The following is a 43,921-nucleotide window of genomic DNA, read 5'->3' as shown; positions in this document are numbered from 1 at the left end:
TGCGGGACGGATGATTTGAAAGATATTGACATGAATGGTATAACTGTTATATTAGTTTTCTGAACATATGCGTTTCAAATTCGACAACCGAAAAAGCCGAAAGCTCAAGTCAGACCCTCGTCGTCAAGTCGATTTGGCTGAAGTCCAGGAAATTTGGTCCCATCCTCATTATGTTGACTCCCGTTGCGATGATCCGGAACAATTTCGTGCGATTGGGTGGGTGAGAGGAAGGCTTTATTCAGTCATATATGAAATCAGGGAGGACGATGACGGAGAATACTATCATCTTGTGACACTCTGGAAATCCACAAAGCAAGAGGAGAAACTCTATGAGGAATACAGCTAAGAACCCCAGAGTATCTGCCGATGACATTGCGGAAAAGGCAATGAGCGGGGAGGATATATCTCGCTTTTTTACAAACAAAGGGGAGATGAAACCAGCGATTCAGCGTGTTAATGTGGATCTTACCCTGGATATGCTAAAGGAGCTCGATACGATTGCAAGAGAATTAAATATCAGCCGCCAGGCCGTTATAAAGACATATTTGCGACAGTGCCTGGACCAACACTATTTGGCTCGTCGGCAAGCCGCAACGTAGTGGGGCATGGGCGCAGAGCGCATGGCGCAGAGCGCAAAGGGCATGGGGCAGACATCGCGGGCACGAAGATCCTCATTCACCACAATACCTTCACCAACTCCAAGGTTCGGGCCATCGGGATTCGGGGAATACCGGAGGAAGAGGCCAGGGTTTACAACAACTGGTTTGCGCAGGATCAGCCCGGGGCCGAGGTTATAAAACCTTGGCCCGTGACGCCTGAGACCAAGGTGTTTTTTTATAACAATGCGTTCGACAGACCAAATCCGGTTATTTTCAAATAGGACTTGTTCAAATACGCAAAGAATCTCTTGGACAGGATTAACGGGATCTTCAGGATGGTTTTTGGTTCTCCTTTGGCCTTCAATGGCTCCTTAATGATTTCAGCCCAAGGTTTACCCGCCGGCTTTTTGGCGGGCCATTTTCGGTAACATCGACATCGCGCACCACCTTCCTTTACCGATTTCCGCCCAAGGTTTACCCGCCGATATTTTGGCGGGCCATTTTCGGTAAAATGTTCACGCCTTTCATGGCCTCTCTCCAATACTCTCAGGATCTCTTTACCCATTTCGGCTTTGAGCCATTTTGGCTAACTTTTAGAGCAGAGCCCGGTTTACAATGTTAGATTTAAAAGACGTCTATTCGCCAAAGACCAGAATCAAGAGACTGCCGCTTTCGGAATATACAAAGCTCATCATTATGAGCGATATGCACCGAGGAGACGGCACGGGTTCGGATGATTTTGCCCACAACTCACTGGTCTACAAATGCGCCCTCGATTATTACCTGAGATGCCAGATGTCAGATGTCCGAGGTCAGAGGGAAAAGACAGAGGTCAGAGGTCTGATGTCGGAGTGAAAAGACAGATGTCGGATGTCCGATGTCGGAGGTCAGATGTAAGAGTAGGGGGGGAGTGTGAGCGAGCAGATAAAATCGGCGAAGGATCTTCGCGTGTATAAGAGAGCCTACGCCTTGTCGATGGAAATATTCGAACTGAGCAGGGCCTGGCCTGCTGAGGAGAAATATTCACTGACGGATGCTGATGGCGAAAACCCCGGTGAAATTCGCTACGCTGAGACTTCGTCCCCCGGTTAAACGAAAAAGGGAAAGGTTTAACGGGGCAAGTATTTCACAGGGCAAGCGCTGAAACCGACACTTGGTTAGACTATGCTTTAGACTGCAAATATCTGGCGGTTGCCTTCAGAACCCTGACCTCTGACATCGGACCTCGGACCTCGGACATCGGATGACCGCTTTCGGCAGGGATGGATGGCACCGACATAGCGGGCACGAAAATCCTGATCCACCAGAATACCTTTACCAACCCCATGACCGTCTGACATCACGTCCCGCTGTTTCTACACCGCATCAAGATCCAGTCACCCCCTCCATGAATTCTCCATACGCAAAGATGGACATACGCGAGAATACCCTTTTTGAAGGCCAGACGCGTTCTTCTGCGGCGCTCTCCTTTTTGCTGGCGCTCGCGGATTTCTTTCTGCTCAATGCGGCATTCTTTTCATTGAACTACTTGAAAAGGGGAACGCTTGAGCTCAGTCCCAGCTATTTCAAGCTGCTCATGGCATTCTATGGGATCTGGCTCCTGGTCTCACTGGGCACGAAGAAGTTTCGATTCAGGCCCTTGAAGGGCTACCGGCATACCATGTGGGCCATCTCAAAGGCCGGGCTGTACCTGGCCTATTTCATGGCCCTGATGGTGGTGCTGATGGGGCTGTACGCCTTTTCGAGGGCCCATGTTTTCGGGACCTGCCTGATCTTGATCGTGTCTGAATGGGTCTTCTTTTCTTTGTTTTATAAATGGTATGTGCAATCCAGGATCGGTCCTTCTACACAGGGGACGCATTCGGGGAAAAATACCGGCGCCTTTCGGCTTCCTCTTGCAGCCGCTGATTTTGTCCTGGTGGGGATCTCCTTCTTTGTGGTCAACTATATCAAAAGGGACGGCCTTCACCTCCTTCCCGATTATGAAAAACTCCTCCTGTTGATCTACGCCCTCTGGTTCGTTGTGTCTATGGTGACGCGCAAGTTTGAGCAGAGGAACTACCTCAATTTTTATCACGCTCTGTGGCCATGGATGAAAGCGGCCGCATTGCTCTTCTTTAGCCTGGCCTCGGTTGTTTTTCTCTTCAGGCTCACCGAATTTTCCAGGACCCAGGTCTTTGGTCCGGTCATCCTTCTGGTTGTTCTCGAGGGAGTGCTCTGCGCGGTTTATTGCAGGATGGGAAAAGGAGACCGGGACGACAGGGACCCGGCCGAGGTCCTGTTTCCCCAGGGCGACTCGAGCGTTTCGCCTGCAGAAAAGGCGATGCTTGCTTCCTCTGTCCTGGTTCAGGAAGAACTTCCCTTCGTCGTGGACTTCGACAAGATACGCGCTGCCCTCATGTCCCCGGTGAGAGAACGCCTTAGGGACCGGGCCCTCAGGGATGATCCGGCCGTGTTTGAATTTCTGGATCAAATCCTGGATCTCTCGCAAATCATCCAGGCGGAAATGGTCCTGCGGAACAGCGTGGAGATCCTCCACCTGGATGCCATGGACGCGCGGCCGGTGAGACTTTTCATCAATCTCCACGAGGTGAACGATATTCGCAACATCAACCGGTATTTTCTGGAGGCCCATAACATGCTGGCGGCCGGGGGTCACTTTGTGGGGAAGGTCCACACCATCCAGACCCACCGGGAGTGGATGTTCCAGAAATATCCGCGAATCATGGCCCATGGTATCTATGCAGTGGATTTTCTGATTCACAGGGTGATCCCCAAGCTTCCCCGGGTTAAAAAGGTCTACTTTTTCTTGACCAAAGGAAGGTCCCGCCGGATCTCCAGGTCCGAGATTCTGGGCCGGCTTTCCTTCTGCGGGTTTCACATCGTGGCGGAAAGGGAGATCGGTCATCGTCTCTACTTTGTCGGCCGGAAGCTGCTGACCCCATCGTTGAACACGGATCCTACCTACGGGCCGTTCGTGTCGCTGAAGCGCGTGGGCACCAGAGGGGAGGTGCTGTCCATTTATAAGTTCAGGACCATGCACCCCTATTCCGAGTTCCTGCAGGATTACGTGTATCGCATCCAGGGCCTTAAGAAGGGGGGGAAACTGGACAATGATTTTCGAATAACCCCTTGGGGAAAGGTGATGCGGAGGCTGTGGCTGGATGAACTCCCCATGCTGTACAACTGGCTCAAAGGGGACTTGCAGTTGTTCGGGGTCAGGCCCTTGAGCTACCATTACCTGAGCCTCTACCCTAAGGAGATCCGGGCCTTGAGAATGCATGTGAAGCCGGGGCTGGTGCCCCCCTTTTATGCGGACATGCCTGAGACCTTTGAAGAGATCTGCGCGTCGGAGAAACGCTACGTGGAGGCGTACTTGAGAAGGCCGGCAAGGACGCAGGTGAGCTACTTTGGGCGGGCGGTGTGGAATATTGTGGTGAAGGGGGCGAGGAGCAGGTGAGTGGGGGATGAATGGATGAACGGATGACTTTTTGGGGAAAGGAGCAACAATGTCTAAAGGAACCGGCATTGCGGTGATCGGGTCCGGGTACTGGGGAAAGAACCTGGTGCGGAATTATTGGGAGTTGGGGAAGCTGCGGTTGATATGCGATAAGAACGAGGAGGTCCTGGCAGGATTTCAAGCCCAGTATGAAGGTGTGGAAGTGTGCCTGGCCTTTCATGAGGTCCTGGGGAGGGGGGATGTCGATGGGGTGGTCTTTGCAACGCCGGCCGAGACCCACTACCGGCTGGCCCGGGAGGCCGTGCTGGCAGGGAAGCATGTGTATGTGGAAAAGCCGCTGGTGCTGAACGAAGAGGAGGGCCACGAACTGATTCGGCTGGCAGAAGAGCACCGGCGCACCCTCATGGTTGGCCACCTGCTCCAGTACCATCCGGTCTTTGAATGCCTGAAGGACCTTGCGAAAAATGGGGACCTGGGGCGGATCAACTATATATATTCCCATCGGTTGAACCTGGGGAAGATCCGGCGGGAGGAGAATATCCTCTGGTCGTTTGCGCCCCACGATATTTCCATGATCCTGGGCCTGGCGGGAGAGGAGCCGGAAGCAGTCATGGCCACAGGGGGCAACTACCTGCACAAGAGGATCGCGGATGTCACCACCACACACCTGGAATTCCCTTCCGGACTCCGCGCCCATATCTTTGTATCCTGGCTTCACCCCTTCAAGGTCCAGCAACTGGTGGTCGTGGGCGACAAAAAGATGGCGGTCTTTGACGATACCCGGGCCTGGGAAGACAAGCTCCTGTTGTACCCTCATGAGATCCGGTGGCAGCAGAATATGCCCGTTCCGGTCAAAGGGGACCCTGATCGCGTCGAGATCCCGAAGGCCGAGCCGTTGCGACGGGAGTGCGAGCATTTTCTGGCGTGTATAAAAAATGGGTGCCAGCCCAGTACGGATGGCGCAGAAGGCCTTCGGGTGCTGCGGGTGCTGAATGCCGCGCAGCGGTCGCTGGATGGGGAAGGGGAAAGGATAGAGGTCGGAGGTCGGAAGACGGAGATCAGAGGAGTGGAATCCGCCTCCAACATCATACCTCCAACTGTGCCTGCCGGCGCATTTGTACATCCAACGGCAATTATTGACGATGGGTGTGAGATAGGCAACGGAACCAAGATCTGGCATTTTTCGCATGTGCTGGGAAATTGCAGGATTGGGGAGGGGTGCAATATCGGGCAGAATGTGGTGATCGGGCCGGATGTGGGGATCGGGAAGGGATGCAAGATCCAGAACAATGTGAGCGTCTATAAGGGCGTGACCCTGGAGGATGGGGTGTTTTGCGGGCCCAGCATGGTGTTTACCAATATCTACAATCCGAGGGCCGAGATCCGGAAGATGGATCAGGTGCGGCCCACCCTGGTAAGGCATGGGGCGACCCTGGGGGCCAACTGCACGGTGGTGTGCGGGACGACCGTTGGTGAGTACGGCTTTGTGGGCGCCGGGGCCGTAGTGACCCGGAATGTGCCGGATCACGCCCTGATGCTGGGAAATCCGGCAAGAAGGGTCGGATGGATGTGCCGGTGCGGGGAACGGCTGGCGGACGATCTCGAATGCCTGACCTGCGGAAAGGCATACACAAAAGACGAAGAAGGGCTAAAACAAATCATTAGACAGGATCAACAGGATTAACCGGATATGGCTTTCTCGCGAAGCGATTTGCCATGTTGAATTTCTTCTGGAAATTCAACATTCAAACAAAAACATCCTGAAAATCCCGTAAATCTTGTCTAAACAAACTTTCTTGCCTTTTGCCTTTCTGTAAAAACTGATCCTTTCATTTCTTTGTTATCTTCTGTAAAAATGACGCGGTTGCGCGAGAATTCTAATGCCTGGTGCGGACGGGGGCTGTTGGTTTGTTGTGTGTTGATCGCCATTGTCGCGGTCATTCCCTACGGCCGCGACGCCCGGACAGTCGTGGTGTTTTCCATGGGGCTTGACAAGATTGTCCATTTCCTGGGCTTTGCATTTATGGCCGTGCTGGCGATCGGCGCGGGTAAAGGCCTCCCCCTGTGGAAAAGGGCGTCGCTGGTGTTGCTGGTGCTTGTCTTTGGCGCGGCCGTTGAGTGGTTTCAGTATTATCTCCCCTATCGAACGTTCAATCCTCTGGATATTGTTGCGAACACATTCGGTGTACTCTCCGGGGTCGCGGCGGGAATCATGGCCTTACAGACCGGAAGGCGCAGGGCGCAGAGCGCTTAGGGATGGAAAAATGGAGAAAGCCGCTTATATCATCTACCTGATCATCCTCCTCCTGTGCATCCTCATGTTCGGTGCGGTGCACACGTATATGTACACCCTCATGTCGCTGGGGGTCCTGACGGCAGCGACCCTCCTTCTTTTAAAGGGCATTCGAAAGGACTACCAGAGCAATGAGTACCGATTGCGGCTGCCTCGAAACAGCCTGCATGTGGGGTTTGTTGCGCTGCTGACGTTCCTTATTTTCCAAACCCTGCCAATGCCCGATCCGGTCCTAACGCTTTTATCCCCTGAGGCGGCGGTCGTGGCCCGGAAATCGCTGCCGACCGCGGAAACCCTGGCAGACGGCCTGGTGAACGGCACCTGGTTTTCCCTGGCGCCCTACGTGTATCCGGTTCGAATGAGCATTGTCCGGTTTGTGGTGTACGGGTTCTTTTTCTTCGGGCTTTTCCAGACCCTTCAATCGCGCCGGCGGATCAATGTGGCGGTGTCGCTTCTCCTGGCAATGGGGTGTTTCGAGGCCTTATACGCGTTGATGGAAACCTATTCCGGATCGCACCATGTGTTGTGGTACCGAATGGATTATGCCAAAGAGCGCCTCAAAGGCACTTACATCAACGGCAATCACTTTGCCGGGTTCATGGCCATGGGGGTGATTCTCGCGGCTGCCTTTGCGGGGGCCCTTGCGCCGATGAAGCGCCCCAACCAGGGGAACACCGAGAAGAAGCAACGTCCCGCTTCGAGATTCGCTTCCTTTCTGGAAGGCCAGGAGTCTCTATCCAAAAGGATTCTGGTGGGGTTTGCCGGGGTGGTTATGGGGATCGGGTTGATCTTTTCAGCGTCCCGGGGCGCCATCATCAGCTGGGCCGGGGCCATGTTCTTGATGGGCGTGCTGTTCGTTGTCAGAAAGTCATATCGACAAAAAGGCATTATATTCATCGGCCTTTTTGTTCTGATTTGCGCATATGCGATTGAGATCGGCGTTGATTATCCCCTGGAACGGTTCATGCAGATTGAATCAGGGATCGAAAGCCGATCGCGATATGCCGCCAAAACCATGGATCTTTTTGAGGACTTTAAGGCGGTGGGCGCGGGTGTGGGCAATTTCCCGTATGCGTTCCCCAAATATCAGTCGGCAAAGGATAAGAAGAAGTTCTACCGGTATGCCCACAATGACTGGGCCCAGTATCTGGCTGAGGCAGGGATCGCAGGGCTCGGTCTTCTCCTGGTTGGTTTGGGGGTATATGTGTTTAAGACCCTCAGCCTCTGGAAACAAAGAAAGGACCCCTATGCAGTCTCCCTTGGGGTTGTCCCGGTCGCCGTCATTGCCTATATGGCCATCCATTCGTATTCCGAGTTCAATTTGCATACCCCGGCGAACGCACTCATCCTGGCGGCCATCATGGCCATCGGGTATGCGGCCCTGCATCTGGAGCGGCACCACCGACGGGACCGGATGAGTTACACGTATTACGATCTGCCGCTCAGATACCGGGGCGGGGTGGCGCTGGTTGCCATCTTGGGACTGATCGGGTGGTCCGGGTGGTGGAGCATCCGGCATTTTGCGGCCGAGGCCTACTGCAATACCGTGCCCAACAGCACGCTCAACCGGGACCGGCATCCGCCGGTGGCGGAGGTGGTGAAGGCGATCGAGTGGGACGGGGGGAATGCGGAGTACTGGTACAAACTGGGGGAAGCGATAGAAGCTCAAAGCGGGGAGGGGAGGGAAGCTCAAAGCGGGGAGGGGAGGGAAGCTCAAAGCTCAAAGCTGAAAGGGGGAAGGGAAGATGCGGGGGTAGAAGCGTTAAGCTCAATGCTCAAAGCCAAAAGCAAAGCGGGCAAAGGAGCAGGGGAAAATGGTTCCGAGTTCCGAGTTCCGAGTTCCGCGCTCCGACTTCTGACCCTGGAGCGGGCTGTCAGGTTGAATCCCTTTGAGGCGCAGTATCACCTCCAGCTGGGATGGGCCTATGCGCATCAGTGGCAGGAGGCGGATTACCATGCAAAGTGGCTGCCGGCCGCGGATATCAGCATGGAACGGGCCGCCTATTTTGCCGGTGTCAAGAACCCGCGGCTCCATGTGGAGCTGGGGAATTACTGGGTCATGCGGTCCAAGTCGGTGTATCCCAGCGATCCGCTGCATCATGAGGCATGGGCCAAGGCAGTGTGGCATTATCGCAAGGCCCAGGGCATAGAGGGCCCGGGGAGCAAAGCGGCAAAAGAGATGCGCAAGGAGATTCGGGGGTATGTATGGAATGTTTATCCGGATGAAGAATTCGTGGCCCGGACCATGGCGGAAGGGATGAGGTGAAAGGTGAGGGGGGGAGGGAGAAGCTGAAAGCTCAAAGATAGAAGCTCAAAGGGGAAAGGTGAAAGCTTAAAGATAGAAGCTCAAAGCTCAAAGGTGAAAGGGGAAGAAGTTATCGGTTATCGGTGAATAGAGCTCAAAGCTGAAAGCTGAAAGCTCAAAGATAGAAGCTCAAAGGTGAAAGCTTAAAGGTGAAAGCTTAAAGATAGAAGCTCAAAGATAGAAGCTCAAAGGTGAAAGCTGAAAGGTGAAAGGGGAAGAAGTTATCAGTTATCGGTTATCGGGGAAGCGCCATGCTCCCTGCTCCGTGCTCCATGCTCCATGCTTAATGAGGCGCAAAGATCAGTGCGGTTTTTGATGCCTTTGGGTTTGGTCTTGGTTGTTTGCCTGTGGGGGTGTCATCTGGACCCCAGGAAAGGCTATCCCGGCCCGGAACGGTCCAGGGAATCGCTCGCCCTTGTCCTGCAAACGGAGAATCCGAAGTACTGTCCCATTTACATCCTTATGGACCGCGACGGCGAACCAGAGGAGATACGTGTCGATGATCTGGGGATCGCTCTTTTGCCGGGTACCTATCGTTTCAAGGCCAAGCTGTATCACTCCCGTCTTCGGTCCACCCCGCGAATAGGGATAATGCCTGTGGAACCGGGAAAATCCGATTTTCCCGTGCAGCAGTCGGTTCTCCACTGGGAAAGGTCGGACGAACCCTACAAAGAGACGGATGAGGTGGAATTGACCGTTAAGGCCGGATTCAGATACGGTCTGTGGTGTTCGGATGATGAGGAGGTCCGGATGAAGGTCCTGGGGCCTTATTCTCTTATCAAACCGCTTGACAGGGTTGTGCCGGTCGTATATGGGATTGGCTGAATCTGCAAAAAAAACAATTCCATATGGCCGGGAAACACTCCGGACACGGTTTCCCGGGACCTGGAGGTAGATGATGAAGAAGATAGTCCTTTTTGCGGTTTTCGCATGTCTGGCACCCTTGCTCATCCTTTGTCCCTGTGAGGCGAAGCGGGATACCCTGGTGGTGTCCATAGGGACCCAGCCGATGACATGCTTCAACCCGGCATACACCTCCAGCCGCCAGATCCTGGTCCTCTATCATAACTGGGGGGACACGCTTCTTTACAGGGACCCGGCCCGGCAAGAGGTCGTCCCCTGTCTCGCGGAATCATTTGAATGGGTGGGTCCCAATCTCATTGAATTCATCCTCCGAAAAGGGGTCCGGTTCCATAACGGGGAAGCATTCGAGGCAAAGGCCGTACGCTTTTCCCTGGAGCTTCTCAAAGGACCCGGTTCATTGGTCTCCGATCTGTTTGCCGGTTTTGAAGAGGTTGCCGTCCTGGATGCGCATACCGTCCGAATCAAAACCGCCACCACCAATCCCGCTGCGCTGGAGGTGATCGCCAATATCCTCTTCATCTATCCCCCTGAGTATTATCAAAGGGTGGGAAAGGAGGGGTTCGATCGCCATCCCATCGGGACCGGACCCTATCGGTTTGTCTCCTGTGAAACACCCTCGGAAGCCGTCTTCAGTGCCAATCCCGAATATTTCGGCGGCCCCAAGGGGAAGGCCCTGATCCCTCATCTCAAGGTCGTGAGCACCCAGGATGAGATACTCCAGATGGAGGCGCTGATATCGGGCCGGGCCGATCTCCTCAGGTCCACCAGCCTGTATCAGAAGCAGATCCCCTTTGTGAAAAAGAACCCCGGCCTCAAGGTCATGCGAACCGGGATTCTCCGGACGTATTTTCTGAGCATGGATGCCGTCGGCCGCAGCGGGGTGGAATTCTTCAAGGACAAACGGGTGCGCATGGCCGTCAACCATGCGATCAATAAAGAGCGTCTCGTAAAACAGGGCTTTAACGGGTATGCGGACACTTCCGACACCATCACCAGCCCGCTTCACTTCGGTCACGAACCGGATGTGGTACGCTACTGGTATGACCCGGCCAGGGCCAGGAGGCTTCTGTCCGAAGCGGGGTATGCCGACGGCTTCAGCGTGGATTTTTTTGCCGGGGTCAACGAAAGCGCGGCGGAGTTCATTGTCCGGGACTTGAAGGCCGTGGGGATCACGGCCCGTCTTCACTGGATGGCCAGCGGATGGGAGCGCTTTTATAAAGAATTCCTCGAGGGGAGGTACCCCCTCTCCTTTATGACCTGGGGGAGTTATTCCATCTGTGATGCCGGGGCCATACTGAATCCGTTCTTTGTCACGGGCGTTCCGGGGTGTTACGGCACCACGCCCGAAATCAGCGGCATGATCGCGGCGGCCGGCCTCACAACAGACCGTAAACAACGGCAGGCGCTCTTTTCCATAACCCAGAAGAGGATCGCGGCCGAGGCTTTCTGCGTTCCCCTCTGCAGGGCACAGGCCATTTCAGTGATGAACAAAGACCTCAACTTCACTCCCTCTTATGATGAAATCGATCGGTATTTTACTGCATCTTGGGACTGAGATTCGCCCGTGATCCGAATGCTCCAAATTAGGGTGCGCCTCTTTTTTATAACGGCGGTTCTCTGCCTGTCTTGGGCATTTGCCGCCCCGCCGGCTGCAGCCGAAGAAGATCAAGACCGGCTGAAAGCCCTCTATCTCTACAATTTCCTCCTCTTTGTGGATTGGCCCGACCATCCGTTTACCGACAGAGAGACCCTCCGGATCGCGGTCATCGGCGACGACACCCTGTATGAATTCATGAGGCTCTTGAGCGGCAAATCCATACAGGGGAGGGAACTGGTGGTGGAACGTTTCGAGACGATGGAAGACCTCCCTTTGCCATGCCATGTTATTTTTATCGGAGAGGCAAAAAGGGGTCTGGCGCCCGGGATTATCCAGAGGGTCAAAGGGGCGCCTGTCTTGACAGTGAGTGATATGACCGGATTTACAGACATGGGAGGGATGGTCTATTTCAAGCAACTGGGATGCCCCAAAAATCTGATCGAATGCCCCAAGCGCTTTGACATCCTTCTTGGGGCGGTTAAAGATGCAGATCTCAGTATTCGCTCCAGGCTCCTGAGGCTTTCGGATATCGTGAAATGATGAGACGCCCGTCCGGCGAATGCCGGACAATGGATGGTCTTCACCTTTGAGCCGATTACCCGGTTTTCTTTTGCAACTGTACGCGGCTTATGGTTTTTTTGGGATTGGGCGGGTAAACCGGCACAACAGCGCACCCTGCAAATCCGGGGAACCCGAACGCCCAGGCGCACTTGATTCACCCACAATCCGGGATCCATGCCCATGAAACGTTTCAATGATTTTTCCATTCGGAAAAAACTCCTGTTGATCATCATGTCCATCAACGTCCTGGCCCTCATCCTGGCCTTTACCGGGTTCGTGGTGTATGACGCGATGATATTCCGAGATCAGGCCAGGCGCGATCTGTCGGTGTTGGCAGACATGATCGGGCACAACTGCGCAGCCGCATTGTTATTTGAGGACCGGGCCGATATCACGGGCGTCCTGGCTGCCCTGAAGGCGGACGACTCCATCGAAGGGGCCTGGGTGTTTGCTGCCACAGGCAGGGCGTTGGCAGGCTATTCCCGGAGCGGAACCGGAAAATTGACGCCGCCGCCCCTGCCCCGGTCGGACGGCTGCTGGTTTCATGAGGGGGGGCTTTTCTGCTTCCGGCCGATTTTCATGGAGGGCGCCTCCGTCGGCACGGTGTTAGTCCACTCCAACCTCAGGTCGACCCGTGTTGTTTTGAATAAGCACCTGGGCATTATCGGCGCAGTCCTTCTGATATCTTTTGTCTGCGTTCTCCTGGTTTCTTCAAGACTCCAGGGGCTCATCTCGGGCCCTCTGATCCGGTTGGCCGATCTGGCCCGAACAGTTTCAAGGGATAAAGATTATTCCGTTAGAGGGATAAAGGAAGGAAATGACGAGTCCGGGCAACTGGTGGAGGCCTTCAATGATATGCTCGAGCAGATTGCGCAGCAAAACAAAAGCCTCACCATCGCCCGGCAGGAGGCGGAACTGTCGGCCCAAAAGGCAACCCGGAGTGCGGATGAAATGAAGAACATCAACCTGGAATTGGAGGAGGAGGTCCGTACCAGGAGGAAGGCCCAGGCGGAACTGAAAACATACCAGCATGAATTGGAGAACATGGTTCAGGCGCGTACAGCACAGCTGACCCTGGCAAACGAACAGCTCAGCCATGAGATTGCCGAGCGCAGGGAGGCCGAGGCAAGGATACGGGCGGCGCTCAAGGAAAAAAGCATCCTGCTGGGCGAGATCCACCATCGGGTTCGGAACAATCTCCAGACCGTTTCCAGTCTGTTGAATCTGTCCCGCCGAAGGACCCTCAGTCCTGAGGCATGCCAGGTGCTGGAATCGGCCAGATCCAGGATCCTGACCATGTCCCTCATCCACAGCCAGCTGTATCGCAGCAAGAATTTCAATCGGGTGGATATGGCGAGGCATATCTACAAACTGTGGGCGAGCATCCATCAGGTCTATGAGTACATGAAAGACGGGATGGTCCCAGTTATCAATTGCCGGGGGGTGAATCTCACGGTAACCCAGGCCATCCCCTGTGCTCTGGTGCTCAATGAGGCCATCACCAATGTGTTTAAACATGCCTATGAGGATGGAAAGGCCGGTCCCTGCCATATCACCATGAAACAATCCCCGGACAACCGGATCGTGATGCGGATCAGGGATGAAGGCCGGGGGATACCGGAAACCGTTGACATCAAAAGGTCTGAGACCCTCGGGTTCAAGCTCATGAGAAATCTTGTCCAACATCAGTTGGGAGGGACATTCCGTGTTGAGTACAACAACGGGACGGATATTCTCATTGAATTCGTCCTTCTGCCGGACGCGCCCGGTCACCCGGCATCCGGAGAGGACGAAGGGCCGGTTGAACACAGGAGAGAGAAGCCATGATAAGAATTCTGATCGTCGATGATGAATGGCTTGCCCGGATCGAAATCCAAGAGATGCTCACCGGACCGGAATATGAGGTGGTCGGCCAGGCCGAATCCGGCCTGGAGGCCGTGGACATGGCCCGAGAGTTGAACCCGGATATCATCCTCATGGATGTGGCGATGCCCGGTGAGATGAACGGCATCGCCGCGGCCGCAAAGATCACGGCCGAAGGGAGTATCCCCATCGTCTTCATATCCGGCTACGGCGATCCTGAAACCATGGAAGCGGCGAAGCAGTTCGAACCTTACCACTATATCATGAAGCCCTTTGATGAGAGAGAACTGAAGGCATTTATGGAAATGGTCCTCAACAGGGGGCAGGGAGCAGGGAGCATGGAGCAGGGAGACAGCGCTTCCCCCGTTAACTGATAACCGATAACTGATACTTTCACCTTTGAGCTTTCAGCTTTGAGCTTTCCAGCTTTCACCTTTCAGCTTTGAGCTTTCCAGCTTCTTCCCCCCCGGCCCTGAATCCGGTTCTTCCGGATTCAGGGCCTTTTTTTTCCGAAGAAACGAACCACCGCCACGTAGAAGAGGGGGATGAAAAAGATCGCCAGGAAGGTGGAGGTCACCATTCCCCCCAGAACACCGGTGCCGATGGCGGTCTGGGCCCCTGCGCCGGCCCCGGTGGCCAGGGTGAGGGGGAGGACCCCGAAACCGAAGGCCAGGGAGGTCATGACAATGGGCCGCAGCCTCAGCTTCGCGCCCTCCAGGGTAGCCTCCACCAGCCCCGTGCCTTCCTTTACCTTGGCCATGGCAAACTGAACGATCAGGATGGCGTTCTTGGTGGTGAGACCCAGCACGGTGAGGAGCCCGATCTGAAAATAGACATCATTGGGGAATCCCCGCAGCATGGAGGCGGCCACCCCGCCGATAACCCCCAGGGGGAGGGCCAGCATCACGGAGATGGGGACGGTCCAGCTTTCGTAGAGGGCCGCCAGACAGAGGAAGATCACGATCATGGAAAAGGCGTAGAGGAGGCCGGTCTGACGGGTGGCCATCCGTTCCTGATAGGAGATCCCGCTCCAGTCAAAGCCGATGCCCTCGGGGAGTTTGGACACGAACCCTTCCATGGCGGCCATTGCTTCTCCGGTGCTCCGGCCCGGGGAAGCCTCGCCCAGGATGTTCATGGAGGGAAAGGCGTTAAACCGTTCCAGCCGCGGGGACCCGTAGGTCCAATGGCCCGAGGCAAAGGCGGTGAACGGGGTCATGGCCCCGGTAGTGTTGCGCACATAGAGGTGTTCCAGGTCGCTGGGGAGCATCCGGTGGGGGGCATCGGCCTGGACATAGACCCGTTTGACCCGTCCCCCCTGGATAAAGTCATTGACATAGGCCCCGCCGAAGGCCGTTGTGATGGCATTGTGAATCGAGTTGATCGGGACGCCCAGGGCACCGGCCTTTTCCCAGTCCACATCGATGCGGTATTGGGCCACATCCTCCATGCCGTTGGGGCGTACGCGGGTCATCCGGTCATCCTTGGCAGCCATTCCGAGCACCTGATTGCGGGCCTCCATCAGTTTATCATGACCCAGGCCACCGCGATCCTGCAGTTGAAAGTCGAACCCGACCGAGGTGCCCAATTCGGTAACCGCGGGCGGTGCAAAGGCAAACACCCTGGCATTGCGGATCTTTGACAACCGGGCCATGGCGCGTCCGGCCAGCGCCTTGACCTTCAGGTCGGGCCGGTCGCGCAATTCCCAGTCCTTGAGGCGGACAAACCCCAGACCGGCGTTTTGCCCGCCCCCGCCGAAACTCCTCCCGGCCAGGGTCATGACGGACATCACCGCCTCGGCCTCATCTTCCTGAAAATAGGCGCGGACCTCGTCCAGCACCGCCATGGTCTGCTCCAGGGTCGACCCCGACGGGAGCATTGCCTGGATAAACAGGATGCCCTGGTCCTCATCCGGGAGATAGGCCGTGGGCATGCGCTGGAACAGGACCACCAGCCCCGCCACGATGACCAGGTAGACCGCCAGGTAACGGATCTTGCGGCCCAGGATTCGGCGGATCATACCCTGGTATCCATCCCGGGCCTTGTTGAACATCCGGTTGAACCCCAGGAAGAACCATCTGAAGGGGGCGGAAGCGGTCCCGGCCTTTTCTCTCCGGCCGGCCGCCGGCCGGAGGAGGGAGGCGCACAGCACCGGGGTCAGGATCAGGGCCACCAGGACCGAGAGGAGCATGGCCGAGATGACGGTTACGGAAAACTGGCGGTAGATGACGCCGGTGGAACCGCCGAAAAAGGCCATGGGGCCGAACACCGCGGACAGGACCAGTCCGATGCCGACCAGGGCGCTGGTGATCTCCTCCATCGACTTGGCCGTGGCCTCCTTGGGCGACAGTCCCTCTTCGTGGATGATCCGTTCCACGTTCTCCACCACCACGATGGCGTCGTCCACCAAAAGCCCGATGGCCAGCACCATGGCGAACATGGTGAGCATGTTGATGGAATATCCGAAAAAGTCGAGCACGGCAAAGGTCCCCAGAATCACCACGGGCACGGCGATGGTCGGAATCAGGGTGGCCCGGAAGTTTCCCAGAAACAGGAACATGACCAGAAATACCAGAATGATCGCCTCAAAAAGGGTCTTGACCACCTCGTTGATGGCCACTTTTACAAAGGGGGTAGTGTCAAAGGGGTAGATGACCTTCACCCCGGGGGGAAAGTACTCGGACAACTCGACCATTTTGGTGCGAACGGCGTCGGCCGTATCCAGGGCATTGGCGCCCGCGGCCTGGCGGACCGCCAGGGCGGCGCTCGGTTTGCCGTTGAACAACCCCTCGATATCGTAGCGCTCGGTGCCCAGTTCGGTCCATCCCACGTCCCGCACGCGCACAATGGCGCCGTCGGGATTGATGCGAAGGGGGATGGCGGCGAACTCCTCCGGGGTCTTGAGGAGGTTCTGGACGATGATGGAGGCGTTCAACCGCTGCCCCTCCACTGCCGGTGCCCCGCCGAACTGACCCGCGGAGATCTCCACATTATAGGCGCGAAGGGCGGTGATGACGTCATCGATGGTGAGCTTGTAATTGGTCAGCTTGTCCGGATTCAGCCAGACCCGCATGGCATACTGGCCGCCGAAGCTCTCCACCTCGCCCACGCCCGGCACCCTTGCCAGAACCTTTTCAATGTTGGATTGGGCATAGTCTCTAAGGTCATTGCCATTCATGCTCCCGTCTTCCGAGATGAGTCCGACGATGATGAGCCAGTTGCGGGTGGATTTGCTCACCTTGACGCCCTGACGCTGGATCACGTCGGGGAGGCTGGCCATGGCGAGTTGCAGCTTGTTTTGAACCTGAGACCAGGCCAGGTCCGGATCGGTGCCCGGGGCAAAGGTCAGTTCGATTCTCCCGGCGCCCGAGCCGTCGCTGGTGGCGGTCATGTACAACAGCTTGTCGAACCCGGTCATCTTCTGTTCGATGATCTGGATCACGCTGTTTTCCACGGTCTCGGCCGAGGCCCCGGGATAAAAGGCATCGATGGCGATGGAGGGGGGGGCGATGGGCGGATACTGGGAGATGGGCATATTATGGATGGCCAGGCCGCCGGCCAGCATCATGACGATGGCGATGACCCATGCAAAGACCGGGCGATCCAGAAAGAATTTGGACAGCATCAGACCCTCCGTTACCCTGTTTTCATCCCTTTTCCGGGCCCTGTGCCGGCTGGCGGTCCGCCCTTTGGCCCGGCCTTGCCGTTGTCAAAGGGGACGACCTTCACGGTGGCGCCCGGCCGGACATTCAGCATCCCTTCCACAATCAGACGCTCACCGCCTGAAAGGCCCGATGTGACCAGCCATTGGTTATCGATGGCCCGGTCGAGGGTCAACCTGCGCTGCCGTACCTGTCCGGTCTCATCCACGATCAGGGCGATGGGTTCTCCCTTTGAATTGCGGCTCACCCCCTGCTGAGGCACCAGGATGGACTCCTCGGCAATGCCTTCCTGGACCACGGCCCGAACAAACATGCCCGGCAGGAGAACCGACCTGGGATTGGGAAAGATGGCCCTGATGATAACGGAGCCGGTGGTGGGGTCCACGGTGACGTCGCGGAACTGGAGTACCCCTTCCAACGGGTATGGCGTGCCGTCCTGGAGGACGAGGTTGACCTTTTTGTGATTCTCTCCGCTCTGTTTCAGCCGGCCCGCATCCAGGCTGTGCTTCAACCGCTGAAGTTCAGCCGCGGACTGGGCCACATCCACGTAGATCGGGTCTATCTGTTGGATGGTCGTCAGTTCCTGAGGCTGATAGGCCGTTACCAGGGCCCCATCCGTCACATTGGATCGGCCGATGCGGCCGGAGATGGGCGCTGTGATGCGGGTATAGCCCAGATTGATGCGGGCGGTTTTTACCGATGCCTTCCAATACTCGACCTCCGCTTCCGCCTGTCTGAGGGCGGCGGTCTTATCCTCATAATCCTGCTGACTGATGGCGCTCGTGGCCGCCAGCTTTCGATAGCGTTCGGCCTTTGAACGGATCGCCGGGAGATTGGCCTCGGCCTTGGCAAGGGAGGCCTTGGCATTATCCAGGGCCGCCTGAAACGGGGCCGGGTCGATCTGATAGAGCACATCGCCCGCATTGACTTCGGCCCCTTCCGTGAACAGGCGTTTCTGGATCAGACCGCTGACCTGGGGACGGATTTCCGCGATGCGAAAGGCGCTGGTGCGGCCCGGTAATTCCGTGGTGAGGAGGACAGGCCGGGTAGACACCGTCACCACCGCCACCTCGGGGGGAGGGGGCGGCACGGCCTCCTGATTGTTTCCGTTTTGGCAGCCGGATGCCCACAAGAGGGCACCCGCCAGAACCGAAAATGCCGTTGTCCGGTCCAATAGGGTCTTATTGTTCTTTTTCAGTCGCATGGAAGGCCTCGGTTGTAGAAGCTTGAAGCTCAAAGCTGAAAGCTGAAAGCTGGAAAGCTCAAAGCTCAAAGCTGAAAGCTGAAAGGAAAAAGAAGTTATCAGTTATCGGTTATCGGGTGGGGGCAATGTGCTCCCTGCTCCCTGCCCCCTGCCCCCTGCTCCCTGCTTCACTGCGCGATCAGTCCCTTGAAAAAAATATCCAGAATGGCGTCAGGGTTCTCCGGATAGGGATGACGCCCGGGCGATTCGAGCCACAGCAGGAGAAAGGCGTCCACCACACTGTCGAGGGCGAGGGCCAGATGATAGGGGGAAGCGATCTTCCGGATCCGTCTGTTCCTGATGCCGCTCTCAAAGACAGCGGCCAGTCTCTCCAAAAACGCATAGTATCGTTTCCGAAGGGCCTCATCCAGTCCTGCCCGGATATTGAAGCTCGCCCCCTTGCTCTCCGCCAGAAAGAGGCGGATAAAGGGAAGGTTGCTGCGAAACATTTGGCCTTTGATCCGGACGTAATTTCTGAGTTTTTCGACGTCGTCATCCGGCGTTTCAATCGCCTGCACCAGGGCCTCTTCAAAGTTGTCGCATTCCTCCAGGACCAGGGCCTTATAGAGGTCCTCCTTGTTCTGGAAGACCGTATAGAGAGTTCCGATGGCAAACTCGGACTTTTCGGCGATCTCGTGCATGGAGACGTTGTGGTACCCCTTTTCGGCAAACAGATCGAGTGCGGCCGCGAGCATCTCCTGACGCTGTCGCAGTTTCTCTCTTTCCCGTCTTGGAAGTCTTTGGTTGCTCATGGCGTGTCCTCCCGGGGCCCCAGGGCATCCTCATGTACATAAATGTGACGTCACATTGCAAAAAGTGAATAGCGCGTCAAAATACAAGATTGTTCACGCCCCTGTCAAGGGATATCTGCAGCCTGCGGCCGGTCAATATGCCCATCCCCGGCCAAGAATGTTTACATCCCCTTATTCCGTGTGGTAAGGTTCCGAATTTCGATTCTTTTATCCGCAATGCCGCAGGCGTCGCCCGATAACCCTCGGGAGAGGGAGGGTCTTTTAAGTCGCTTCGGCACGTGTGTTGCCGTTATTATTCCGGAGGCGTCGGGGCAGCAGTCTCAGCGTCGTGACAGGGGATCATTTATGGGATTGGAACAAAAGGGGATGGATATGACCGCGAGCAAAAGTTTCCTGGATAAGCTGGTTCAGACATGTCCCGATGGGATTATCGGCATCGATCGAAAAGGGACCGTGATGATCTTTAATTCAGCTGCTGAAACATTGACGGGTCGGACTGCTGAAGCGGTTATCGGGAAGATGCCTATTTCAACCGTATATGATGTCCCTGAAAGAGCGAAAGAAATCAAGAAGGAGATCTACGCTGAAGACCGGGGAGGGCAGGGACGGGTGGAGGGGATCGAGGTACTGGTAAAAGGCGCCGGCGGGAGAATGATCCCGATCCGTCTCTCTGCGGCATTGATCTTTGAAGATGATGTGGAGGTGGGGAGCGTCGGGTTTTTTCATGATTTGACCGACCGAAAGGAGATGGAGGAGGAACTGCGCCGGCGGTCCATTACCGACAGCCTGACGAATCTCTATAACCGGAGACAATTTCATACCGTTCTCACGGAAGAGATGGCCAGGTCCGTCCGATACGGAGGCCCGCTGAGCCTGGCCGTGTTGGACCTGGACAACTTCAAACCGTTCAATGACACCTACGGACATCAGGAGGGGGACACAATTCTTCGCCTGGTGGCTGAATGCATCGGTTCCGTGTTCCGCTCAACAGACCATGCATTCCGGCTGGGCGGAGATGAGTTCGGGGTGTTGCTGGTGGAAACCAGGCTTGTCGATGCCGGGCAGGTGATGGAGCGCTTCAGGACCCATTTTGCTGAAAAATGGCCCCAGAGAATGGCCTACCTGGGCCGGAAACTTCGGCCCGTGGCCATGAGTATCGGTGTGGCCCAAATGTCGCCGGGAGAAAAGGCGGATAAGTTACAGCTCAGGGCCGATCTGGCCATGTATGAGGCCAAGAATGCCGGCGGCGACCGGGTGGTTCTGGCATCCAAACAGATCGGGGTATGACACCCTGAGATTGTATTGTTCGATAGCTGACCCGTCCCGGGCATCGGGCCGCGTCGTCTCGGGAAAGCATTCCCAACAATAGTTACAGCCGTGCCGTTTTTTCTTAATAAAGATGGGTTCTGTCGGGCAAATTCACCGTTGATATTTCTTGCATCAGGAGGATGGCTTTTTCCCGGTTTGGGGGGGTGCGCATCCCATATCTTTTGACCGCGACATGGCTGAAAGCCGTCGATACAGAGTGGCCATACTCACCCCCAAATACGCTGCGGCCGCCCGTTTTCCTTTTGTGGAATTTCCAAATAGCCGAATCGCCTCCTCCACTAACAGACGCTCTACCTGATCGACGGTCCTCAGATTCCGGTCCTTTTCCACTTTCCTTTGTTCCCGGAGATATGAAGGGAGATCATCCAGTTCGATCAGGCCCGCGTCTCTGATATTGCACACATACTCGACAATGTTTTTGAGTTCACGAACATTTCCCGGCCATTGATAGGCAAAGAGAAAGGCTAATGCTTCAGGGCTGAAACCCTGTACGGCATGTCCTAGACGTTGATTTGTTTTGCCCAGGAAATGTTCCAGAAGCAATGGAATATCCATGAGGCGGTCCCTCAAAGGCGGGACGTGTAAGGGAATCACATTCAGCCTGAAATAAAGATCCTCCAGAAACGATTTTTCCTGAACCATTTTATTCAGATTCTTGTTGGTGGCTGCGATAATCCTGACATCGATCTTGGGGGCATTCAGCCCTCCGACCTTTTCCAGCACGCAGTTGTCCAAAAATCGCAAGATCTTGGATTGTCCATCCAGAGAGAGATAGCCGATTTCATCCAGAAAAAGAGTCCCTTTATCTGCCATCTCAAATCTGCCCATCTTGCCGTTTCTGTGCGCCCCTGTAAATGCCCCGGCTGAATAGCCGAATACCTCGCTTTCAAACAGGACGTCCGGAACCGCACTGCAGTTGATGGTGATGAACGGGTTGTATTTTCGAAGGCTCTCGTAGTGGACGAGTGACGCAACCAACTCCTTCCCGGTGCCGGTTTCGCCGGTGATCAAGACGGTGGAGGAGCTTTTTGAGATTTTTTTGACAAGATCTTTCAATTCTGAGACAGCTTCTGATCTGCCGATAAACTCCAGACCCCGTGCCGCGTTCACATAAGTTCTTTTCGGGGCATGGGCGGGGACAGGATGACGAAATACAATGATATGGCCGTCCTTGGGACAATCCGGCTTGATTGGTTTCCTACAGGCAGAGAGTTTTCGGCTTGCCCCTTTTGCGTTTTCCAATTTGCCGAATTCGGAGGCACACATGTCTATTTCCTGTCCCAAAAATTCAGAACTCCTGCCCAGAAGTTCACTCCTTTTCGCCCCCAAAAGCTTTTCCCCGAATTCGTTGATGTTGAGAATTTGACTATTCCGGTCCGTTAAGATCAGCCCTTCTTCGACGGAACTGATGATCCGGGTCATCTCATCGGAACCCAACAATCTCTCCTGATCAGACGCTTTCCCGACAAACATATCCGCCATAAGATCTGCAATCTCATCCGACAGCCTCGACAGGCAAAGCGCCTTATCTGTCATTACCCTTTTCTGGTGGTGGGTATACCCGAGAAGACCAAAGATTCCAACAACACGATCGGCATATTTGATAGGACTGGAAATCACCGAACTGTATGGACACATGGAACGTATTTCACACCTCATACATTCCCGGGTCTCCTTCGGCGCTTCTATCTCAAAACTTTCTCCATACATGATCGATTTATGGACATAGGAATCCCGAGGCCGTCTGGTTCCGACATTTTTTTTATACTGACCGGTCCCGGCCACGGCGATAAGATTTTCGTCGATAACCATAATCTCGGTACTGAGCATCGGCCGCAATACATTGCAAAAGGACTGAATGGTATTTCTTGAAAGGGAGAGCTGATTCATTTGGATCTGTTTCCCTTAGGGCTCCTGATAAAGCAGAACGGTTTGGGATTTTTGCGATGGAGAAGGATTATAACATGAATTCTCAGATTGACAACAGGTTTGATGCGACTTGCATAGGTTTCTCTCTTTATGAGAACTCATTAAGGTGTTTTCTTCGCCGCCTGGGGCGCTGCCTGTACTGGCCATGCGCGCTTTCAGAGGAAATTAGTTAACCATATTGAGGAGTTGTGTTCGCTACTCGACCCGCTCCAATACATCCGGCAAGTCATGGCATAAATCGTGCTGAGCTGTAAGAGACCAGACGTTCATTTGACCTGTAATCATCTGTGTTGATCATCTTTATGACAGTGCGGAAGTGGGCGTCGGTTATCCGTTAAGACGCAATATCCGTGACTTTTCTGAAACATAAGGAGAAATTGGTGCCTTATCAGTAAGCCGTGGGGGGGTCTCCTTCGAGGATTTGCCACGAATCATCGGAACGGCAGTAACCCTGTAACATAATCCGTTATAGCCCGAGGACAGCCATTAAACTCTTTGTCTGTAACTTCTCTGCCACGTGCGAAGAAGTTTGCCCGTGGGCGTCCAAAACGCTTCTGGGACTTGGGTGAAACCTCTTTGGTTGTGGCTGCCTGGCCGCCTTAGTTAGGACGTTTGCGCTTGCTGTCTTTCCATCATCAATATCCAGAGCTATGGGGGCGGGCATCGACCGTCACGCATCCATATTGATGCGGCTCTTATGAAGAGATTCCCACGCGCTCCCTACACCGAAGGAAGGTTCAGCACAGGAGAAAACCCGTTCCTGTAGGGCTGACATTCCTGGGGAGTTACGCAAGGTCTTTTATTGTCGCGGATGGTAAGCCGCCCTGGGAAGAATGGGCGGTTTGCTCCCAACTAAAACCCGCGCAACAGCTTTTCGTGCTTTTTTCATGGTGCTGTTTATTCGATACACAAGGGAGGTGGTATTATCGGTTGATGCTATTTTTGCCCGATCTTTCTGAATAGTCAATAGATTTTTTACCCTATTTGAGTGCAGTAAGGAGGATTTTATGCCGCATCGAGAATACTACAAACTGTTGTCGCCTGAGTTCAAATATACAAAGGCGTTTTGCACTGACGACGATATCGCCATGGCCGAAACCATCAGAAAATTCGTCAATAAGGAAATTATGCCGCACCGCCAGGACCTGGAAGGAGGGTGGCACAGAGACGAAAAGCTCGCCCTTGAAACTCAGCATGAATTGTATGCCAAACTCTGTGATTTGGGGGTGACCAAATCCAATCTTCCTGCCGCTTATGGAGGTTTGGGGCTGTCCCCAGTCGTCCGCCAGATGGTCAACGAAGAGATCTCCCGGGGAGACATCGGCCTGGGGACAATGGTTGGAAAGATTCACTGGATTGTGTCGTTTATGCTAGCGGCCAATAGAGACGATCTCTTGAAGGAGTTTGCGGACAGGATCACCGGAAAGGAGTCTTGGACAGCCTGTGTGGCGATCACCGAGCCTGCGGGAGGAGCGAATCTGGAAGATCCGGCGCAGCAATACCGGACCATTCGGACCGTCGCCAGAGAAGACGGTGATGACTATGTGATTAACGGCCATAAGATCTGGCCGGGACCTTCCGGGCCTGCTGAACATTTTCAGAGCAGGCATCTAAAAGGGCATCTGGGGTATTGGACCGTTGCCACAACCGATCCTCAGAAAGGGGAAGAAGGCGTAGGCCTTTTCTATATTCCCCCTGATGCCAAAGGCATGACCTTTTCCAACCCTTACGAGAAGATGGGATTCTGCTGGTCCGACGAAAACGTGGACATCTATTTTGACGATGTACGCATCCCCAAAAAATACCGGATAGATGTGGAACCGGGCCAGGGAGCCAATATCGTCAGGGGGTATGTTATCGGTCTGGGGAGGCTTGCCGGCGCGGCTCGTCTTGTAGGGCTTTCTCAGGCGGTGCTGGAGATTGTGTTGAATTCGACCAAGCACAGGGAAATTGTCGGCATTCCCCAACGGGATCGTTCATTGTTTGCAAATCATATCGCAGAGATGTTCAGGTATATGGATGTTGCCAGACAATACTATCTATCCGTTACATGGCAGGTGATGCACCCCGAGATATATGGCGCCCACTGGTCTCATGAGATGATCGCCAAATATTCCGCAGCACGGTCCTTTTCAGCGGACTGCGCCGGCTTTGTCTGCAACCGGGGAATGGAAATGATGGGGTCTTATGGCTATTCCTACGAGTTCAATCTGGAAAAATATATGCGGGATTACAAGATCGTGCAGATGTGGTTGGGAGGAGCGCAGAGAGATCGATTGGACATCGCCCAAGGTCTTTACGGACCGTTTACATGGGGCGGGTTTGATCAATGGGCTCAGAAGCAGGTTTTGGCCAAATAAAAAGGCGTATAACAATATGGAAGATTAGGGGGAAGCGCATGTGGAATCAAGTGAATGATCTAATGGTAGGGGCCTGCGACTTCCACATTCATGCAGGTCCTGATGTGGCGCCGCGCCAGCAGGACCTGGTAGAGGTTGCAACAGATGCATGCGAGTCAGGAATGAGGGTCTTGGCATTTAAAGACCATAATACCGCTACTGCGGACCGGGTCAATTTGGCAAAAAAATTTGTTCCGGACAGCGTGACGCTGATCGGCGGCATCGTGCTGAATTATGCGGTAGGCGGTTTTAACCCGGAGGCCGTTGAGCAGGCCCTGTTGTTGGGCGCGAAAATCGTTTGGATGCCGAGCATGGACGCATCCCTGACCATAGAAAAAGTACATGTGAGCCAGGAGACGCCATGGCTATTGCCGTTTGTTAAACTGCGACAGCCGGAAAAGGGGCTGAGCGTGCTGAATCAATGGCCTTCCGGGGACGACATCAGGTCCGAAGTCAAGGAAATATTAAAATTGATTGCGGAAAAAAATGCCATTCTGGATACCTGTCATCTTTCAGCCCATGAATGCGCACTCCTCATCGACGAGGCCTTGAACATCGGGGTCGAGAGAATCATCGTCACGCACCCTAACTGCAGCGTCAATCCGATGACCATCGACGAGCAAAAGGAACTGGCCGCAAAAGACGACCGGATATATCTGAATTATGCCTTCCTCCCCTGCATGCCGTTATTTGACCGGCAGCATCCGAAGCGCATCGCAGAGATGATGGATGCTGTGGGATTTGATCGTTGTCTGATCTTTTCGGATTTCGGGCAGATGGTCAACCCCCCTCCGGTGGAGGGATACAAGATGTTCATTGCCAGTCTCCTTGCGGTGGGTGTAGGTATTGAGGATATCAAGAAAGTCGCTTCCAGGAATCCGGGACGTCTCCTGAACCTGGATTAGACATCGGCCGAGATCTGAACATTTGGCGGCCGGGATGATACCCATGCCGCCGAACTGAAACAGATGGTCCGGATGCAAAGGAGGTGATATCGGGGTGAAATTTGAGAGGGCGGCATAGGCCGGGTATTTGGCGCGGCATATGGAATTTCGGGGGTAGACAGGAATCATGTCGAAACCAACCAACTTTCCGAAAAAAGGAGGAGCAAGATGAAAATACGGTTACTGGATTTTGGAGCATTGACAGCGGATCTTGGGTGGACAATGGAGGCAGCAGGGGTGTCGACCCACAGCGAACCCGCCCCCGGGACCCTGCGACGGAATTTTCAGATGCTGGGTGCCCTTATCGAGCATCCCAAGCGCGGCGTCATTCTATATGAAATAGGCCCTGCCCCCACATGGAAAGAATTGTGGCCGGAGCCTGTACAAGAGGTGTTCGGGATCACGCGCTATGAGGAGGAAAACAGGCTTGACAAGCAATTGGAGAAGGCCGGATATACACTAAAAGATGTGTCGGCCATTATCATCGGCCATCTGCATCTGGATCATGCCGGGGGTCTGGAGTTTTTCAGGGGCATGGATGTGCCGATATATGTTCATGAAGAGGAGTTGAAATACGCTTTTTATGCCATTGCGACCAAGCAGGACTTCGGGGCCTATATCCCCCACTACATCGATGCGTCATTCAACTGGAAGGCCGTCCATGGAGAAGAATTCCAGATTTTTGAAGGGATAACCCTTTATCATACGCCGGGTCACACTCCCGGTGTGATATCCATGAAGGTGGACCTGAATAATTCAGGCTCATTCTTATTTACCTCGGACACGATGTTTTTCAAAGAAAATTTCTACGATGAGAAGCCGCCTGGATGGCTCATCCGGGATATGGGAGGTTGGTGGAAAAGCCTCGCCAAGCTCAAGAACATCGCCTCTTTGAACGATTCCCATGTCATTCTCGGTCACGATGGGGATATCTTTGCAGAATATACGAAAAAACCTTTTTATGATTAGACGACTGTGATTTCCGCTGGCCCGCCTTGCCGGCAATGCAGACTCAGATGATTTCGGGGGGCACTAGGGCACCAGTGTCCCCCTTTTTTGATCAGCTGTGACCAAGCGGGTTATCAGCAGATGAAATTGAATACCAAGAGGTGGGCTCCCGAATGCCCAGAATCGTCAATCGCATCCGGGGCCAGGGCTTTTTCAAGATCATAACCGGTCTACAAGGAGGTGAATACGATGAGCACATTTGCTGAGTTGGCATCGGAGTTGGAAGGTTTGTTACGACTCAAGATTTCGCCGGTCGGCATCAAGTTATTTCCTAAGAGGAGCGATATCCCTATGGAATTTGAGGTCATAAGCGCAACTTGCGCTGTTTGCCAAATCATTGGAAAGGCAAGATACCATGAGACAGGTGTGGCCACCACCAGGGATGCCGTAACGGCTTGCGGTCTGGGGGGTGCTGTGCTGGGGTTTTATGATGCTGCTCCCGATGTTGCGGATGGAACCAGGAATGAGGGCGCCTGGGCAAAGAGCGTGGCAGCATCCAAAAAACTGGCTCAGGATAGAATGATGATCGAAAAAGGACGGTTCGAAGCATTCGGCGCTGCGCCGCTCAAAAAGATGACGGTTGAACCGGATATTGTGCAGGTTTGGGGGACCCCCGTTCAGATGCTCCAACTGGTTTACGCCCATATATGGGATGGGGGCGATAATGTGCAACTAAGCACTAATGGTCACGGCGCCAGCTGTTACGAGGCCCTGGTTGTCCCTTATGTTACCGGCAAGGTCAGGTTGGCTATTGCAGATATCGGCGATCGCAGGTTTGCATACGCGGCGGACAACGAGATGATCGTGGGATTCCCTGTTGCGGATCTTGAAAGGCTTACTGTAAATTTGCGGGAATCATACGCCGGCGCCTATAAATATCCGTATGCCTATTACATGTTCCCAATATGGGAAGGCGCCCTGGAGCGGTGTAAGGCATAATGGAAAGAATGGACTGAAAAATCGCTATATCAGAATCTTTGGTGGTAACTACTCTGCACCATGCGGAGAAGTTGGTGTTTTATCGGTAAGCGCGTGGGCGTCCAGAACGCTTCTGGGACTTGGGTGAAACCTGTTTGGTTGTGGCCGTCTGGCCGCCTTAGGGAAGTTTTTAAGAGCGATTTTCTTGTCAGTTGGAGCTGGTCTCAGCCGCTGGTCCGCTCATGCATCCCGAAAAATGCTCCTGACGCGCACCTGCGAGAGGGCCGCCGTGAGGAAAAGGCTGCAATTACACCCTATAGTGTGATATGTAGGCCGGAACTGTTTACCCTGCCGATGCGTCGTGTGGTATGATAAGGCATCTTCAGGCAAAGGGGCGGGGGCAACGGCGCAGGACCCTGTTCCGTCGGATCAGTTGTATCCTGCGTCTTTCTCCCAAATGGGATGCGACAAGGGAAGTTGTTGAGGATCGGGCAGGAGAAAGGCCATGACTGACAAGACCGATGCAATCAGGCGCAGCGCGGTTCTCGAGAATGCGGTCGAGAATACCAACGAGGCATTTATCACCATCGACGCCCGCCACCAGGTGGTCTTCTTCAACAAGGCCGCGGAAAGGATCTTCGGCTATGACCGGGGGGAGGTGGTGGGGTATGATCTTGACCGGATCATGACCCCTACGTGCGCCCGGAATCACCGGGAGGCCGTAGCGAGATACGTCAGCACCAGGATTCCCCGCCGGATCGGTCACGATACGGAGATCGTGGTGACTCGAAAGAACGGCGAAACATTCCCGGCCAGTATCTCCTTTTCCGTGTCCGAGGCGGGCGGCGAGACCTACTTTACAGGCATCATTCGGGACCTCACCGAGATCAAGGCCCTTCAAGACCAGCTCATCCAGTCCGAACGTCTCGCGGCCCTGGGGCAGTTCGTGGCCGAAGTCAGTCATGAGATAAAGAATCCCTTGATGATGATCGGCGGATTTGCCCGGCAGCTCGCCAAGGAGATAGACGACGAAAAGGCCCTCTCCAAGTTAAACATCATCGTGACGGAGGTGGCCCGCCTGGAAAATCTTTTGAACGAATTCAGGGACCTTTATTCGCCGAAGCGCCTCGATATGGAGGACATCGACGTCAACGCCCTGGTTAAAGAGGTCTATGACTTTGTGCGGGACGACTGCAACATGAAGCATATTCAGGCGGAGTTTACCCCCGCCCCCGGAGACCTGACCGTGACCGGGGATCGGGCCAAGCTCGAGCAGGTGCTGCTCAACCTGACAAAAAACGCCATGGAGGCCATGGAAACGGGGGGACATCTTTGGCTCGAAACGCGTCGCAGGGAAAAAAGGGTGGAGATCGTTGTCGCCGATGACGGATGCGGCATTTCAGAAGCGCAACAGGCCAAAGTGTTCTCCCCCTTTTTTACCGGGAAAAAAAAGGGCTCCGGCCTGGGCCTGAGCGTATCCAAAAACATTGTAGCGCAGCACCCCCACAGCACCCTGACCTTTCAAAGCCGGAAAGGGAAGGGGACGGTGTTTACCTTGAGCATGCCCCTGAAGGGCGATGCATAACTTCTCTGCAACGTGCGAAGAAGTTTTCCCGTGGGGGTCTCTGCCTCCCGCCCAGGAGGCGGGACAAAAACCGAATACAGCTCCTGGGGACGGCAGCAGGGCTTTACAATACAGTCTGTTCCAGCCCCAAGTACAACCTTTTATGGGAGGGTATGTCCTTGCTGCCTTTCCGTAAACATTATCCGGAGCCCGGGGGCGGCCGCCGAACCATACGACCGCATTTTATTGCAGCTCTTGGGCAGAGACCCCCACGGGCGTCCATAGGTGAAACCTTTTGGTTGCGGCTGTCAGGCCGCCTTGGGAGGATGTGAATGGCGAGTGAGGAAGAAACCAGAAAAAGGACCCAGGAGACGGCCAAGAAGCTTTTTGGAAAGGGCGTCCGGATGGATCCGCCCTACCTGATGTGGAAGGAATTCGACAGGGACCTGGCCAATGATTTTTCAAAATTCATCACCGGGAACCTCTATTCCCGCACTGTCCTGACACTGCCGGAGAGGCAGATGGCGGCCTGTGCCATGCTGGCGGCCCTCCGGGCAGGGGATGAGTTGAGACTTCACGTCAATGCGGCCCTGAATGTGGGGTGCGACCCGAGGAAACTGGCGGAGGTCTTTTTCCAGGTGGCCACCTATGCAGGGATGCCGGCGGTCAACGAGGCCCTTTCGGTTTACCGGGAGGTCCTCAAGGAGAGGGGAGAGTGGCCCGTATCCGACCGGAAATCCCCGGATTCGTAACGGTCATCATCCAGAGATTGAAGGCCGCCGGCTACGACACCTATGTGGTGGGCGGGGCGGTGCGCGACGCCTTATTGAAACGACCCATAGTGGACTGGGATGTGGCCACCTCTGCCCCGGCCGGTAAGATCAAGACCATCTTCCGCGATCAGCGGCAGTTTGCCCTGAGGCATGATACCGTAACCCTGGTCCATTCAGGCGCCCATTTTGAAGTGACGCCGTTCAGGGGATCGGAAAACGATCTTATCAATGACCTGTCGCGCCGGGATTTCACCATCAATGCCATGGCCGTTGATCCGGATGATATGGAGGTGATCGACCCCTTCCACGGGGAGTCTGATATCCGGCAGAGGGTCCTTCGGGCGGTGGGAGATCCTGAGGAGCGGTTCAGGGAAGACCCGCTGCGCCTCCTGCGGTGCGTACGACTGGCATCAGAACTCTGTTTCCGGATCGATACGGAAACGATAACAGGCCTCGGCAAGACCGCCTCCCTCCTGTCGTCCACAGCCCCGGAGCGCATCAGGGACGAACTCATGAAGCTCCTCATGACCTCGAAACCTTCCGGATCCTTTTATCTCATGGTCAGAACAGGACTCTTGAAGACCTTCCTCCCCGAACTCCTCGAAGGATATCTCAAACAACAGAATCACCATCACCGCCATACCATCTTCAGACATATTACTGAAACCATCGACCAGGTCCGGCCGGACCCTGTCCTGCGGCTGACCGCCCTTTTGCATGACATTGCCAAGCCCCGAAGCCGGGTGAAACACCGGGGAACCTGGCGTTTCTGCGGCCATGAAAAGGAAAGCGCCCTATTGGCCGAGGAAATCCTTAACCGGCTCAGGTTCAGCAGGGAGGTGGTGAGACGGGTAACCCATCTCATTCGACACCATATGATCGGATATGATCCGGGATGGAGCGATGCCGCGATCCGGCGCCTGATATATCGCGTGGGAGACAGGCACATTCAAGACCTTCTGGAATTCCGCCGGGCCGATCTCCTGGCCCACGGCCTCACAGACCATGATCCGGCCTTGATGGCTGAGCTGGAACAACGGGTGGCGGAACAGGTCCGGCAGGAGGCCCCCACCGGGAGAAAACAACTTGCCGTGAACGGAAACACGGTGATGGAAATCACGGGCCTGCCACCCGGTCCGGCAGTGGGAAGGGTGTTGCGGGATCTGCATGAAAAGGTCCTGGACCATCCGGAATTGAACAATAGGGAGGAGCTGAAAACTATTCTCAAATTTATCCGAACTTATCCTTGACCATTCAATCTTCACCCTCTATACTCCGATGACAAAATATCCCACATCACCCATGGAGGAACATGAACGCCCATTTTAAGTCGATCAAAATCAGGATGAAGCTGGCCGTCGGGATATTCGTTCTGCTGGCCTTTGCCGGCTGTATGACGGATTCGACTCATGTAAAATCAGAGGCGGTCTCATCACCCGCAACCCTCACATCCATGAACGGCCTCCCCACTGAACTGTCATCCGCACCCATGGAGAAAACTCCCCCTCCTTCCACCATCGATGCCACAGCAGAAATGCCGGGCGGAATGGCATTGAACCGTCCGGTTACGCATCCTGCAACCGACCTGATAGAAGAACCGCTGTCCCCCTATGAAAAGGAGGAAGTGACCCTATTCACGGCCAAACCTGAAAGGACAACGAAATCCGCTCAGGCGCTCCTTGACTCGGCCCTGGAGTTCTGCAACGCAAGCAACGATTTCTGGGAAAGGGGGGACCTGGAAAACGCGGTAGACGCCCTTGATCAGGCCTATTCCCTCATCCTGATGATTTCCCCTGACCATTCTCCCGAGATCCTCCAGCAGAGGGACGATCTTCGATACACCATATCCCAGAGGATCACTCAGGTCTATTCGTCCCGTTTTACCGTTGTGAACGGATTTCACAAGGCCATTCCCCTGGACATGAATCCGGATGTGCAGAAGGCGCTGTCATTGCTGAAAGGGAGGGAAAGAGATTTTTTTCTCAATGCGTACCGTCGTTCCGGCAAATACCGTCCCGCCATTGTAAAGGCCCTCAAAGAGGCCGGGCTTCCGGAGGAGCTTTCGTGGCTGCCGCTGATCGAAAGCGGGTTCAAGGTAAAAGCGCTGTCCAGGGCCAGGGCCCTCGGGATGTGGCAGTTCATCGCATCCACCGGATATAAGTACGGATTAATTAGAGGCCAGTGGGTCGACGAACGGATGGATCCTGATAAATCGACCCAGGCCGCTATCGCCTACCTCAAGGAACTGCATCAGATTTTCGGAGACTGGCAAACGGTCCTTGCCGCCTACAACTGCGGCGAAGGGAGGGTGTTGAGATGCATAAATTCCCAAAAAATAAATTATTTAGACCATTTTTGGGATCTTTATAAGAAACTGCCGTCCGAGACCGCCTTTTATGTCCCCAAGTTCCTGGCCGTGCTCCACATCCTGAATGATCCGGAGGCCCACGGCTTCACTCTGCCGCCGGTGGATGAAGAGATAAAAACAGAGACGGTTACCATTAACAAACAGGTCTCCCTCAAGACCATGGCCGGGCACATCGGCGTATCAGATGAGGTCCTGGAAGAACTGAACCCGGCGCTCAGGCGCAACTCCACCCCCCCGAGACCCTATGACTTCAAGGTGCCTGTGGGGAAAAGCGCCGTGCTCCTGGCGGAGCTGGACAATATTCCCCAGTGGAAGCCCCCCGTGTCAACGACCGCCTATGTGACCCATAAGGTGAGAAAAGGGGAAACCCTCTCCACCATCGCCCGCAGATACGGGACCAGCGTCAGGGCCGTCATGACCCGGAATCATCTCAAGAGCAGTGGCTACATCAAGGCCGGCTGGAACCTCAAGATCCCCACCCGGGGGGGCTATGCCCCTGCCGCGACCCGGGTCGCTTCCCAAACGTCCTCACCGCAGGCGATCCGTTCCTCCGGGAAACCTTCTCTGAGTAAGTATGTGGTCCGAAAAGGCGACTCCCTCTACAAAATCGCCAAACGATTCAACACCACCACCAATGAGATACAGTCCCAGAATCGACTGCGCAACAGCCGTCTGAGCATCGGGCAGGTCCTGATCATTTCCGGACCCTCTGAAGAATCCGCCGGTGTAGGGACCGAGACCTACAAGGTCCTGAAAGGAGACTCCCCCTACATTATCGCCGTGAAACACCAGATGGACCTTTCAGAACTCCTGCGGATGAACAGACTGACCCCCAGAAGCACCATCTTTCCGGGCCAGACACTGATCGTCAAAAATCAATAGATCTGTTTACACTTCATTTTTTCCAGAAGGCCGGCGCCAGAAGCACAATCACCGTGTAAATCTCCAGCCGGCCGAGCAGCATACACAGAACCAGCACCCACTTTCCGAGCAGGGGGACGTCCAGGTAATTCCTCACCGGTCCCACCAGCCCGAATCCCGGCCCGATATTTCCTATGGTTGCGGCAACCGAGGCAAAGGACGATACGAAATCGAGACCTAATGCGGCCATGATCAGGGAAGCCGTTACAAAAAGGCTTAGATAGAGGATAAAGAAACCCCAGATGCTGCCGAGGATGTCCGCAGGAACCGGCCGGCCGGCCAGTTTCAGTGTGGTTACCGCATGGGGGTGAATGACCTGAAACATCTGGTGATAGCTATGCCGTATCAACAGCATGATACGCATAATCTTCATGCCCCCGCCGGTGGAACCCGCCATGGCTCCTAAAAACATGCAGATGAGGAGGACCAATTGGGAAAAAGCGGGCCATGTCTCGTAATCCGCAGAGACAAATCCGGTGGTAGTGATGATGGAGCTGACCTGAAAGGCGGCGTGTCTAAAGGCCTGGCCGATGGAGGTATATACCGTACCGTAGATATCGAGGGTGATCAGGGCCATGAAGACCGCCACCAGAATCAGGAACACCCGGCACTCCGAATCCCTCCCGAAGATCCTCAGATCTCCTTTAATGAGCCGGTAGTGAAGCGCGAAATTAATCCCGGCCAGGATCATGAACACCACCAGTACCCCCTCAAAATATAGATTATTGTAGTGGGCGATGCTCATGTTTTTTGTGGAAAACCCGCCGGTCGGCAGGGTGCAGAAGGCATGACAGACCGCATCAAAGATAGGCATCCCCCCGATAGCCAGGAGGATCATCTCAAGCAGGGTGAACAACAGGTAGACCTTCCAGAGGGTTTTGGCGGTCTCGGATATCCGGGGTTTCAGTTTGTCTACCACCGGACTGGGGACCTCTGCCTTGTAAAGCTGCATGCCCCCGATTCCCAGGTAGGGGAGAATGGCGATGGAAAGCACGATGATCCCCATCCCACCCAACCACTGGGTCAGGCTCCTCCAGAGTAAAATGCCCTCGGGGAGGGATTCGATATCCGTGAGGATACTGGCACCGGTGGTTGTAAAACCGGAGAGGGATTCAAAATAGGCATTTGTGAAATCGGGGATGACACGGGAGAGGAGATAGGGGAGCGTCCCCACCAGGCCGGCCGTGATCCAGCCCAGGGTCACAATGGCGACGCCGTCCCGGTGGTTTAACTGTCTGTCTTGGTGATGTCTTGTCCCCACAAAGAGGATGAAGCCGGTTAGAAGGGTGATGGCCATGGAGGAAGCAAGCGCGGACGTGCTGTTGTCCCGGAAAAGAAAGGAGACCAGGAGGGGCCCGGCCATGCACAGACCCAGAAAAAGGATGAGGATCGCGATAAAACGAATGATAACGCGGGTGTGCATTAGAAATATTCCAGTTTGACGGTCAGGAGCTTTTCCAATTTGGGGACGGCCTCCCGGAGGGTAAATATGATAAGGCGGTCTTTGGGCCTGATGACCGTGTCCCCGCGGGGGATGATGATTTCGTCCTCCCGGACAATGGCGCCGACCAGGGTGCCTTTCGGCATCTTCACCTTGGAGAGGGGGGTATTGACGATATCGGAGGTCTCCAACGCCTCCGCCTCAATGGCCTCGGCATGTTCTCCTTTCAGGGGCGCAACGGATATGATCTTGCCGGGCCGGATATGCTGTAAAATAGCCTTGGCCGCCGACAGCCTGGCACTTACCACGGTGTCGATGCCGATCGCCGACATGAGGGGGAGATAGCTCAGCCTGCTGATCCGGGTGATGGTCTTCTTGGCCCCGAGCCCTTTTGCAAGGAGGGACATCAGGATGTTGCTCGCCTCGTCTCCGGTAACCGCAACCAGGAAATCGATATCCCTGATGTTTTCCTCTTCCAGGAGGTGCCTGTCCGTGCCGTCACCGTTGATGACGATCACATGATCGAGCACTTCAGACAGGCCGGCACACTTGGCGCTGTCTTCCTCGATGATTTTGACGTTGGTCTTGGCCCGGTCCATTTTTTTCGCCAGGGCAGCGCCGGTCTGACCCCCCCCCACGATGATAACCCTTCTCGATGCCTCCTGTTTGATGCCCAGAAATTCCAGGGCTTCGTCCAACTCCGCTTTGTGGACAATGACGTAGACCAGGTCTCCTGCGCGCACCATGTCCTCCCCGTGGGGGATCACCACCTGCTCGCCCCGGACAATGGCACCGACCAGGACCTTGCCTCTCAGCTCACCGAAGGAAAGGAGCTTGCGATCCACAAACGGCGAATCCCCGGCCACTAAAAAACCGATAAGCTTGACCCGCCCGCCCACAAAGTCGATGACTTCGGACGCCCCCGGGATCTCCATGATGCTCTGGATGGTGTTGACCATCTCGGACTGGGGATTGATCACATGGTCAATCCCTAACAGTTCCCTGCTGAACAGTTCCCCTTCCTGGAGGTATTCCTCATTTCTGACGCGGGCAACCTTGATCAGGTACGGATTAAGGGTCTTGGCCATCAGACAGGCCATGAGATTGGTTTCATCGCTGTCCGTGGCGGCTACCAGAAGGTCCGCCTCATTAATGCCTGCGACTTTGAGTATGCCAGGGCTTGTGCCGGAACCCAGAAAGGCCTGGACATCCAGGTTTTCGCCCACCCGTTTGATGTGATGCGCATCTTTATCAATCAGGGCGACATCATGGTTTTCCTGAGAGAGCCTCCGGGCGATATGAAAGCCCACCTCCCCTGCGCCTACAATAATGATTTTCACAGTTATTTCCCCCTTTTCAGCCGAGGCCGGGGCGTTGGTCTTCACCCCATGCGGATCACGGCATCTATTTACGGGAGCACACGGAAAAAGTCAACCCGGGAACCGGGGGCCGGATGCTGGATACTGGATATCCGGTTGCCTACTGCCGGCTCCTTACTGCCTACTGCAGGCACCCACCGCGTTTCACGCCTCAATTCTATTTACAACCTTCGCCGGCAATGATATAACTTCCGCTCAAATCGCCATGAGGAGGAATTCAGAATCAGGTGACACTTTAGCACATGAAAATCGGCAGGGGGAGACCCCCATCGGCCGAACCTCTTGATAGACCTACCGTAAAATCAAGGTGTTACAAATCAAAAGATCTGGAAAAGAATGCAATGGCTGAGATAAACGGTTACTATTATGATGCCGAGGCCTTAAAACGATATATCGATAGGTTCGTAAAGGCAAGGATTCTTGTGGTGGGCGATATCATCATGGACGAATATATCTGGGGCAATGTCACCCGGATTTCGCCCGAAGCCCCGGTTCCTGTGGTGGATGTGGAACAGGAGACCAAGATGTTGGGGGGGGCTGCCAATGTAATACGAAACCTGGCCACGCTGGGTGCGAAACCCGTCCTGTGCGGCGTGGTGGGGAATGACAACACCGGTAAGGAAATCCTCTCCGCACTGACCCACATGGGGCTGAGCACCGAGGGGGTGGTCAGCGAAACAGGGAGGCCTACCAGCATAAAGACCCGGATTGTTGCCCACAATCAGCAGGTGGTTCGATTTGACAGAGAAAGCCGGGCAGACGTGAGGCCCCAGAGTATTCAGAAGCTCATCGAGTATATCGGCAAACACCTCGACACCATTGATGCCATTGTTGTCTCGGATTATGGAAAAGGACTCATCTCCGGCCACCTGATGATGGGGATGAGAGAGTTGCGACGGACGCGTTCCGACCGAAACATTATCATGACCGTAGACCCCAAGACCGGCAACTTCGAGTATTATAAAGGGGCGGATGTGATCACGCCGAACCACTATGAGGCCGGGCTTTACTGCGGTTTCAGTATCCCGGATGAGGATGCGTTGAACCGGGCCGGAAGGAAGATGGTAAACGACCTGAATTGCCGGTCTGTGCTGATCACCCAGGGAAAAGAGGGGATGACCCTCTTTGAAAAGAGCGGTGAGACCACCCACATCCCCACCGTGGCAAAGAAGGTCTTTGACGTTACCGGGGCAGGAGACACGGTCATCGGGACCATCTCCCTGGCCCTCGCCGCGGGTCTTGACTTGAAATCAGCGGCAATCCTCTCCAATTTTGCAGCCGGCATTGTGGTGGGGGAAATAGGCACGTCCGCGGTTCGTGCGGAGGACCTGAAAAAGGCGATCGTGTGAAAGGAAGCTGAAAGGTCAAAGCTGAAAGATAGAAGCTCAAAGCTGAAAGATAGAAGCTGAAAGGGAAAGACGTTATCGGTTATCGGTTATCGGTAAATGGAAGCTGAGAGCTGAAAACTATAAGGAAGAAGAAGTTGCGCGGTTATCAGGAACGGAGGACGGGAAACGGAGGGGACCATACTCCCTGCTCCCTGCTCCCTGCTCCCCACTCCCCGCTCCCTGCTCCCTGCGCCATGCCATATGAGTCACCCGCATCCACCGGAAAAGGTCCGGCTCATCATAAGTCTCTTTTCTCCTGACAGGGAGATTATAAGCAAAGTGATGGACCGCGTCTCGGAACATTTCGGGCCCATAGACTGGGTCAGCCCCGAGATGTTCTTTGACCGTACCCGGTATTACGCCAAGGAGATGGGATGGCCCCTTTTTCGCCGCTTTGTTTCCTTTGAAGAACTGATACCCCCCGAGACCCTGGTGGAGGTAAAGCTGGCGACAAATGACATTGAGAATGAATATCTCGTCCAGGGAAACCGGCGGATCAATATCGATCCCGGCTATATCTCGCTGGAAAGGCTGATTTTAGCCACGGGAAAAAATTATATCCACCGGGTCTATCTGGGTAAGGGCATTTTCGCTGATTTGACCCTTGTTTTCAAGAGGGGGAGTTTCAGACCCCTGGAATGGACCTACAGGGACTACTCGTCCCCGGAGATGATCACAGTTTTCAACGAATTGAGGAGTGCCTACATGGAAAAACTGAGGGAGATAAAACGCATTGATTAAAAGCATGACGGCATTTGGAAGCGGGGCCTTTCAACGGGGGGAGAGGCGCTATGTGGTTGAGATCCGCTCGGTCAACCATCGTTACCGTGATATTGTCTTCCGTCTTCCCAGGAACCAGCAACCGCTCGAAGAGGGGATCAGGGCCGTCATATCCTCGAGAACCAGCCGGGGGCGGATAGAGGCGACTTTTCAATGGGAATCAGGCTGTGAGGCGCCCCCTTATGCACTGGCGCTCAACCTCCCCCTGGCAGAATCCTATCTGAAGGCCTTCAAGCAATTGGTCGACCATTCAGGTCTTGACCAGGAGATGCGTCTGGAATCCCTGTTTCAGATGAAAGACGTGATTCTTATCAAGCCCGAAACCGAGGATATGGAGGAGGCCCGGGAAGGTTTTCACCAGGCCTTGAACATGGCCCTGGATGCCTTGGAGGAGATGAGGATCAAGGAGGGGGATGCCATCCGTCAGGATTTTGAAAAAAGGCTCGACCGGCTGGAGGCCTATATCGATGCCGTGCATATTCGGGCCCCGGAACTGCCGGAGGTGTATCAAAAGCGGCTGACCGAGAAGATCGGCAGCCTGCTCAAAGGAGTAGAGGTGGATCCGGTCCGGCTTGCCCAGGAAGTGGCCTTTCTGGCGGATCGATCCGACATCACAGAAGAGATCGTCCGCGCCAGAAGCCACCTGAAGCAGTTCCGCGAGTATCTACTGAGTGATGACGCGGTGGGGAGAAGACTCGATTTTCTCCTCCAGGAGATCAACAGAGAGGTGAATACCCTCGGCGTAAAGTCCTCGGATACGGCCATATCGCAGATTGCCGTGGAGATGAAGGCCGAGCTTGAAAAACTGCGGGAACAGGTTCAGAATGTGGAATGAAAGGAGTTTAGGGGTATGGGTTCAAGGCTTGTCAATATCGGTTTCGGGAATTCGGTCGTGTCCAGGCGCGTTATCGCCATCATCTCTCCAAACGCAGCCCCGGTAAAGCGTCTGCGCGATGAGGCCCGGGATGAAAAACGGCTGATCGATGCCACCCAGGGGAGGCGCACCCGTTCCGTGCTGATCACCGACAGCAATCACGTCATCCTGTCATCCATACAGTCCGAAACCCTGGCCCAGAGATTCAACCCGGAAGGCGTTTTGAGCATGCGCGGACTCGATGAATAGCCATGTCAGGGACATTGTATGTCATTTCAGCCCCTTCCGGGGGAGGTAAGTCGACCATCGCCGCAGCCGTCCGGCAGCGGGTGGACGGGTTGGACTATTCCATCTCCCATACGACGCGCAAACCGAGAAGAGATGAACAGGATGGGGTGGATTACCACTTTGTGGACGAGGGGACCTTCAGGGAGATGATCGAGGGGGGGGCCTTTCTGGAGTGGGCCAGGGTCTACAACCACCTTTACGGGACCTCTTTGTCGGTGATCCGGAGACTGACGGCGTCGGGACGCGACATACTCCTGGATGTGGATGTCCAGGGAGGACGAAACATCAAGTCCCGGTTTCCGGAGAGCGTTCTCATCTTCCTGGTCCCCCCCTCCTTAGAGGTGCTCGAACAGAGACTCAGGGAGCGGGACACGGACGATGATGCGGTGGTCAGGGGCCGGATGGACCAGGCCGCGGACGATATCAAACACTGCAGGGCATATGACTACATCATTGTCAACGACAGGCTGGAAAAGGCTATCGATGAGACACACGCCGTCATCCTGTCGGAACGCTGCCGGACCCGGCGGAAATTGCCTCAAATCAAGGAAATGTTTGATTTCTAAAGCGGATACCTGCAACCAAAACGGCTGTGTACTGCCCCGTCATTCCGGCATGCCCTTAGCCGGAATCCAGTCCCCCGTATTTCTGGATTCCGGCTGGAATCGTGCCGGAATGACGGAAGGCTAAGCGTGCAAAGGAAGGATGGCCATATTTTCTTGTTTTTCATGACAGAAGACCAGGGAATAAGGTATTAAAGAGCCCCTGCAGAGCGCCTTTTACCGAGACATTTCTCACGTCTGCACCCTATTCCGAAGCTACCCCGGTGACGCAAGAGCGAGAAGGTTTCACCGGGCAGGCGGGGTAAACAATCCGCCCGAACGCCAAAAAACTCCCCCCACTTCGTCCTTCCGGTCCTGAATAAATGTCTCCATGAAAATACAGGCGTTCTGCCGGCATGAGGAGGTTCAATCACATATGGCTGTCACAGGGATGGAAGAAGAGATATTAAAACGATTGAAGCGATTTCAGGATCAACTCTCCGCTCACGGGGTGGATGGCGCCCTCATCGTCCAAAAGACCGATCTCTATTATTTTACAGGGACCGATCAGGATGCCCATTTGTGGGTCCCTGCGGTGGGGCAACCCCTCCTCATGGTCCGCAAAAGCCTGGAGCGGGCCGTGGCGGATGCGGCCACTGAACAGATCGTTCCCCTGAGTAGCCTCTCTCAGATCCCCCAGCACATCTTGGACAATACCGGCACAAGGGCTTCGGGTCGCATGGGGCTTGAGATGGACGTGCTTCCGGTGAATCGCTATCTGACCTACCAGCGTCTCTTTCCAAAAACAGAGTTCGTGGATGTCTCCCCATGGATTCGAGAAACGCGAATGATCAAATCTCCCTATGAGATCTCCCTGATCGCCGCGGCGGCCCGCATGGCGGACGCCACATACGAAAAAGTGCCCGGGTTCTTGAGGGAATCCGACCGGGAAATCGACCTGACCTCTCGGATTGAAGCCTGTTACAGGCGCCAGGGTCATCCGGGCGTTGTCCCTACCCGCGGATTCAACAATGAGTCGATCTATGGTCAGATCATGGCCGGGAAAGGGGCTGCCATGGCGAGCAATTCCGCCGGCCCCTTGGGGGGAAAGGGCTTGGGCCCCTTTTTTTCACAGGGAACCAGCACGGACCGGATCGAACCCCACGCCCCCATCCTGATCGATTATGCGGCCAATGTACAGGGGTATATCGCGGATCAGACCCGCATCTTTTCAATGGGAAGTCTCGACCAAACCCTGGTCCGGGCCCATGGGGCGGCACTGGGGATTCAGGACGCCCTTTCCGGGGAGGGACGGCCGGGGGTACCCGCGGAGACCCTGTATGATCTGGCCCTGGAGATCGCTGAAGCGGCCGGACTCGCAGACCGGTTTATGGGCTATCCCGACCCGGTGCCGTTTGTGGGGCATGGCGTGGGTCTTGAGCTGGACGAGCTGCCGATCATCGGTCGGGGAATCAATACGCCCCTGGCCGAGGGAATGGTGATCGCCCTGGAACCCAAGTTCGTTTTTCCGGGCCAGGGGGTGGTGGGGATTGAGAATACCTTCGTGGTCACCCAGGACGGCATGAAGAAGCTCAACCGGTTTCCGGACACCATCAGGGTCTGTTAGCCCAGGTTTCCCGCCAGTGCCCCTATGTCCCAGGCAAGGGGAGGCGCGTCACGCCCGGATCGGATCATTGGCTCAGGCGGAGAGCATTTCCATAAAGGCCTCCACGCGCGTCCGCAGGGCGCCTTCAAGGAGGGATCCCGAGATTTCAAGGGAGAGGGTCGGGAAACCCTTTTCTTTCAATATCCGGGTGAGGGGCGGAAGGTCGAAGAGCATCGGATCGCAATATTTCGGAACAAGAAAGATGACGCCCTGTGCGCCGTAGGTACGGGCCGCCTCCAGCATCTCTCCTGCCTTTTGTTCGGCAGGAGACCTTAGCGGCGCGGGCTGCGGTCCCAGAAGGCTCTCTGCCAGGCGATCCAGGGGATCCGTTTCCGGGGAATGGTCAACCGGTTTCAGCCGGTACCGCATGCCGGATGCCAGATCGTCCCAGACCACCAGGGCATGACACGCCTTCAATATGGAAAACAGAGGACTCCCCAACACGACCTCATTTTCAAAAAGGAGGCCCGAGAGAATAATCCGTATTCCGGGTGTATGTGGGGCTTCGGGGACGGCCTTCAGGAACTCGCGCATCATCCGGTTGTGTTCATCCTTGGGCATGATGCTGCTTGCCAATACGGCACAGAGAACCTGTTCCGGCTCCACGGCCCCCGGGTTCCGGCCTCGAAGGCGATAAAGTTTTTCCACGAGGTCCCTGTTCTCGTTATAGACCGAAATGGCCGCTTCAAGCCGCTCTCCGCTCAAGGGAACCCCGCCCAATTGCTCCAGTTCCTCGGCAAGGCTCAACAATTCAGCCTTAACGCGCCTTCTTGCGCCCGGGTCGTTTGCGGCCGGGGCAGTAAATAGACGGACATAGCGATCCGGCCGGCGGACGCTCAAGATGCCGGCCAGTCCACGAATGGTTTCGCACACATGGGAAACCATGAGGCCATCCAGATAGCCGTAGGTCCCCTTCATATCGTCCACGAATATACTTCTCGAGCAGTCGCACACGTAGGGGGGAAGATGCGGCAGGGCCTCGTCATAGGGACCGGGGGACATGAGGAACTGTACAGGCAGCACATTGCAGGCCCACATGAGCTCTTCGGGGAGCAGGGCGGAGTAGCATCCCATCACCGGCCCGCCCGTCTCCTTGTGCTGCAGGGCCCACCGGTGTCTGTGTTTCAAGATGTCCTTAAAATCGATCTGCATAAGGGTTACCTTATTGCGTCGGCAAGGATCTCGAGGAACAGATTCACGCGTTCCTCCCAGCGATCCATGGAAAAGGAGCGGGGGTCGGCCATCTCCGCCTCAAAGGTGAAACTCGGGATGCCCAACTCCTCTTTCAGCGCCCTCATCTGTTCCGGCTGGCCGATGGAGTAGACCTTGCAGCTCCGGTTGGAGAAGAAAATAGCGCCCTGACAGCCCCATTCCCGGGCCGACCTGAGACTCCGGGAGAGTTTGACAGGGAGCCCCACGTGATTGTCAAAGAAAAGCCATTTGCGGGCCAGGTCCTTGAACGGATCTCCCGAATCAAAGCGGCCCCCGTCAAAAAAGAAGCCGTGCCACACATGGTTGGTGTAAAAGTCCATGGCCACCGCCGCACCCTGGGCCGCCAGCCAGTCGAGGGTCTGGAGGTTGAACCAGAGGGGAATGTTATGGAAGTAGAGTCGCATTCTTTCTTCATCCACGACCCCCTCTCCCCGGGCGACCCGCTGCCGGGTCGCATCAAGGACCATCCGGTAGTAATCGACGCTCTCCCTCCGTCCGGCCTGGGTGATGAGATAAAAGAGGTCTCCCACCATCTCCCGCATGCCGCGCGGTGTGGGAACATGCTTTCTCAGCTCCTGGATCTCGGCAAAGGTGGCGTGGGCCTCGCCGGAAAGACGGACGCACTCCCTGAAATCGTCTTCCACAAACGGTCTGCCGGTGTGTTCCTTCACAAAGTCGGCAAGGCGCTTCAGTTCGGAAATCATCCATGCCTCGTCATGGGGCTTCACCTCCCCATGGAGCGTATAGGGTGCATCGATCAGGAAGAGGGGGACATGATAGTGACGGGCCGTTATCTCCCACCACTTGGCATGGGGGTCGCAGGCCGAAACCGCGCCCACAATAAAATCAGGATCGGGCAGGGCCCCCATGGGCCCGTCCTGGGCCCACATCATGCCCAGCCCGCACCGCGCATAGGAACAGAGGTCCGGACTGATGGACCGGCTTTCCGCCGCTTCACAAAAAGCCTTGGCCATCTGTTTGGCGCAGCAGATGGTCACGTAA

35 protein-coding genes (1 of these 35 running past the window's edge) are annotated in these 43,921 nt (G+C 55.2%); 27 read left to right on the top strand and 8 right to left on the bottom strand.

The window, feature by feature from the left end; all coding sequences use genetic code 11:
- The first annotated feature begins 329 nt into the window (after positions 1 to 329).
- From K9N21_08665 to K9N21_08610, 12 genes are all read left to right on the top strand, one after another.
- Positions 330 to 599 carry a ribbon-helix-helix protein, CopG family gene (locus K9N21_08665; protein MCF8143976.1) on the top strand — a complete coding sequence of 90 codons (270 nt, stop codon included), beginning with the start codon at positions 330 to 332 and terminating at the stop codon, positions 597 to 599.
- 615 nt (positions 600 to 1,214) lie between these two features.
- Positions 1,215 to 1,454: a hypothetical protein gene (locus K9N21_08660; GenBank protein MCF8143975.1), complete on the top strand. Its 240-nt coding sequence runs from the start codon at positions 1,215 to 1,217 to the stop codon at positions 1,452 to 1,454.
- A 57-nt stretch (positions 1,455 to 1,511) separates the two neighbouring features.
- A complete protein-coding gene (locus tag K9N21_08655; GenBank protein MCF8143974.1) occupies positions 1,512 to 1,691 on the top strand; it encodes a four helix bundle protein in 180 nt (59 codons plus the stop codon).
- Positions 1,692 to 1,986: 295 nt separating this feature from the next.
- Positions 1,987 to 4,059 (top strand): sugar transferase, encoded by a 2,073-nt coding sequence (locus tag K9N21_08650; protein MCF8143973.1) that lies wholly within the window; start codon positions 1,987 to 1,989, stop codon positions 4,057 to 4,059.
- A 49-nt stretch (positions 4,060 to 4,108) separates the two neighbouring features.
- A complete protein-coding gene (locus K9N21_08645; protein ID MCF8143972.1) occupies positions 4,109 to 5,743 on the top strand; it encodes a Gfo/Idh/MocA family oxidoreductase in 1,635 nt (544 codons plus the stop codon).
- Positions 5,744 to 5,974: 231 nt separating this feature from the next.
- The gene (locus K9N21_08640; GenBank protein ID MCF8143971.1) at positions 5,975 to 6,313 is read left to right on the top strand and encodes a VanZ family protein; all 339 of its coding nucleotides are present in this window, start codon (positions 5,975 to 5,977) and stop codon (positions 6,311 to 6,313) included.
- 10 nt (positions 6,314 to 6,323) lie between these two features.
- On the top strand, positions 6,324 to 8,618 hold the full coding sequence (locus K9N21_08635; protein MCF8143970.1) for an O-antigen ligase family protein: 2,295 nt from the start codon (positions 6,324 to 6,326) through the stop codon (positions 8,616 to 8,618).
- Between the two features lie 354 nt (positions 8,619 to 8,972).
- On the top strand, positions 8,973 to 9,482 hold the full coding sequence (locus K9N21_08630; GenBank protein ID MCF8143969.1) for a hypothetical protein: 510 nt from the start codon (positions 8,973 to 8,975) through the stop codon (positions 9,480 to 9,482).
- Positions 9,483 to 9,552: 70 nt separating this feature from the next.
- The gene (locus tag K9N21_08625; protein MCF8143968.1) at positions 9,553 to 11,076 is read left to right on the top strand and encodes a hypothetical protein; all 1,524 of its coding nucleotides are present in this window, start codon (positions 9,553 to 9,555) and stop codon (positions 11,074 to 11,076) included.
- Between the two features lie 18 nt (positions 11,077 to 11,094).
- Positions 11,095 to 11,658, top strand: a complete 564-nt coding sequence (locus K9N21_08620) for a YfiR family protein (GenBank protein ID MCF8143967.1) — start codon at positions 11,095 to 11,097, stop codon at positions 11,656 to 11,658.
- Between the two features lie 201 nt (positions 11,659 to 11,859).
- Complete coding sequence (locus K9N21_08615; protein MCF8143966.1) at positions 11,860 to 13,506, top strand: ATP-binding protein; 1,647 nt, start codon at positions 11,860 to 11,862, stop codon at positions 13,504 to 13,506.
- Complete coding sequence (locus tag K9N21_08610; GenBank protein ID MCF8143965.1) at positions 13,503 to 13,916, top strand: response regulator; 414 nt, start codon at positions 13,503 to 13,505, stop codon at positions 13,914 to 13,916. The genes K9N21_08615 and K9N21_08610 overlap by 4 nt, the downstream gene beginning before the upstream one ends.
- Positions 13,917 to 14,035: 119 nt before the next feature.
- Here the strand turns inward: K9N21_08610 and K9N21_08605 are convergent, their stop codons facing one another.
- The 3 genes from K9N21_08605 to K9N21_08595 all read right to left on the bottom strand — a co-directional run bounded on the left by K9N21_08605 (position 14,036) and on the right by K9N21_08595 (position 19,196).
- A complete protein-coding gene (locus K9N21_08605; GenBank protein MCF8143964.1) occupies positions 14,036 to 17,161 on the bottom strand; it encodes an efflux RND transporter permease subunit in 3,126 nt (1,041 codons plus the stop codon).
- A 14-nt stretch (positions 17,162 to 17,175) separates the two neighbouring features.
- A complete protein-coding gene (locus K9N21_08600; GenBank protein MCF8143963.1) occupies positions 17,176 to 18,405 on the bottom strand; it encodes an efflux RND transporter periplasmic adaptor subunit in 1,230 nt (409 codons plus the stop codon).
- Positions 18,406 to 18,572: 167 nt separating this feature from the next.
- Positions 18,573 to 19,196 carry a TetR/AcrR family transcriptional regulator gene (locus tag K9N21_08595; GenBank protein MCF8143962.1) on the bottom strand — a complete coding sequence of 208 codons (624 nt, stop codon included), beginning with the start codon at positions 19,194 to 19,196 and terminating at the stop codon, positions 18,573 to 18,575.
- 345 nt (positions 19,197 to 19,541) lie between these two features.
- Between K9N21_08595 and K9N21_08590 the strand changes: the two genes are divergently transcribed.
- Positions 19,542 to 20,483 (top strand): sensor domain-containing diguanylate cyclase, encoded by a 942-nt coding sequence (locus tag K9N21_08590; GenBank protein ID MCF8143961.1) that lies wholly within the window; start codon positions 19,542 to 19,544, stop codon positions 20,481 to 20,483.
- A 153-nt stretch (positions 20,484 to 20,636) separates the two neighbouring features.
- Here the strand turns inward: K9N21_08590 and K9N21_08585 are convergent, their stop codons facing one another.
- Complete coding sequence (locus K9N21_08585) at positions 20,637 to 22,415, bottom strand: sigma 54-interacting transcriptional regulator (protein ID MCF8143960.1); 1,779 nt, start codon at positions 22,413 to 22,415, stop codon at positions 20,637 to 20,639.
- 1,046 nt (positions 22,416 to 23,461) lie between these two features.
- On the opposite strand from K9N21_08585, the gene K9N21_08580 reads away from it, so the two are divergent.
- From K9N21_08580 to K9N21_08545, 8 genes are all read left to right on the top strand, one after another.
- Entirely contained in the window at positions 23,462 to 24,814 is a 1,353-nt protein-coding gene (locus tag K9N21_08580) for an acyl-CoA/acyl-ACP dehydrogenase (GenBank protein MCF8143959.1), read from the top strand.
- A gap of 38 nt (positions 24,815 to 24,852) precedes the next feature.
- Complete coding sequence (locus K9N21_08575; protein MCF8143958.1) at positions 24,853 to 25,758, top strand: hypothetical protein; 906 nt, start codon at positions 24,853 to 24,855, stop codon at positions 25,756 to 25,758.
- A gap of 207 nt (positions 25,759 to 25,965) precedes the next feature.
- The gene (locus K9N21_08570) at positions 25,966 to 26,766 is read left to right on the top strand and encodes an N-acyl homoserine lactonase family protein (protein MCF8143957.1); all 801 of its coding nucleotides are present in this window, start codon (positions 25,966 to 25,968) and stop codon (positions 26,764 to 26,766) included.
- Positions 26,767 to 26,994: 228 nt separating this feature from the next.
- On the top strand, positions 26,995 to 27,744 hold the full coding sequence (locus tag K9N21_08565) for a DUF169 domain-containing protein (GenBank protein ID MCF8143956.1): 750 nt from the start codon (positions 26,995 to 26,997) through the stop codon (positions 27,742 to 27,744).
- A 484-nt stretch (positions 27,745 to 28,228) separates the two neighbouring features.
- On the top strand, positions 28,229 to 29,308 hold the full coding sequence (locus K9N21_08560) for a PAS domain S-box protein (GenBank protein ID MCF8143955.1): 1,080 nt from the start codon (positions 28,229 to 28,231) through the stop codon (positions 29,306 to 29,308).
- Between the two features lie 311 nt (positions 29,309 to 29,619).
- Positions 29,620 to 30,039: a carboxymuconolactone decarboxylase family protein gene (locus K9N21_08555; protein MCF8143954.1), complete on the top strand. Its 420-nt coding sequence runs from the start codon at positions 29,620 to 29,622 to the stop codon at positions 30,037 to 30,039.
- The gene (locus tag K9N21_08550) at positions 30,003 to 31,310 is read left to right on the top strand and encodes an HD domain-containing protein (GenBank protein MCF8143953.1); all 1,308 of its coding nucleotides are present in this window, start codon (positions 30,003 to 30,005) and stop codon (positions 31,308 to 31,310) included. The genes K9N21_08555 and K9N21_08550 overlap by 37 nt, the downstream gene beginning before the upstream one ends.
- Positions 31,311 to 31,372: 62 nt before the next feature.
- A complete protein-coding gene (locus K9N21_08545; protein ID MCF8143952.1) occupies positions 31,373 to 33,310 on the top strand; it encodes a LysM peptidoglycan-binding domain-containing protein in 1,938 nt (645 codons plus the stop codon).
- Positions 33,311 to 33,323: 13 nt separating this feature from the next.
- Here the strand turns inward: K9N21_08545 and K9N21_08540 are convergent, their stop codons facing one another.
- Together K9N21_08540 and trkA are read right to left on the bottom strand one after the other, a co-directional pair.
- Entirely contained in the window at positions 33,324 to 34,772 is a 1,449-nt protein-coding gene (locus K9N21_08540; protein MCF8143951.1) for a TrkH family potassium uptake protein, read from the bottom strand.
- Positions 34,772 to 36,136 carry a Trk system potassium transporter TrkA gene (gene trkA / locus K9N21_08535; GenBank protein MCF8143950.1) on the bottom strand — a complete coding sequence of 455 codons (1,365 nt, stop codon included), beginning with the start codon at positions 36,134 to 36,136 and terminating at the stop codon, positions 34,772 to 34,774. Before trkA ends, K9N21_08540 begins: the two co-directional genes overlap by 1 nt.
- 275 nt (positions 36,137 to 36,411) lie before the next feature.
- Between trkA and rfaE1 the strand changes: the two genes are divergently transcribed.
- The 6 genes from rfaE1 (at position 36,412) to K9N21_08505 (ending at position 41,668) form a co-directional block, all read left to right on the top strand.
- Positions 36,412 to 37,518 (top strand): D-glycero-beta-D-manno-heptose-7-phosphate kinase, encoded by a 1,107-nt coding sequence (gene rfaE1, locus K9N21_08530; protein MCF8143949.1) that lies wholly within the window; start codon positions 36,412 to 36,414, stop codon positions 37,516 to 37,518.
- Between the two features lie 240 nt (positions 37,519 to 37,758).
- Positions 37,759 to 38,298 (top strand): DUF4416 family protein, encoded by a 540-nt coding sequence (locus tag K9N21_08525; protein ID MCF8143948.1) that lies wholly within the window; start codon positions 37,759 to 37,761, stop codon positions 38,296 to 38,298.
- Positions 38,291 to 39,172 (top strand): YicC family protein, encoded by an 882-nt coding sequence (locus tag K9N21_08520; protein ID MCF8143947.1) that lies wholly within the window; start codon positions 38,291 to 38,293, stop codon positions 39,170 to 39,172. The genes K9N21_08525 and K9N21_08520 overlap by 8 nt, the downstream gene beginning before the upstream one ends.
- A 15-nt stretch (positions 39,173 to 39,187) precedes the next feature.
- On the top strand, positions 39,188 to 39,460 hold the full coding sequence (locus K9N21_08515; protein ID MCF8143946.1) for a DUF370 domain-containing protein: 273 nt from the start codon (positions 39,188 to 39,190) through the stop codon (positions 39,458 to 39,460).
- Between the two features lie 2 nt (positions 39,461 to 39,462).
- On the top strand, positions 39,463 to 40,065 hold the full coding sequence (gmk, locus tag K9N21_08510; GenBank protein MCF8143945.1) for a guanylate kinase: 603 nt from the start codon (positions 39,463 to 39,465) through the stop codon (positions 40,063 to 40,065).
- A 412-nt stretch (positions 40,066 to 40,477) separates the two neighbouring features.
- Positions 40,478 to 41,668, top strand: coding sequence for a Xaa-Pro peptidase family protein (locus K9N21_08505; GenBank protein ID MCF8143944.1), 1,191 nt, complete (start codon positions 40,478 to 40,480; stop codon positions 41,666 to 41,668).
- A 72-nt stretch (positions 41,669 to 41,740) separates the two neighbouring features.
- On the opposite strand, the gene K9N21_08500 is transcribed toward K9N21_08505, so the two are convergent.
- Entirely contained in the window at positions 41,741 to 42,859 is a 1,119-nt protein-coding gene (locus K9N21_08500; GenBank protein ID MCF8143943.1) for a 2-hydroxyacyl-CoA dehydratase family protein, read from the bottom strand.
- A 5-nt stretch (positions 42,860 to 42,864) separates the two neighbouring features.
- Positions 42,865 to 43,921: the 3' portion of a 2-hydroxyacyl-CoA dehydratase family protein gene (locus K9N21_08495; protein ID MCF8143942.1), read on the bottom strand. Its footprint extends 164 nt past the window's final position; only the last 1,057 of its 1,221 coding nucleotides appear in the window; its start codon lies beyond the right edge, outside the window; it ends in the stop codon at positions 42,865 to 42,867.

The organism is Deltaproteobacteria bacterium (assembly GCA_021737785.1).
Taxonomy (GTDB): Bacteria; Desulfobacterota; DSM-4660; order Desulfatiglandales; family Desulfatiglandaceae; genus AUK324.
The sequence above is the reverse complement of the archived record's forward strand: the minus strand, read 5'-3'. Positions and strand labels throughout refer to the sequence as shown.

Coding starts and splice junctions, on each gene's coding strand:
- K9N21_08665 (MCF8143976.1), top strand. CDS start 330: ATGAGGAATACAGCTAAGAACCCCAGAGTATCTGCCGATGACATTGCG.
- K9N21_08660 (MCF8143975.1), top strand. CDS start 1,215: ATGTTAGATTTAAAAGACGTCTATTCGCCAAAGACCAGAATCAAGAGA.
- K9N21_08650 (MCF8143973.1), top strand. CDS start 1,987: ATGAATTCTCCATACGCAAAGATGGACATACGCGAGAATACCCTTTTT.
- K9N21_08645 (MCF8143972.1), top strand. CDS start 4,109: ATGTCTAAAGGAACCGGCATTGCGGTGATCGGGTCCGGGTACTGGGGA.
- K9N21_08635 (MCF8143970.1), top strand. CDS start 6,324: ATGGAGAAAGCCGCTTATATCATCTACCTGATCATCCTCCTCCTGTGC.
- K9N21_08630 (MCF8143969.1), top strand. CDS start 8,973: ATGCCTTTGGGTTTGGTCTTGGTTGTTTGCCTGTGGGGGTGTCATCTG.
- K9N21_08625 (MCF8143968.1), top strand. CDS start 9,553: ATGATGAAGAAGATAGTCCTTTTTGCGGTTTTCGCATGTCTGGCACCC.
- K9N21_08620 (MCF8143967.1), top strand. CDS start 11,095: ATGCTCCAAATTAGGGTGCGCCTCTTTTTTATAACGGCGGTTCTCTGC.
- K9N21_08615 (MCF8143966.1), top strand. CDS start 11,860: ATGAAACGTTTCAATGATTTTTCCATTCGGAAAAAACTCCTGTTGATC.
- K9N21_08610 (MCF8143965.1), top strand. CDS start 13,503: ATGATAAGAATTCTGATCGTCGATGATGAATGGCTTGCCCGGATCGAA.
- K9N21_08600 (MCF8143963.1), bottom strand. CDS start 18,405: ATGCGACTGAAAAAGAACAATAAGACCCTATTGGACCGGACAACGGCA.
- K9N21_08595 (MCF8143962.1), bottom strand. CDS start 19,196: ATGAGCAACCAAAGACTTCCAAGACGGGAAAGAGAGAAACTGCGACAG.
- K9N21_08590 (MCF8143961.1), top strand. CDS start 19,542: ATGGGATTGGAACAAAAGGGGATGGATATGACCGCGAGCAAAAGTTTC.
- K9N21_08585 (MCF8143960.1), bottom strand. CDS start 22,415: ATGAATCAGCTCTCCCTTTCAAGAAATACCATTCAGTCCTTTTGCAAT.
- K9N21_08580 (MCF8143959.1), top strand. CDS start 23,462: ATGCCGCATCGAGAATACTACAAACTGTTGTCGCCTGAGTTCAAATAT.
- K9N21_08575 (MCF8143958.1), top strand. CDS start 24,853: ATGTGGAATCAAGTGAATGATCTAATGGTAGGGGCCTGCGACTTCCAC.
- K9N21_08570 (MCF8143957.1), top strand. CDS start 25,966: ATGAAAATACGGTTACTGGATTTTGGAGCATTGACAGCGGATCTTGGG.
- K9N21_08565 (MCF8143956.1), top strand. CDS start 26,995: ATGAGCACATTTGCTGAGTTGGCATCGGAGTTGGAAGGTTTGTTACGA.
- K9N21_08560 (MCF8143955.1), top strand. CDS start 28,229: ATGACTGACAAGACCGATGCAATCAGGCGCAGCGCGGTTCTCGAGAAT.
- K9N21_08555 (MCF8143954.1), top strand. CDS start 29,620: ATGGCGAGTGAGGAAGAAACCAGAAAAAGGACCCAGGAGACGGCCAAG.
- K9N21_08545 (MCF8143952.1), top strand. CDS start 31,373: ATGAACGCCCATTTTAAGTCGATCAAAATCAGGATGAAGCTGGCCGTC.
- K9N21_08540 (MCF8143951.1), bottom strand. CDS start 34,772: ATGCACACCCGCGTTATCATTCGTTTTATCGCGATCCTCATCCTTTTT.
- rfaE1 (MCF8143949.1), top strand. CDS start 36,412: ATGAAAATCGGCAGGGGGAGACCCCCATCGGCCGAACCTCTTGATAGA.
- K9N21_08525 (MCF8143948.1), top strand. CDS start 37,759: ATGAGTCACCCGCATCCACCGGAAAAGGTCCGGCTCATCATAAGTCTC.
- K9N21_08515 (MCF8143946.1), top strand. CDS start 39,188: ATGGGTTCAAGGCTTGTCAATATCGGTTTCGGGAATTCGGTCGTGTCC.
- gmk (MCF8143945.1), top strand. CDS start 39,463: ATGTCAGGGACATTGTATGTCATTTCAGCCCCTTCCGGGGGAGGTAAG.
- K9N21_08505 (MCF8143944.1), top strand. CDS start 40,478: ATGGCTGTCACAGGGATGGAAGAAGAGATATTAAAACGATTGAAGCGA.
- K9N21_08500 (MCF8143943.1), bottom strand. CDS start 42,859: ATGCAGATCGATTTTAAGGACATCTTGAAACACAGACACCGGTGGGCC.